The sequence below is a fragment of the Sphaerisporangium sp. NPDC049457 genome, assembly GCF_055586705.1.
Genome location: NZ_JBVJHR010000010.1, coordinates 226,845 through 284,515, shown reverse-complemented (window position 1 = coordinate 284,515; position 57,671 = coordinate 226,845). Strand labels below are relative to the sequence as shown.

Sequence of the window (57,671 nt, the reverse complement as noted above, 5' to 3'; positions counted from 1 at the left end):
GCTGCCCGGCCCCTCACCTCAGGCCCTCGACCGGCTGATCGCCGAGGAGACCGACCGCCCGTTCGACCTGGAGAAGGGGCCGCTCGCCAGGTTCGTCCTGGCGCCCGCGGGCCCGCGACGGCACCTGCTGCTGTTCGTCGCCCACCACGCGGTCTTCGACGGCATGTCCAAGGACATCCTGGTCCGCGACCTGGCCCGAGGCTACGCCGGCGGAACCGCCCTCGGGCGGCCGTTGTCCTTCGCCGACGCCGCCCGCGCCGAGCGGCGCCGGGTCGCGGCCGCGCTGCCCGCCGCCCGCGAGTTCTGGGCGGGACGCTGGACCGAGCCGGCCGAGGTCGTGCTGCCGGGGCAGCGGCGCACGGCCGGGCGCTACGGGCCGGGCGAGCAGATCGGCGGCGGCGCCGACCACGAGCTGCGCCGCCTCGCCGCCGAGGTGGCGGAGGCGGCGGGCGCCACGACCTTCGAGACGCTCGTCGCCGCCGTGCACGGGCTGCTGTTCAGGTACGGCGCGGAGAACCCGACCGTCATGGTCGACGTGACGACGCGCGGGCCCGAGACCCGCGACCACATCGGGCCGTTCGTGAACGAACTGCCCGTCACGGCGCGCCCGCAGGCCGGGCAGAGCTTCCGGGAGTTCGTCCGGGCCGTCCGCGGCGGCCTGCGCGAGATGTACGCGCACCGGGAGGTGCCGCTCGCCCGGGCGGTGAGCCTGACGCCGCGCGGCGCCGTGGCGCCCGTGTCGATCAGCTACCGCCGGCGCGACGCCGAGCCGGAGTTCCCCGGTCTCGGCCTGTCCGTCGACTGGACGATGTTCGGCGGGGGCGTCCGCAACCCGCTGCACCTGCAGTTCGTGGACGGCCCGGACGGGCTGGCCACGTGCCTGCGGTTCGATCCCGCCGCCGTCGACTCCGGCGCCGTCGTCCGCTTTCGCGACGGCCTGCACGCGCTGCTCCGCCACGCCGCCGCCGACCCCGGCGTGCGCCTGGCCGACCTGGACGTCATCTCGCCCGCCGAGCGGTCGCGGCTGCTCGTCGAATGGAACGACACCGCGGCGGTCCACACCGGGGCGGCGACGCTGCCCGGCCTGTTCGCGGAACAGGTGCGGGCCCGCCCCGACGCGGTGGCCGTGACCTGCGACGGCCGCTCGCTCACCTTCGCCGGGCTGGACGCGGCGGCCGGCCGGCTCGCGCGGCGGCTGCGGCGGGCCGGAGTGGGCCGCGGCGACCTCGTCGCGGTGCACCTGCCGCGGTCGGAGACGCTGCTGGTCGCGCTGCTCGCCGTGCACAAGGCGGGCGCCGCGTACCTGCCGCTGGATCCGGACCACCCCGTGGAGCGGATCGCCATGATCATGGCGGACGCCGGGCCGCGGCTGACGCTGTCGGACACCGCCCTGCCATGCGCCCTGCCGGGGCCGGCTCTCCTGCTCAGCGAAGACGCGGAAGAGGCCGCGGACTCCGGCGAACCGGACGAGACGCCCCCGGCGACGTCACCGGGGGAAGTCGCGTACGTCATCTACACCTCGGGGTCCACCGGCCGTCCCAAGGGCGTCGAGGTCGAGCACGGCAACCTGGCGAACCTGCTGCTGTCGATGCGTGACCGGCTCGGCTCGGGGCCCGGCGACGGCTGGCTCGCGCTCACCTCGCCCGCGTTCGACATCAGCGCCCTGGAGCTCTACCTGCCGCTGGTCACCGGGGGGAGGGTCGTCGTCGCCTCCCCCGGCGCCGTACGCCGCCCCGAGGCGCTGGCGCGGCTGGTCGCCGAACAGGGTGTCACGTACGTGCAGGCGACCCCGTCGGTGTGGCGGCTGCTGCTGCCGGGCGGCATCGCCGGGGCCACCGCGCTGACCGGCGGCGAGGCGCTGCCGCCCCGGCTCGCGGGCGAGCTGCGGGCCCGGTTCGACCGCGTCTTCAACGTGTACGGCCCGACCGAGACCACCATCTGGAGCACGCTCGGCGAACTCGGCGAACCCGGCGAGCCGGGCGAGGTGGTCACGATCGGCCGCCCGATCGCCAACACCCAGGTGTACCTGCTGGACGAGGCGCTGCGGCCGGTGCCCGCCGGCGTGGCCGGGGAACTGTGCGTCGGCGGCGCCGGGGTGGCGCGCGGCTACCGGGGCAGGCCGGGCCGCACGGCCGAGCGGTTCGTCCCCGACCCGTTCGGGCCGCCGGGATCGCGGCTGTACCGGACCGGTGACCTGGCCCGCCACCGGCCGGACGGCCGGATCGAGTTCCTCGGCCGCCAGGACGGCCAGGTCAAGCTGCTCGGCCACCGCGTCGAGCTGGGCGAGATCGAGGCCCGGCTGCTCGACCATCCCGAGGTCGCCGAGGCGGCGGTGCTGCTCACCGGCGCGGACACGGGCGATCCCCGGCTGGTCGCGTACGTCGTCCCGGCGGCGGGCGCGGCGCCCGAGGCCGGGGCGCTGACCGCCCACCTGGGCAGGACCCTGCCCCGGGCGATGCTCCCCGGCGCGTACGTCCTGCTGGAGTCGCTGCCGCTGAACCCCATCGGCAAGCTCGACCGCGCGGCCCTGCCCGAGCCGGCCGCGGCCCCCGACGCGACCTCCGACGACGACCGCCCCCGCGCGGCCGGCGCCGGCGGGCTCGCCGAGGAGATCCGGCTGATCTGGCAGGAGGTCCTCGAACTCGACGAGATCGCCGACGACGACGACCTGTTCGACCTCGGCGGGCACTCGATCACCATCACCCAGATCACCGCGCGGATCAGGGAACGCCTGGGCGTCGAGATGTCGCTCGACGCCTTCTTCGACGACCCCACCATCGCCGGGGTCGCCGAGGAGATCGCGAGCCTGCGCGAGGAGGCCGCGGGCCCGGACGAGGAGGCGCCGGAGCCGCAGGCGGTGCGCCCCCGCCCGGCCGGAGTCGACCCGCCGCTGTCGCCGGCGCAGCAGCGGCTCTGGTTCCTGCAGCGTTTCGACCCCGAAGACGCCTCCTACAACATGTACCTGGTGCTGCGGCTGCGCGGCGAGCTGGACGGCGGCGCGCTCGGCTCCGCGCTGGACGCCGTGGTGGCCCGGCACGAGAGCCTGCGGACCTCGTTCGCCGACGGCGGCGCCGACGGCGAGCCGGTGACGGTCGTCCACCCGGCCGGCCCGGTCGACGTCGAACGGTTCGACCTCACCTCGTTCGCCGACGCCGAGGAACGGGCGCGCGGCCTGGTCGCCGAGCGCACCAACGCGCCGTTCGACCTGGCCGGGCCGCCGCCGCTGCGGGTCAGCCTGCTCACCCTCGGCCCGGACGATCACGTGCTGTGCTTCGTGCTGCACCACATCATCGCCGACGGCTGGTCCCTCGGGATCATGCTCGACGACCTGTTCGCCCTCTACCAGGCCGAGATCGACGGCCGCGAGCCCGGCCTGCCCGCGCTGCCGGTCCAGTACGGCGACATCGCCCTGTGGCAGCGGGAACACGAATCGGGACCGGCCGCCGATGAGGCGCTGGAGTACTGGCGGCGCCGGCTCGCCGCGCCTCCGGCGCTGGAGCTGCCCACCGACCTGCCCGGCGGACGGCGGCCCGAGGGGGCCTTCCACCAGTTCCCCATCCCCGAGCAGGTCGTCGCCCGGCTGGAACGGCTGGCGCAGGAGCACGGCGCGTCCCTGTTCATGGTGCTGGCCGCCGCGTACCAGGTGCTGCTGGCCCGGCACAGCGGGCAGCACGACATCCTGGTCGGCACGCCGTGGGCGGTCCGCGACCGGGTCGAGTTCGAACCGGTGGTCGGCTACCTCACCGACACCCTGGTGCTGCGCGGCGATCTCGCCGGGGATCCGGCCTTCTCCGACCTGCTCGACGCGACCCGCCGTACGGTGCTGGAGGCGCACGCGCACCGTACCGTCCCGTTCGAGCGGCTCGTCGGGGAGCTGGGCGTGCCGCGGGACGTCCAGCACAACCCGCTGCTGTCCACCATGATCATCCTGCACAGCCAGGCCGGCGACGGCGCCCCGCCGGAGCGGGTCGGCGACCTGCGGGTGGAGCTGTTCGACGGCGGCTACCGGCAGGCCAAGTTCGACCTGGCCCTTGAGACCTGGCGGCAGAGCGACGGCCTGCTGGCCGTGCTCGGCTACGACGCCACGCTGTTCCGCGCGGCGACCGTGGAGAGTCTCGCCGAGCGGTTCGCGGCGCTGCTGCGCGGCGTCGCCGACGCCCCGGCCACCCCGATCTCCCGCCTGCCGATGCTGACGGCCACCGACCAGACGGTCCTCGCCGCGAGCCGTACGGCCCCGGGATCGCACGACATCGTTCCGGCCGCGGAGACGGTCCCGGCGCTGTTCGCGCGGGCGGCGTCCGCGACTCCGGACGCCACGGCGCTGGCCTGCGGCGACGAGCGGGTCAGCTACGGGGAGCTCGCCGCCAGGACGGCGCGGCTCGCCGCGGCGCTGCGGCGGCGCGGGGTCGCCCCGGGCGCGGTCGTCGGCGTCTGCCTCGGCCGCTCGGTGGAGGCGCTGGTCGCGTTGCTCGCCGTGTGGCGGGCCGGCGGCGCGTACCTGCCGCTCGACCCGGACTATCCGGACGAACGCCTGGCGTTCCTGGTCGGCGACAGCGGCGCCCGCCTGGTCGTCACCGACGAAGGGCTCGCCCACCGGCTGCCGCCGGAAACCCCGCTGCTCACCGTCCCGGCCGGACCGGACGCCGGCGCCGAGGCATGGCGGACGACGGAGCCCGACGACGACGCGCGGCGGGTCGCCGACGACCCGTCGCCGGCGGCCGAGCCCGGTGACCTGGAGCGGCCGGCGACCGGGGCCGGCGACGCCGAGTGGCCGATCGGGCCGGGCGACCCGGCGTACGTGATCTACACCTCCGGCTCGACCGGCCGGCCCAAGGGGGTGCTGGTCGAGCACGGCGCCCTGGCCCGACGCGTGCGCTGGATGCGGGACATCTACGGCATCGGCCCCGCCGACCGGGTCGTCCAGTTCGCGTCGCTCAGCTTCGACGCCCACGCCGAGGAGCTCTACCCGGCGCTGACGGCCGGCGCGTCCGTGCTGCTGCTGCCCGACGGCGCCGCCACCCTGCCGGACGTGCTGCGCACCCCCGCGGGCCGCCAGGTCACCGTACTCGACCTGCCGACCGCCTACTGGCACCGGCTCACCGAGGCGCTCGACGACCTGACCTGGCCAGATCCGCTGCGCCTGGTGATCATCGGCGGCGAGCAGGCGCACGCCGCCGCCGTGGCCCGCTGGCGCGACCGCTTCGGCGACCGGATCGCCCTGGTCAACACCTACGGGCCGACGGAGGCCACCGTCATCGCCACGGCCGGCGCGCTCGGCGCGGCGGACGCCGGCCGCCGCCCGTCCATCGGGCGGCCCATCGCGGGCGCGACCGCGCACGTCCTCGGCCCGCACGGCGAGCCGGTGCCGCCCGGCGTCCCCGGCGAGCTGTACCTGGGCGGGGCCGGGCTGGCGCGCGGCTACCTCGGCCGCCCGGCGCTGACCGCCGAGCGGTTCACGCCCGACCCGTACGGTCCACCCGGCTCCCGGCTGTACCGGACCGGCGACCGGGCGCGATGGCGGCCGGACGGGACGCTGGAGTTCCTCGGCCGCTTCGACGGGCAGACGAAGGTACGCGGTTTCCGGGTGGAGCCGGGAGAGGTCGAGGCGGCCCTGCTGGCCCACCCGGGGGTGCGCCAGGCGGTGGTGGCCGCCGACGGCGACCGGCTGGTGGCGTACGTGACCGGATCCGCCGAACCGGAGGACCTGCGGCGGCGGCTGTCTGCCACCCTGCCGCCGCACCTGGTGCCCACGGCCTGGGTGCCGATGGACGCGCTGCCGCTCACCGTCACCGGCAAGGTCGACCTGGCGGCGCTGCCCGCGCCCGAGCCCGAGCCGGCCACCGAGTTCGTGCCGCCCCGTACCGACGCGGAGACGCTGGTCGCCGGCGTGTGGACGGAGGTGCTCGGCCTGGACGGGATCGGCGCGCTGGACGACTTCTTCGCCCTGGGCGGCCACTCGCTGCTCGCCATCAGGGTGGCGGCCCTGCTGCGCAACGCGATCGACGTCGAGGTGCCGATCCGCGCCATATTCGACCGGCCGACCGTCGAAGGGCTGGCGGACGCGGTGGAGGGCCTGCTGATCGAGCAGCTCTCCGGCCTGTCCGAGTCCGAGGCGGCCCACCTGCTGGACACGGAGGTGCTCCATTGAGCGGCACGCGCACCGGGGCGGAGGAGCGTCCGGCCACCGGCGGGGACGGCCTGCCGCCCGCCCAGGACGGACCGGCCGCGGGTGGAGGCGGGACGGCCACCGGCCGGGACCGGCCGGCCGCGGGCAAGGACGGGCTGTCGGCCACCAAGCAGGAGTTGCTGGCGCGGCGGCTGCGCAAGGGCGCGGCGGCGCCGCCGCGGCGGACCATCCCGGCGCGCCCCGCCGGGGAGCCCGCTCCGCTGTCGCACGCCCAGGAGCGGCTGTGGTTCCTGGAGCAGTTCGCGCCGGGCACCACCCAGCTCACCATCCCGCTCAGGCTCCGGCTGCGCGGGCCCCTGGACGCCGACCGGCTGGCCGCCGCGCTCGCCGGCGTCGCGGCCGGGCACGACGCGCTGCGCACCCGCTACCCGGCGACCGCGGACGGCCGGCCGCGGACGGTGACCGACGACGCGGCCACCCTGCCGCTGACCGTGCGCGACGCGCCGGACGAGGCCGCCGCGAAGGCGCTGGCCGAGGAGTTCCTCGCGGTGCCGTTCGACCTCGCGACCGGCCCGGTGGCGCGGGCGCTGCTGGTCAGGCTGGCCGGCGACGACCACGTGCTGATCATCGCCGTCCACCACATCGCCGCCGACGGCTGGTCGGCGGAGCTGCTGGTGGGCGAGGTCTTCACCCGGTACTCGGGCGCCGTCCCCGCGCCGCCGGAGGTGGGGTACGGCGACTACGCGGCCTGGCAGCGGAGTCTGGAACCGCCGCAACGGGAGCTCGCGTTCTGGCGGGAGCGGCTGGCCGGGCTGGAGCCGCTCGACCTGCCCACCGACCGCCCGCGCCCGCCCGAGCGCACCTACGCGGGCGCCGCGCACGCCTTCCCGCTGGGCCCCGAACTGACCGCGGCGCTCGCCCGGCTGGGCCGCGAGCACCGGGCCACGCCGTACATGACGGTGCTGGCCGCGCTGGGCGCGCTGCTCGGCCGGTACGCGGGCGACACCGACGTGGCGGTGGGCTCCCCGGTGGCGGGACGCCGGCTGCCTGAGCTGGACGGGGTCATCGGCTGCTTCGTGAACATGCTGACGATGCGGGTCGACCTGTCGGGCGACCCGGCCTTCGGCGAGCTGCTCGACCGGGTGCGGGATGTCTGCGTGGACGCCTTCGCCCACCAGGACCTGCCGTTCGAGCAGCTCGTCGCCGAACTCGACCTGCCCCGCGACGTGTCACGGTCGCCGCTGTTCGGCGTCATCCTCGCCATGCAGAGCTACCGCACCGGCGCCGTCCCCCCGCCCGCCGGGCTGAGCGTGGCCGACTTCCCCGTCGACGGCTGGGCGACCCGCTACGACCTGGAGCTCTACCTCGCAGAGGAGTCCGAGGGTGGCCTGTCGGGGCTGTTCGTGTACAACACCGACCTGTTCGAGGCGGCCACGGTCGAGCGGCTGGGCGGGCACCTGCGCACCCTGCTGGAGCGGGTGGCGGCCCGGCCCGACCTTCCGCTGTCGCGGATCGACCTGCTCACCGAGGACGAGCGGCGCCTGGTCGTCGACGGCTGGAACGACACCGCCACGGAGTTCCCCGGCGAGGCGACCCTGCACGGGCCGATCGAGGCGCGGGCGGCGAGCACGCCCGACGCGGTCGCGGTCCGGTTCGAAGGGCGTTCGCTGACATACGGGGAGCTGGACGCGGCCGCGACCCGCGTGGCGCACACGCTGCGCGGCCACGGGGTGGGCGTGGGCTCGGTGGTCGCCGTCTGCGCCGAGCGGTCGCTGGAACTGCTGCCCGCCCTGCTCGGCGTGCTGAAGGCGGGGGCGGCGTACCTGCCGATCGACCCCGACTACCCGGCGGACCGGGTGTCGTTCATGCTGGCGGACGCCGCCCCGCCCGTGCTGCTCACCCAGCGCCGGATCCGGCCCGAGCTCCCGGCCGCCGCCGCGCTCGTCCTCGACCTGGACGACCTGCTCGACCCGGGCGCGTGGACGGGCGGCGCCGGCCCGCTGCCGAAGGTGGATCCCGGCGACGTCGCGTACGTCATCTACACCTCCGGCTCCACCGGGCGGCCCAAGGGCGTGCCCAACACCCACGGGGGCATCGCCAACCGGCTCGACTGGATGCAGGACCGGTTCCGCCTCGGCGCCGGCGACGTGGTGGCCCAGAAGACCCCGCTGAGCTTCGACGTGTCGGTGTGGGAGCTGTTCTGGCCGCTGCGCGAGGGCGCGCGCATGGTGCTCGCCACCCCCGGCGGCCACAAGGACCCGGCGTACCTGCGCAAGCTGATCGTCACCGAGGGGGTGACCACGGCGCACTTCGTGCCCTCGATGCTGGCCGTGTTCCTCGGCGAGGCCGGCGCGGCGGGCTGCGGGTCGCTGCGCCGGGTGATCTGCTCGGGCGAGGAGCTCCCGGCCGACCTGGCGCGCCGCTGCGTCGCCGCGCTGCCCGCGGCCGAGCTGCACAACCTGTACGGCCCGACCGAGGCGTCCGTCGACGTGTCCGCCTGGCACTGCCTGCCCGCGGCGCTCGCCGGGCGGGCCAGGGTGCCGATCGGCGCGCCCATCGCCAACACCGCCCTGTACGTCCTCGGCGAGACCATGGTCCCGGCGCCGGTCGGCGTGCCGGGCGAGCTGTACATCGGCGGCGCGGGCCTGGCCAGGGGCTACCTGAACCGGCCCGCGCTCACCGCCGAACGCTTCGTCCCCGATCCGTTCGGGCCGCCGGGCTCGCGGCTCTACCGCACCGGCGACCTGGCCATGCGCGGGCCGGACGGGGCGCTTGAGTTCCTCGGCCGCCTCGACACCCAGGTCAAGCTGCGCGGCCTGCGCATCGAGCTCGGCGAGATCGAGGCGGCGGCGCGCGCGCTGCCCGGCGTACGGGACGCCGCCGTGATCGTCCGCGAGGACCGCCTGGTGGCCTATCTCGTGACCGGCGACGCCGACCTCGCCGCCGTGCGGGCCGAGCTGAAGAAGACGCTGCCCGACTACATGGTGCCGAACGGCTTCGTCCGCCTGGACGCCCTTCCGCTCAGCCCCAACGGCAAGCTGGACCGCCGGGCGCTGCCCGCGCCGGTCGCCGGGCGCGACGCCGGGGTCGAGTTCGCCGCGCCCGCCACCCCGACCGAACTGGCGATCGCCGAGGTGTGGGCCGAACTCCTCGGCGTCGAGACCGTCGGGCTCGACGACGACTTCTTCGACCTCGGCGGGCACTCGCTGCTCGCCATCCAGGTCGTGGCCCGGCTGCGCGGCCGCGTCGACGGCCAGGTCGCCGTGATGGACGTGTTCAAGAACCCCACCGTCCGGGAGCTGGCGGCGCTCGCCGACACCCCGGCCGAACGGCGCGGACCCCGCGAGCTGCTGCACCGGCTCACCTCCGCCGGCAGCACCACGCCGGTGGTGAGCTACGTGTGCGTGCCCTACGGGGGCGGCAGCGCCGTCGTCTACCAGCCGCTCGCCGACGCCCTGCCGGACGGGCACGCGCTGTGGTCGGTGGCGATCCCCGGCCACGACGTGGGGGTCGAGGAGGGCACGCTGCCGTTCGACGAGCTCGCCGCCGCGTGCGTGCGCGAGATCCTGGAGAAGGTCGAAGGGCCCGTCATGCTGTACGGGCACTGCGGCGTCGGCTCGGCGCTGACCGTCGAGCTCGCCCGGCGGGTGGAGGCGGCGGGACGCGACCTCGTCGCGGTGTACATCGGGGGCATCTTCCCGTTCGCCCGGCCGCGCGGGGCGCTGCTGTCGCGGCTGTCGCGGCTCGCCGAGGCGGAGCGGCTCCGCGGCGACCAGCGGTACGTCAACTGGCTGATCTCGATGGGCCTGGAGATGGGCGACATCGACCCGGCGCAGGCCCGGCGGATCGTCCGGAACATGCGCCGGGACTCCCGGGAGGCGGAGGACTACTACACCCGCCTGCTGGAAGGCGGCGCCGACCGGCTGCGCGCCCCGGTGATCAGCGTGGTGGGCACCGAGGACCCGGCGACGGACTACTACCAGGAACGCTTCCGCGAATGGCACTTCCTGTCCCCGGTCTCGGCCGTCGTCGTCCTGGCCGAGGCCGGGCACTTCTTCCTCAAGTACCGGGCCGAGGAGCTCGCGGAGATCGTCACCACCACCCACCGGGCGCTGGCCGATCCCGAGGCGCCGCCCGCACGGGCGCGGGAGCCGGAGTCCACCTGGTGGCTGCACGACACCTCCCGCTCGGAGACGCGGGTGGCGCCCAGCGGCGCGCGGCCCAGCATCCCGCGGTTCCTGGCCGTCGCGCTCAGCCAGCTGACGTCCGTCGTCGGGTCGGCGCTGACCGAGTTCGCCGTGCCGCTGTGGGTCTACACGACGACGGGGTCGGTGGCGCTGTTCGCCCTGATGGCCGTCGTCGGCCTGGTGCCCGGGATGCTCACCGCGCCCATCGCCGGCGCGATCGTCGACCGGGCCGACCGGCGCCGGGTGATGCTGGCCGGCGACGCGGCGGCGTTCACCATCCAGCTCGCCTTCGGCGTCCTGCTGTGGACCGGGCACCTGTCCGTGGGGTGGATCTACCCGCTGCTGGGCTGCCTGTCGGTCGCGCTCACCTTCCAGCGGATCGCCTACATCTCGGCGGTGCCGCAGCTCGTGCCCAAGCACTACCTCGGGCACGCCGTCGGGATCATGCAGCTCGGCAACGGCACGGCGCAGCTCCTGGTGCCGATCTTCGCGGTCGGCCTGCTCGCCGGGATCGGGCTCGGCGGCATCCTGCTCCTGGACGTCGCCGGTTACGCGGTCGCGATCGTCACGCTGCTGGTGGTGCGCTTCCCCGCCTCGATGCCCTGGCGCCGCCGGGAGTCGATCAAGGCGGAGATCATGGGCGGGCTGCGCTACTCGCTCGGGCACCGGGGTTTCGTGGCCATGCTGGTCTTCTTCGTGGTGCTGAACGTGTTCCTGTCGCCGCTGCTGCTGATGTTCTCCCCGCTCGTGCTGTCCTTCGCCGGGCTGGCCGACGTGGGGCGCGTCGCGTTCCTGGCCGGAGTGGGCACGTTCGCCGGAGCGCTCATCATGATCGTCTGGGGTGGTCCGCGCCGCATGCGGCTACGCGGAGTGCTGCTGTGCACGCTCGTCCTCGGCGTCTTCTGCCTGGTCACCGGCCTGCGCGCCGATCTGACCGTGATCGCGGCCGGCGTGTGCGGCATGACGCTGTGGATCACCCTGCTCAACGGCATCTACACGACCATCGTGCAGGTCAAGGTGCCGCAACGGTTCCACGGCCGGGTGTTCGCCATGAACACGCTCATCGCGTGGTCCACGCTGCCCGTCGGCTTCGGCCTGGTCGCCCCGTACGCCGCCGCGGTCCTGGACCCGCTGCTCGTCCGGGGAGGCGCGCTGGCCCCCACCGTGGGCGCGCTCATCGGCACCGGCCCCGGCCGCGGCATCGGGCTCATGTACGTCCTCTTCGGCGTCGTCATCATGCTGATCGTGCTGATCGCCATGCGCGTGCCCGCGCTGGCCCGCTTCGACCAGGAGGTCCCCGACGCCGTCGCCGACGACCTGGTCGGCGTCCAGGCGCTGCGAGGCGCCGCCCCCACCCGCACCGAGACAACGGAGGCATGACATGTACCAGGTGGTCGTCAACGACGAGGAGCAGTACTCGCTGTGGCCCCTCGACCAGGCGCTCCCGGCCGGGTGGCGGGCCGACGGGTTCACCGGCGGCAAGGACGAGTGCCTGAGCCACATCGAAGAGGTCTGGACGGACATGCGCCCGCGCAGCGCGCGGCTCCGCGAGGACGGCGCATGACAGCCGGGACGGCCGCGGCCGGCGGCACGGTGCGGGTGCCCTTCAGCGGAGAGCGGGACGGCGAGGCGGAGCTGACCTGGGGACAGCGGCTGATGTGGCGGGCCGTCCACCTGATGGGCGACAGCCAGTCCTACCTCAACTGCCCCTGGGTGCTCCCCGTCTACGGCAGGCGCGACCTCGGCGCCGTGCTGTCCGCGCTGCGCGCGCTGCTCGAACGCCACGAGAGCCTGCGCACCACCTTCGCCGACACCCCCGCCGGCCCGGTGCAGCGGGTCACACGCGAGGGCGAGCTGGCCGTCGACCTGGTCGAGGCCGGCCGGGAACGCGGGCTGCGGGCGGCCGAGCGGCTCGGCGCGGAGATGAGCGCCACCGCGTTCGCGCACGACAAGGAACTGCCGCTGCGCTGCGCGGTCGTGCTCAAGGACGGCCGCCCGTTCGCGCTGGCGCTCAGCTTCTCCCACCTGGCGGTGGACTACCAGGCACTGGCCCTGCTGGCCGAGGAGTGGAAGGCGCTGCTGAAAGGCGATGACCTGCCGCCGGTCGGCTGGCAGCCGATGGACCAGGCGGTCCTGGAGCAGGAGGAGTCCTGGCAGGCGCACTCCCGCAGGTGCGTCCAGTACTGGCGCTCGATCCTCGAAGAGGTCCCCCTGGAGGTGTTCGACCACGACCCCCTGGAACCGGAGGACCCGCGGTTCATCGAGGTCGGCATGGAGTCCGTCGCGCTCGCCGCCGCGGCGGAGCGGCTCGCCGGACGCTGGACCGTCAGCACGACCAGCGTCCTGCTCGCGGCCTGCGCGACGGTGCTCGCCGAGGTGAGCGGGCGTCCGAGGGCGGTCATGCAGCTCGTCCACAGCAACCGGCGCGACGCCCGCACCCGCACCATGGTCGGCACCGTCGGGCAGGACGCCCTGTTCGTGCTCGACCTGCCCGCGACCGACTTCACCGACGTGTGCCGGACCGCGCACTCCACCGCCCTCGGGGCCTACCGGAACGCGCGCTACGACCCGTTCGCGATGGCGGCCATGCGCGAGGAGATCGGCCGCCGCCGTGGCCGGGAACCGGACCTGGACGCGTTCTTCAACGACCGCCGGGGCATCGGCACCTGGCCCACGCTGCCGAAGTTCGCCCCCGGCGAGGACCTGTCGGCCCTGACGGCGAAGACCCGCACCTACGTCACGAACGCCTGGCCGGGCGTCCGCTTCAAGGTGTTCTTCACCGTGGGCACGGCGACCGGCACCGGCCAGCTCAGCCTCATCATCGACACCGCCTACCTGCCACGCGAGACCGCCAGGTCGATGCTGCTCACCATCGAGACCCTCCTGATCCGGAGCCTCACCGAAGACGTCCCCATGTCGGAGGTCCGGCGCCTGTGCCGTGAACTCTGAGGGGGTCACAGGCGTCTCATGGCATGTGCGCAGACACTTGATCGTGACAGTGCCCATGGTGGTGGGATCGCTGCTGACAGGGTGCGGCCTGGCGGGGGCGGCGGCCGGGAGCATTCCCAAGGGGTTCCTGCTGACCGAGGCGCGGGCGACCGCGACGCGTCCGGCCGAGGCGACGCAGGAGGACTGGTGGAAGGTCAGCGACAGCACAGCCTGGCAGTTGGAGCTCAACCCCTGCGGGACCGAGCGGACCTCGCGCGACGGCCGGGTCGCCATGCGCACCATCACGCACCTGACCAGCGGCCCGGCCTTGGAAAGCGAACAACTCGTGCTGTACAGGACCGCCGTGTCCGCGCACGACGCGTTCCGCGAGCTGCGGGCCGAGGTCAGGTCATGCCCCAGGGCGGGCAGCCCGTCGAGCTCCAAGGTCGACTACGGCGGCCGGTCGTTACGCCTGGGCGACGAGGCCATGTCCGTCGGACGCTACTTCGTGCGAGACGGCAGGCGCCGGCGCGAGCCCGGCCGGCTGTGGATCGTCGCCCGCCGGGGCGCCGCCGTGTTCCTCTACAGCTCCGACCAGGTCCCCGGCGACGCGGCGTCCCTGGAAAGGGAGCTCGCCGGCCAGGCGAAAGAGATGGCCGCGAAGGTCTGCGGCCTGCCCGGCGTGTGCGCCTGAGCCCGGCGGTGCCGGGTCCGCCGTCAGCGGCCGGTCCTGGCCTCCTCTGATTCGTTCTGGGCGGGCAGCCACGTCTCGGCCCAGGCGGACAGCTCCCGGACGGCCACCTCCAGGGCCCTGCCCTTGTCGGTGAGGTGGTATTCGACGGTCACCGGGGTGGTCGGAAGCACGACGCGCTCGACGACGCCTTCGCTCTCGAAGCGCTTGAGCCGTTCCGACAGGAGCTTGTCGGTGATGTCGGGGATGGCGTCGCCGATCTGCCGGAAGCGGGTGGCTCCCCTGAGCAGTTCACGCAGGATCACCCCGGCCCACCGGCGGCCGATCATCTCGACGGCTTGGTGGTAGCGGGGGCAGAAGTCAGGCTCGTACGCGGACACACCAGCAGCTTACCAATGGATAGCGACTTGCGTGCAGGGGTGACAGTGGGTTAACTTCATCGCAAGCCACTTTCTTATCGAAAGCGGCTAACCTTTCATCGCCTCGCACGGAGAAGCATCCCCATGACTCTCAGCAGCACCCCGCAGGACCTGCCCGACAGCGCCATCGCCGGCCTGTTCAACACCGAGGACACCGCTCTCGTCCTCGTCGACCACCAGCCTCAGATGATCTTCGGCGCCCGCAGCGCCGATCCGCAGACCCTGGTGAACAACGTGGCCGCCCTCGCCAAGCTGGGCAAGCTGTTCGAACTCCCCACCGTGCTCACCTCGATCGCCGCCGACACCTTCTCCGGCCCGCTGATCCCCGAGATCACCCGCGTGTTCCCCGACCTCGAGGTCATCGACCGCTCCCACATCAACGCCTGGCAGGACGGAGCCTTCCGGGCCGCGGTCCAGGCCACCGGCCGGCGCCGCCTGCTCATGGCCGGCCTGTGGACCGAGGTCTGCCTGGCCTTCCCGGCCCTGTCCGCGACCGAGGCGGGGTATGAGGTGTTCGCCGTCATCGACGCCTCCGCGGGGTCCAGCACCGCGGCCCACGACGCCGCCGTCGTGCGGATGAGCCAGAAGGGCATCGTCCCCGTCAGCACCGCGAGCGTCCTGTCCGAACTCCAGCGCGACTGGGCCCGCACGGAGACCTATGACGCCGTCAACGAGATCGTCAAGGACCACATGGGCGCCTGGGGCCAGGGAGTCAACTACGTCAGCGCGGGCTTCGTCAAGAAGTGACACCCCGGGCCGGCCGACCGGCTCCGGTCCTTCCCGAGGCACCGGAGCCGGAGCCGCGGCAGCCGAATGGGCGGCGCCGCCTACGCCTCGCGGTACGTGGCCTACGAAGAGCATTCTCCCGCGTTCCGGGGCACCGCGCCGCGAAGCAGTTCTGCCAGCCGCTCGCGTTCGGCGTCGGTCAACTCCTGGCAGCTTTTGTCCAGTGATTCCGATGTAAAGAAATCCAGATTTCTTCCCATGGCGCCCACCTCCATTCTCGGTCGTGATGCCCGGCACGGCGTCCGGAAAAACCTGGTCCCGGCTCGGCGGGCCGCCCGTTCCCGGCAGTATGGGCAAAGCCGCATTGAACAAAGTTCTACCGGATCGTTCTGCGTCTTGTGCTTCACGCACTCCCGATCACGTTTGTTACGTTGATGGCATGGACGGTGGAAGAACGAACGAAACATCCCGCGCCGGCCCACGGGCGGCTCACCGGCCTCCCGGCTCTTCGCAGTTCGATCGGGCAGTACGCCTCGCCGTGGGCATATTGCTCTTCGTGCTGTTGATGGCGCTCACCGACATCCTTCTGCCGCCGAACTTGGGCCTTTTCGTAAGAATTTGCCTGTGGGTGCCGCTGATCGCTTTCACGGTCTCAGCGGTGATAGTCGCGTCGCGGCGGAAACGGGAGAAGATCGAGGAGATAGAGCGGGCGCGGCAGGAACTCCGGGTCGCGGACGAGCCTCTGCGTGCGGGTCATCTGGAACTCTCGCCGCTGTGGACGGCGACCCAGTCGCGGATGAACTTCTACCACAAACTCGCCACCGACCATGCGCAGCGAAGCTTCCGTAACGCCCAGGCCGCCATGGCGGTCGGCTTCTCGGTGTTGTTGATCGCCATTGGGCTCGCAGTGGTGAGACCACAGGCGGCGAATGTCGCCGCCGCGCTCGGAGCGATCTCGGCGGCGCTCGCGGCCTACATCGCGCGGACCTTCCTGCGCTCGCAGGAGAACGCGGCCGGCCACCTGCACGCCTACTTCGACCAGCCCGTGAAGTTCTCCCGCTACCTCGCGGTCGAACGGCTCATCAACGAGATGAAGGATCTCGAACCCGACCAGCGTGCCGCGATCAGCGGGGAACTCCTGCGCACCATCATCGCCCCCGAGATCGTGCCGTCAGGTGGTGAACCAGGAGGCGCCGCCGCCCCTTCGGCAGACCATGACGGAAGTGGGGTTCTCGCCGCATTGGGCCGCATCCGTCGCGCTCACCATGGAGCCGTCCCGAGAAAACCGTGACCGTAGTGCCTTCGCCGGACTGTGGCGTCTGTCCGGGTTCCGACATTGCGGCGGGACGGTGTCTCGGCCGAGGTCCCCCGATCCTCGTTCCTTTCCCCGCCGTGCGACAGGTTTCGTCTACTCAGTGTGACGGTATGCATACTCCCGGTAAAGAGCCGAGATCATCGGGAGGAACATCGTGAAGCGAATCGCCCTCGTCCCCCTCATGTCCGCCGCCATGGTCGCGGTCATGGGCGGCGCCGCCTACGCCTCGCAGTACGTGGCCTACGAGGGGCCCGGTTTCACCGGCCGGTCGGTGGTCATCGACCGGTGCGGCCCGTCCAACATCCCCTTCCACGGGTCCTACAAGTGGTACGGCGACGGCCAGAGCGGCCGCATGTACAACCAGCCCGACACCCAGGGCGTCATGCACTTCGAGCTGGCGTCCAACCGCAACGCCGAGCAGCGGACGCCCGTCGGCTGGAAGAGCATCTTCATCGTGTGCTGACGCCCCACGGAAGGCGGGCGACCACCGCCTGGCGCGGTGCGCTCAACCGGCCGCGACCTGGGCACGGCCGGTGAGCACCCCTCCGATCTCGTGGGCGACCTCGGGATGGGTGAGGTACTCCTCGATGTCGTGCGCCCGCTCGGCCGGATTGGTGACGGAGGTCTCGACCGGCTCTCCGTGCCAGTCGCGACCGAGCGGGCAGCCGATGGTGACGGGGTCGGTCGGGCACCAGGCGTTGAACCAGCGGGCCACCCGGGCGAGGCGGCCGGGCCCGCCGGCGAGCAGGCGGCGGTGGACGCCGTCCATGCCGAGCGGGCTGCCGAGCGTGACGAACAGCTCGACGTCCGCCTCCGCGCGCAGGCGGGTGAGCAGGTCCACCGCGACGACCGTGCCCAGGCTGTGGCTGACCAGGAGCACCCGTCCACTCCGCGGCATCGTCTCGGACACGCAGTCCAGGACCGTCTCGCGGATCCGCCGGTCGTCGAGGTAGGCGGCGACGTCTCCGAAGATCGCCGCGATCGCCAGCCGGTCCAGGTCGGTGACGGCGGCCAGCCAGCTCAGCCCTTGATGGACGGCGTCGGTCACCCCTTCCTCGGGGACCGGCGCCGCGGCGGGCATACCGGCGCGGTTCGCGGCGTCGATGATCAGCTGTTCGTACAGCGTCCGCGCGGTGCCGGAGTTCGGAGCGGTCACCGTGACCGGATCGGTGACCAGCTCCTCCAGTGAGTCAGGGGCGGTCCTGAACGGCCGCAGGGCCTCGGCGAGCCGGTCCCCGTAGAAGGGGAAGCACACGTCGGCCGGGTCGATGGTGGGCAGTCCGGCACGGGTGAGACCGCAGTTCAGGCCGGCGGTCCAATAGCGGCGCAGGCGCTCGGGGTCGCGTCCTTGCTGGCCGCGGCCGTGCAGGAAGACGAGGTGGCGGCCGCCTCCGAACGCGGCGGCACGCGCGGGCAGGCCGACGCGGTCCGCCTCCGCGGGAGACCGTCCGGGACGGGGCGCGGTCTCACCGTCGACCGGGCGCACGCCGGCCGCGCCATCGACGGGACGCGCGGCGATCGGGCCGTCGACCGGGCGCGCGGCCGCCGCAGGCACCGGCACCGGCTCCGGCGATGGCTCCGGCTCCGCGGCTGCCGGGCGGAGGGCGGCGCCGTCGCCGAACCCCGACTCCGGGCCCATCTCGGCCAGGAATCTCCCGCGCGCCTCGTCGAGCGGCAGCGAGGCCAGATGCTTGAGGATGGCGCTGATGCGGACGCCCTCGTTGGAGATCCAGTCGACGGCGTCGTCACCGTCGCCGGGCCGCCAGACCTGGCCGTCTCGCCGCAGTATCCGGCCCTGCTCGTCGGTCCTCGGCACCCCGCCGTGGTGCAACGCCGTGACCTCCCACTGGTCGTTGTAGACAGGGGATCCGGAGCTGCCGGGCTCGGTGTCGGTCTGGTACTGCAGGAAGGTGTCGAGCCGGACCTCCAGGCTGTTCTCCCGGATGGAGATCTCCTTCAGCCGTCCGCCGGGGTGACCCACGATGTTCACCGGTTCGCCGAGGACCAGCTTGCCGAGCTGGACGCTGAGCCTGTTCCAGCCGAACGTCTCCCCCACCGGCCGGCCGGACGCGTCGGGACTCACCAGGACCAGGGCGTAGTCGAGGTCCGGGTCGGCGACGAAGAACGTGCCGGGGTCCAGAGTGAACCGCTTGGCCGCCTCAGGGGTGTTGTCGACGCTGACCTGGGCGTCGAACTCCACGAAGGCCTGCCGCGCCGCCTCGGCCCGGGGGAACACGTGATGGTTGGTCAGCAGAAGTCGCGGCGAGACCAGGAAGCCGGTGCCGATCGGCAACTCCCGGCCGTTCTCGCCGACCGAGATCCTGGCGACGGTGCGCGCCGCGCGGGCTCCGCGCGGCAGGAAGCTCCATGCCTGCAGATCCTTGGCCACTCCCAGGATGCGTTCGTGCATGGAGGGCCGGTCCAGGCACGTGGCCCGCGTGGCCTCCATGACCGCCTCCACCGGCACCCCTTGACGCTGGATGAGGCGGGCGGCGCGGGCCGCGAGCGACTCCGGCGAGTCGGGGAAGGCGTCACCCTCCCCCTGCCGGCGGCGGACTTCGTCTCGTACGGCAGTGCTCTGGCGATACCGTTCGGCGGCGGCGTGGGCGTGTTCCAAGCCCTTTTTCCGCACCTCATTGGCTATGTCCATGTGAACGCACGCTCCGATCCGGATCCCTGACGCCGCGGCCGGCCGGTCGACCCGCCTCACGTCTCGATCGTCAGCACGCCTCCCGCGCAGGAGAGCACGGTGACCTCGAACGGCGCGCGGTCGCTTCCGGGGAACGAGATGCGCACCCGGCCGTCCTCCTGGCGCTGCCAGCGGCCGCTCACCTCGTGTGGGCGGTCGGCCGGGCCGGGAAGATGCGCGACGAACGTCCCGTCCGCCCGGAACTCCAGGCCTCGCCGCGGCCGCCGGGAAGGCGGGAACGGGTGGCCCTGTGCGCGGTAGACCGACGTGGTCTCGGTGTCCTCCTCGTAGGAATGCAGCCAGGCGCCGACGATGTCCGGCGGCGTCCCGCTCACCGCTGTCCCCTGAATGATCGCGACGCCTCCTCTCACTCGTCCGGCCGGTCGCCGACCATGCCGAGGGCGACCCGAATGTCGTCGAGGACCTCCGCGGTCAGCCGCTCGCTGTCGTGCAGCAGTCGCTCCACCTCGCCGTTGTGGCTCGGCCGCCGCATCTCGGGCACCGCGGCACCGGCGCCCGTCGCGGGCGCGACCGCCGCGGCGGACGGAGCGGTCGCGGCGGACGGGACGGCCGCGCGGCGCGGCGGCGCGACGAGGAAGGACGCCCGCTCGCCGTCGAGGCAGGCGTTCATCCGGGTGGCCTGGCCGCGGGTGAACATGAACATGGCCGCGTCGTCGGTGTAGTCCATGTAGTTCACGAACATGTCGCCGTTGGGCCCGTTGTCGCAGGTGACGCGCGGGAAACGCGGCGTCCCCTGGTTCGAGTCGGCCTGGTTCGGCGTGTCGTCGACCTTGTCATCGCTGGTGCACGCGCCGTCATCGTCGCCCCAGATGTGGTACAGGTTCAGCCAGTGGCCGATCTCGTGCGTGGCGGTGCGACCGCGGTCGAAGGGCGGCGCCGCGCTACCGGTCGTCCCGAAGGCCGTGTGCAGGATGACGACGCCGTCGGTCTGCGGCGGGCCGCCGGGAAACTGCGCGTAGCCCAGCAGGCCTCCTCGAAGCCGGCAGACCCACAGGTTCAGGTACCGGTCGCTCGGCCAGGGATCCGAACCGCCGGTGACGTGCGCCTTCACGGCGTCGTCCCAGCTGAAGTCGCTCGCGTCGGTGGCGGTCCTGACGATGCCGTTCGTCGGCTCGCCGTTCGGGTCCTGGGCGGCGAGGCGGAATTCGATCTTGGCGTCGGCGACCAGCGGCTTCCAGGGGTCCGGCACCTTGGCCACGTCAGGGTTCGCCGCCCGGAAGTCCTGGTTGAGGACGGCGACCTGGCTGTGGATCTGCTCGTCCCCGATGTTCTGCGCGGGAACGCTCCGGTTGTGCACCACGTGGACGACGACCGGAATCGTGACCACCTCGGTCCGCGCGGGCGCGAGCCGTCCTCGCTCGTACTGTAAAGCGCGGTTCTCGATCAACGCGCGCCGGGCTCGGTAGGTCATGCTCTCGTTGAGCAACCTGCGGTGCACCAGCATGGTCCCGCACAGATCGCGGGACGGAAGCCGTGGACGACCGGGTTCGGTCATGGCGATCCCTCCCTGGTTCCGGTCACCGTCCCCTCCCCGGTTCCGGTCACCGTCGCGTGCCCATAACGCCATCATGCGAGCTGTCCGGCGCCCGAGGTAACCAGGAACATCGCACCGGAAGGTTGATCGAGCGGAAAGACTCGCACGTCACACCATGCGCGCGTCAAACCTCTGACATCGACGCGGCCCGGCCGGGGTCGTTCCACCGGACGAGGGCGTGCCCGCGTGGACCCGGCAGGACCAGGTTGCCGTTGACGATCAGCACGAAGCGTTCCAGGCCGGGGACGATGACGTGCACCGCGACGATCTGTTCCGGCAGGACGGCCACGATGCGCCGGTACGGCACGTGGCCGTGCGCGACCAGGATGGCGGTCAGCTCGCGTAGCTGCTCACGGGGCTCGCGTAGCCGCTCACGGGGGTGATCGGGCATGCCGCCGGCTCGGCCGTAGGGGATCGTGCGGGCGCGGCGCAGGTGGCCGCCGAGGTCGAAGCGCCCGCACGCGCGCAGTTCTGGATGGTCGGCGTGCCACGCCGGCTCCTCTCGCAGTGGCGCGCCGGACGGCGAGGGGGTCTCGCCCAAGGTCGTCTGGACGAGTTCGGTGAGGGCCCGCCAGGCGGCGTAGCGGGCGCTGAGCGAGGCGCCGGCGCCCCGCCGATGCGGGTGGCGAGCGGTCGGGGCGGTGTAGGCGAGCATGGTCGGGACGCCCAGATCGCTGGTGATGTCCAGCAGATGCACCGGCGAGCCGGTGAGCCGTTCGGCCGCCGCGTACGCGCCCGCCAGGTCGCACGGGAGGGTGGCCGGATCGATCACGGTCGGACGGAAGCCGGCTTCGCCGAGGAACGCCCGCACCAGGAGCAGGGAGAGGGCGTCCCGCTCGATGGTCTCGTTCAGGGCGTGCAGCAGCGCCTCGGCGGCGGTGACGCCGACGGCCGAACCGCTGTTGCTGCTGTAGCGCATCAGGTGGCCGTAGTCGCAGGTGTCCCCGGCCCGCTCACGCAGCCCGCCCGCGTGGGTCTCGACGAACCAGGGCGCCCGCAGGAACAGCGGCACCAGGATCTCCCGTCCTCCGGCCGGCGGACGGTAGCGGTGGCAGGCCAGGCGGCGTCCGCGGGGCGCGCGCGCCAGCAGCACGCCGCAGGCCTCGCGCCGCAGCGGCCCGGCCACGATGTGAGCGGGCTCGACCAGCTCCACTGACGCGGGATCGAACAGGGCAGGGCCGGTCAGATAGTGTTCCAGCGCCTCGAACAGCGCTCCGGTGCGCGCCGCGTCGGGCCGTCCTTTGCCCATCCCCTCGGCCACCGGCGGGCCGGCGCTCTCACCCGTACGCGGCGGGCCGGCGCTTCCGTCGGCGCCCAGCAGGGCGGCGCTCTCGTCGGCGAGCAGCCGGCAGGACCAGGCGGTCGGATCGCCGCCCCCGCCCAGGTCGCCGAGTTCCGGCGTGAGGCCCAGATTCGCGAGCGCCGCCGTGACGCGCCTCGTGGCATCCCGCAGCGGCACCACGCGCTCTACCTCGAACGGCGAGTCGCGTCTCCACCGCGCTTCGATCGATCGGGACATGGAGCCGCCCTCCGACCGGGTACGACACCAGATGTGGGCACGGATGACGACCCACGCCCCGCTCCCGGTGCGCTCATGAATGCCCGGCGACACATCACAGGAACACCGCAACTGCCCGCACATATCGGCAATAGGGAGCAAAAGGACGGGCGAATGCCACCACCCGTCACCACCCACGCCATCGCGGTCCCGGATCCGTACAAGGCCATATCGGCTCAGAGCGCCCGCGCCGCGGCCGGCGGCGCGGACGTTGGGGAGAAATCATGATCTTCGAACCGTTCACGGTCGGCGGCGTCACCTTCAAGAACCGGGTGATCCGGTCGTCCATCGGCGGGAGGACGGCGTACTACGACGGAACCGTCAGCAACGCGTGGAAGAACTTCGAGCTGCGCTTCGCGCGGAACGGCGTGGCCGCGATCGTCTCGGCCACGCTGAACGTCAACCCCGTGCGGTGGTCACCGCTGGAGTATCCGCAGATCAGCCACGACAAGTTCATCACGCATCTGGGGGAGGCGATCGACGCGATCCACGCCGAGGGCTGCAAGTACATCATCCAGATCGGCGACGGCGGCTCGCACGTGCAGACGAGCCTGTTCAGCCAGCCCCAGGACGGCTACGGTCCGTCGTCGGGCTTCGACCTGTTCTTCGGCTACCGCACCCGGCGGACCGAGATGACGCTCGCCGACATCGAGCAGACGGTGTACGAATTCGGGCAGGCGGCGCGGCGCGCGCGCGAGGCCGGCGCCGACGGCGTCGAGATCACCGCGTCGAAGGGCTACCTGATCCACCAGTTCATGAACCCGGCCATCAACCGCCGCCAGGATCGATACGGCGGCTCCGTCGAGAGACGCTTCCAGCTGCTGCGCGAGGTCGCCGGCGCGGTGCGCCGGCAGGTCGGCGACGATTTCCTGGTCGGCGTGCGCATATCGGCCTGGGACCGCAACTACCTGCCGGTCGACGTCCGATGGCCGGTGACCAGGCCGCTGCGCGCGTTCTTCCGGGGCAACGACATCGGCACCTACCTCCGCTATGGCAGGTGGCTGCGGGACCTGGGCGTCGGTTACCTGCACGTGAGCAACGGCTACGGCTTCATCAACCCGGGCGAGACGCCTGGCCGGTTCCCGGTCGACGAGGTGCGGCAGTTCGCCAACTCCACCCGCCACCTGTCGGCCAAGGCGGCCGTACGGGCCACGATCCTCAACATGGTGCCGAGGATGGTGCTCGACCGGATCCTGAACATCGGCTGGACCACCGGCGAGGCGGCCAACCTGCACGACGCGGGACGGTTCCGGCGGGAGGCCGGACTGCCGGTGATCGCCAACGGCGGGTTCCAGCGGCGTTCGCTGGTCGAGGACGCCCTCGTCTCCGGCGCCTGCGACCTCGTGTCGATGGCACGGCCGCTGCTGGCGAATCCGGACCTCGTCGAGCTGTTCCGTCAGGGCAGGGAGGCTCCCGCCCGGCCGTGCACGTTCTGCAATCGCTGCGCGATCCGCACGACGCTGTTCCCGCTCGGTTGTTACGAGCCCCTGCGCTTCGACTCGGACGCGGAGATGGAGGCGCAGATCCTGGACTGGTCGGCCCGGCCCGACATCACCGAGCCGCTCCCCTGGGACCCGTCCGGCCCGGCGGTCCCGCCACCGGCCGGATCCGTACCGGCCATCTCCTCCACCGCAAATCCGGTTTATCACGAACAGTAGGCATTCAGCACAAACAGCGCAAAATGCCGCCGACCATACGTTTTGTGGGCAACGTGCCCGGCGAGGAAGCTCCCGGGGAAGGGGAGCGGAATGAGCAAGGTCGAGAAACGTGAACGCCGCGCCGAAAAGGCACGCGAAGCCGTGTGGCACGAGCGCTATGTCGGCGGCACCCCTGAGGCGGAGCAGCCGATATTCGAAAAGCTCGCCCACGACCTCATGCTGGTGCAGCTGAAGGTGAGAAAGGCCACCGGCGCCGCCGACATCGCCAGAGCCTTCCAGGCGAAGACGATTCTCGGCGTGGAGAACGCCAGGCTCACCTTCCGCGACGACCTTCCCGGCGATCTGCGAGCCGGCTTCGCCCAGCCGGGCGCCGAATATCCGGTCATCGTCCGGCTGTCCAACGCCGGCGGCGCCCGTCAACCGGACGCCGCGCCCGACCTGCGGAGCGCGGCGCTACGCGTCCAGGCGGGGCCCGACGAGGTCCACGACCTGCTCATGACCAACTTCCCGGTCTCCCATGCCAGGAACGCATGGGAACTCGTCAAGTTCGCGCAGGCCACGGCGGGCGCGAACTCGGCCCCGCGCAAGGCGTTCGCATGGTTCGTCAGGCTGCCCATGGCGATCGGCTGGGCCTCCGCCGCACGCATGCGGCGAAACCTGAGGGCCGCGACCCGGCGCACCGTCCGCAGCCTCGCGCTTGAGAGGTTCTGGAGCCGCAGCGCGATCCTGTGGGGAGAAGCGGGGCCGGTGCGCTACCAGCTCCGCCCCGCCTCGCCCGCGCCGGCGGCTCCCGCGCCGTCGCGCACCGATCCCGACTACCTGCGCCACGAGCTGTCCAGGCGACTGGCCACGGCGGACGTCGTCTTCGAGCTGTGCGTGCAGCGCTACGTGGACGGAAGGCGCACGCCCATCGAGGACGGCGCGGCCGACTGGCGGGAGGAGGACACGCCCGTCATCCCGGTGGCCACGCTGACGATCCCTCGTCAGGACACCGCCACCGCCGAAGCGCGCGCCGCCGAGCGGCGAGTCGACGACCTCGCGTTCAACCCGTGGCACACCACAGAGGAGTTCCGGCCGCTCGGCAACCTCAACCGAGCGCGCAAGGCCGCCTACGAGGCCAGCAGCGCCCATCGCCTGGGTGACCGCTTCGTCACGCCCCGGCCGTGGCGCAACACCGTGCTCGACGCGCCCACCCGAGCCGGCTTCCGGTTCCTCAACCGGTTCGTCCCCTGGCATCGGCTCCCCACGCGGCTCGGCCTGGTCAACCTCGCCGCCCTGCGACAGGCGCTGCGCCGGGACAACCTCATAGATACCGAGATCAGGCAGGCCCCGCCGCAGGCGCGTCCGGCGCCCCCGCCCATCGACGAGCGGCTGCGCACCAGACGCACCTATGACGGCAGCCACAACGATCTGTCCGCACCGGCGATGGGCAGCGTCGGCTCCGCCTTCGGCCGCAACCTCGCCCCCGTGCACCGCCCCGACCTGTTCGACACGCCCAACCCGGTCGTCGTCAGCCGTGAACTGCTCCACCGTGACACCTTCATCCCGGCGCGGTCGCTGAACGTCCTCGCCGCCGCGTGGATCCAGTTCCAGGTGCATGACTGGGTCGACCACAAGCGCTACCCGTTCGGGATGAAGAGCGTGGAGGTGCCGCTTCCGCCGGGAATGAGATGGCGCAACACCCCCGGCGGACCGCTCGAAGACGTGATGCGCTTCGCCGACAACGAGGGAATCCCTTCCGCCGGCGGCGCACGGCCGCCGATCCTGTTCGGCAACAGCGCGTCGCACTGGTGGGACGGCTCTGAGGTCTACGGCGGGGACGAGACCGTCGCCATGTCACTCCGCGAACCGGGCGGCGGCGCGGAGCTGCGGCTGGAACAGGGCCACCTGCCGTCCGGCCCGGACGGCACCCCCATCACCGGCTTCAAGGAGAACTGGTGGCTCGGGCTCAGCATCATGCACACCTTGTTCGCCCGCGAGCACAACGCCGTGTGCCACGCCCTGCGCGGCGAATACCCCAACATGAGCGAAGACAGCGTCTACCACACCGCGCGGCTCGTCATCTCCGCCCTCATCGCCAAGATCCATTCGGTGGAGTGGACTCCCTCGATCCTGGCCACCGACCTGATCGACACCGGGATGCACGCCAACTGGTACGGCCCCCCGAAGAACTGGCTCACCCAGCTCGGCCTGTGGCTGTACGACGCGCACGCCCTCACCGGCATCCCGCGAACCCTTCCTGACCATCACAACGTGCCTTACTCCCTCACCGAGGAGTTCGTCACCATCTACCGGATGCACCCCCTGATCCCGGACGACTTCCAGATCGCCGACCACACCTCCGGCCTGCGGCTGGAAGACCTGACGCTGGGTGACATCCAGGGCGCCGCCACCGAGGCGGTCATCCGCAGGACGGGCCTGGCGAACTCGCTCTACTCGTTCGGCATCGCCCACCCGGGGGCGGTCACCCTGCACAACTACCCGCGCGGACTCCAGGCGTTCGAGCGGGGTGGCGAGATGATCGACCTGTCCGTCGTCGACCTCGTACGCGACCGGCGCCGCGGCATCCCCCGCTACAACGACTTCCGCGCGGGGCTGCACAAGCCGCGCCTGCGGCGGTTCGAGGAGTTGACGTCCCAGCCCGAGACGCTGGCGCGGCTCAAGGACGTCTACCGCACCGTCGACGAGATCGACACGATGGTCGGCCTCTTCTCCGAGAATCCGCCCGCGGGCTTCGGCTTCAGCGAAACCGCCTTCCGCGTGTTCCTCCTCATGGCCAGCCGGCGACTCCAGAGCGACCGCTTTCTCACGGTCGACTTCAGACCGGAGATCTACACACCGCTGGGGATGGACTGGATCGAACGCAACGGCATGACCAGCGTCATCCTCCGCCACTGCCCCGAACTCACGGCCTCCCTACCCCGAACGACCAGCGCCTTCACCCCCTGGCGCCTGACCTCCCGCACGCCGCTCTGACACCCGCCCCCCGGCACGCCGCTCTGACAGCGGAAACCATCCCGCCCCGGCGTCCGGCGAACCATCGAGCAGAACCCCGATCTTGGCCGTCCCTACCTGAGAAACCGGCGGACACCCGCCACGCTCACCAGATCATGGGAGGAACCGGCGGACACCGGCCATGCGCTTACCGGATCATGGTCGGATGAGAATGCTCGTGTGCGCGGCGACGGCCGTGTCGGCGCTCTGCCTGACCATCGCCGCATGCGGCACACACGCCACCGCTCCCCGGGCGTCCTCCCCCGGTCCACCCACACCCCACCGCCCCACCCTCACCCCACCACCCGACACCAACCCACCACCGACAGTGACCACCCCCACGGCAACGGCCGGCACCAACCCACCACCGACGGCGACGACTCCCATGGCACCGGCCGGCACAGGCAGCCCGCGGGCCGCCCCGCCCACCCCGTCGGCTCGGCCCAGCTTGACGATCTTGATGCAGCGGAGGGGAACGGCGATCGACGCGCCCAACCCCGGCACGGGGCCGGGTGACCCCCGGCTCGCGGCGGCGCTGCTCACGGCCTTCGGGCCGGCACGAGAATCGCGCGAGCTGCCGGGAGCCGCGGTCGCACTGCCCATCATCGACCGCCTGTCGATGTTCCTCCCAATGCGCGTGACCAGCAGCCCCATCTACGGTCCGTCGGTCTGCGACGGACTGACTGCGGGCCTGTGGAGGGCCGTCCTGCGCGACTTCGACATCCCAGGCGTCCAACTCGCCGTCACCCGGCTGACCACCCCCGGCCGCCCTTCGTCCGCGGTCCAGAAACCCGACGCCGAGTCACTGTTCCGGCAACTGCGAAGCGACGGCCCTGACGCCCCCAACCGGCCGCCTCAGAACCGGCGCGAACCCGACCTTCCGGCGGGTGACCATCTCACCTTCAGCGAAACCGTCATCGCCGGACCCGCGCCGATGCTCGACAGGCTGGCGGATCCCGGCGTGATGGCGTCATGTGGACAGCTGACGGGCGACGCCGGCGCATCCGCATCCGCATCCGGAGCCGTCAGGCCGATCCCCGTACCACCCCTCGGCGACCGCTCCTGGGCCTTCATGATCACCGGCAGCGGCAAGACGCCGATCTGGCAGTGGGTGGAGCTGGTCCGCACCCCCCGCCACCTCATCGAGATCCGCATCCCCGTCCAATCCCCGGCCCCCCACACCGACCCCGCGGCCCTCCTCCCCCAAATAGCCACCGTCGCCCACACCAAAATCCGAACCACCCTCGGATGACCGATGGGGAGGCGATCCGGAGGCGTCGGCTCGATAGCGTGTGTGGATGGCGAAGGTCTTGGTCACCGGGATGTCGGGCACCGGCAAGTCGACCGCGCTGCGTCTGCTGGGGCTGCGGGGATACCGCACCGTGGACACCGACACCGACCAGTGGAGTCACTGGGGGACGCTGCCTGACGGGTCGTCCGACTGGGTGTGGCGGGAGGACGCCGTCGGCGCGCTGCTGACGGCCGGGCCGGATGACGGCGGGCTCTTCGTGGCCGGCTGCAAGTCCAACCAGGGCCGGTTCTATCCGCTGTTCGACCATATCGTGCTGCTCAGCGCGCCCGCCGATGTCCTGATGGCCAGGATCGCCGAACGGACCGACAACCCCTACGGGAAGCGGAACGAGGAGCGAGAGCGGATCCTGCACCACCTTGCCGTCGTCGAGCCGCTGCTGCGCGCGACGGCGACCACCGAGATCGACGCCCGCGCCCCCATCGCAGAGGTCGTCGACCACCTCGCACACCTCGCCGGCACCCCGGCGCCGCCACCCCTCTGAACGACGGTCCAGCTCGAAGAACCGAGAAGACCCCGGTCGAATCATCGCTCGACGTCGCGCCGGCGGCCTGGTGTGCCGGCGGCCGCCGCGCGTTCGGCGGCGTAGGTGCGCAGGAGGTCGTGCAGGCCATAGCGGCCGGGGGCGTGTTCCTCGATGACGTGGGCGGCGGCCAGGCGGCGCAGCAGGCGTGCCGCCGAGGCGACGTCGGCGCCGATCAGCGTGGCCGCTTCTCTCGCGGTGAAGTGCGCGCACGGAAGCAGGGGCAGCCGGCGGAAGAGACGGCGGGCGTCCTCGGTGAGCGTCGCGTACGAGGCGTCGAAGGCCCCCCTGACCCCGCTCCACCTCCAGGCCGTCGAGCCTGTCGGCGGCCAGGGCGGCGGCGTAAGCGGCGATTCCGGTGTGCGGGCGGGCGGCGAGGTTGGCGGCGGCGATGCGCAGCGCGAGCGGGAGGTTGCCGCACAGCGCGGCCAGTTCCGCCGTCGCCTCCGGGTGCGCGGTGGCCCGTTCGGCGAGCAGGTTGGCCAGCAGGTCCCGGGCCTCGCGGTCGGAAAAAACACCGAGGTCCATCCAGCGCGCGCCGTCCCGGGCGACCAACCCGGTCAGCCGTTCCCGGCTGGTGACCAGCGCCACACAGCCTGGACTGCCGGGCAGGAGTGGACGCACCTGCCCGGCGTCGCGGGCGTCGTCCAACAGCACCAGCAGCCGTTTGCCGTCCAGGAGGCTGCGGTACAGCGCGCTCGCCTCGTCCACGTCGGAAGGCACCCACTCCGCGCCCAGCGCCCGTAGAAGCCTGGCCAGGGCGTCGATCGAGAGCACCGGACGGCCCGGGCCGTACCCGTGCAAGTTCACGTAAAGCTGCCCGTCGGGGAACCGGCCGCGTACCCGGTGGGCCCAGCGCGTGGCCAGCGCGGTCTTCCCCACCCCCGCGAGGCCGGCCAGCGCGGCGACCACCGCGCGCCCGTCGGCGGCGCTCAGCAGGGCGTCCATGCGCGCGAGCTGTTCGGCACGGCCGGTGAACCCGGCCACGTCCGGCGGCAACTGCGCCGGGGGCCGCGATTCCGCCGGGGTCTCCACCGTGTCCCCCGCGAGGATGACGCGCTGCAGCTCGCGCAGCCGCGCGCCCGGCTCCACGCCGAGGTCGGCCCGCAGCACCTGGCGCGCCCGCCGGTAGGTCTCCAGCGCCTCGGCCCGCCGTCCGCACCGCGCCAGAGCCGTCATCAGCAGCTCCCACCGCCGCTCGCGCAACGGACTCTGCTCGGCCAGCCGCCGCAACTCCTCCACCACCTCGCCGTGCTGCCCGAGGCCGAGCAGCGCGCCCATGTGGTCCTCCACCGCGCCGAGACGCAGGTTCTCCTGATGCCGCACCCACGCCGCCAGCACCGGCGTCTCCGGCAGGTCCGCCAGCGCGGGCCCCGGCCCTTGCCACAGCCTCAGCGCCTGCGCCAGCCGGGTCGCCCCCGGTTCGAGGCGTCCCCGGCGCAGCTCACGGCGCCCGGACGCGAGCGACCGCTCGAACACGCCGGCATCGATGTCCCCGTCCCCGGCGGCCAGTTCGTATCCACGTCCCCGTGTCAGCAGCATGTCGCCGCCGAGCCGGCGCCGCAGGCGCATGACGTAGGCCGCCACGGTGTTGGCCGCCGTCCGCGGCGGCCGCTCGCCCCACAGGGCGTCGGCGAGCTGGTCGGTGCCGACGGTGCGCCCGGCGTTCACGAGAAGCACCGCCAGCCGTCCGGTCCCTGAGCGAGGCGGTCACCTCGCTCGACGGCCGGGACACCCTCCGGCTCACACATCTGTTCCTGACGGGACTGGCCGCGGCCACCGCCCTGGGCGGCGCGGCGGACGAGGCGCGAACCTGGATGGACCGCGCCGACCTCACCGGCAACGGGGCCAACCGGCTCTTCGCCCCGTGGACCGTCCTCGGCAACGCCTGGACGCTGGCGGCGGAGGGCCGCCTCACCGACGCGGTGAGCGCCGCCCGGTACGCGGCCGACCTCGCCCGCGGCATCGGGCTCCCCTGCGTCGAGGCGACGGCCCGCTATGACGTGCTCCGCCTCGGCGGAGAGGGCGAATGTCGCCGGCTCGACGACCTCGGCACCGTTCTCGGCACACCGCTGAGCCACACGCTGGCCCAGGCCGCCCGCGGGCTCAGACACCAGGACGGCGAGGCGCTCTCGCATGCCACCGGCGCCCTCGCCCGACTCGGCCACCACCTGCTCGCCGCCGAGACCGCGACATGCGCGGTCCGCGCCTATCGCCGTGCCGGCCTGCCCGGCAGGGCCGCGCTGGCGCTGGAGCGGCCTCCGCACTGCGCTCGCGATGCCCGGGCGCCGTCACCCCGTTGCTCGGTCACGAGCGACTCACCGCCGTCCTCACCCGACGGGAGCGCGAGGTGGCCCTCCTCACCGCACGTCTCAGCAGCCGGGCCATCGCCGAGCGTCTCGGACTGTCGGTGGCGACGGTGAACAACAACCTAGCCCGGGTGTACGGCAAGCTCGGCATCGGCAACCGCTCCGAACTCGCCGCCCTTCTCGACGCCGTCCCCCCGCGCCGCACCGACGCCTGACCCCTCGCCGGCGCCCACGACCGCCTCGGGGAGCGGTCAGAACGCGACCTCCCCCACCGCCTCGAACTGTCAGCACGGGCCACCGCGCGGCTTGACAGGCAGCCATCTGGCTGCCTAAGTTAAAGGCAGCCGAAAGGCTGCATATCAAGCGGCGACCTGGGTACGGGGGCGGGCATGGACGAGGTGTTCAAGGCGCTGGCCGATCCGAGCCGGCGCGCGTTGCTGGACTCGCTGAACGCGCGCAACGGGCAGACGCTGCGTGAGCTGTGCGCAGGACTCGACATGGCCAGGCAGTCCGTCAGCAAGCACCTGGCGGTGCTGGAGGAGGCCGGGCTGGTCGCCACCGTGCGACGGGGCCGGGAGAAGCTGCACTACCTCAACGCCGCGCCCGTGCACGAGATCGCCCACCGGTGGATCAGCCGCTACGACCAGGCCAGGGTCCAAGTCCTGGCCGACCTGAAACTCGCCCTGGAGGAGACCCCGATGGACGCGCCGACCTTCGTCTACACCACCTACATCCGCACCACCCCGCAGAAGCTCTGGCAGGCGCTGACCGAGCCCGCCTTCACCCGCCGCTACTGGGCCACGGAGCTCACCACCGACTGGTCCGTCGGCTCGCCGATGACCTGGGACAACCACGGCGTGCTGATCACCGACCCAGAGCAGGTCGTGCTGGAGGCCGACCCCTACAGCCGGCTCTCCTACACCTGGCACGCCATCACCCCCGAGCTCGCCAAGCGCTTCGGCTGGGACGAGGAGATGCTCACCCGGCTGTCCGGCGAGGCCCGCTCGAAGGTCACCTTCACGATCGAGGAGGAGGCCGCGCAGGTCGTGAAGCTCACCGTCGTACACGACGGCTTCGAGCCCGAATCCAGCATGGCCGAGATGGTCAGCCACGGCTGGCCGAACGTGGTGGCGAGCCTGAAGACGCTGCTGGAAACCGGCGAACCACTCCCGGCCGACGCGTGACCCGGGCTTGGAAGCCCCCATCTCCGTGCTCCGGCTAGTGCGCTTTGTCCACGAGAGTTCGCCGGGTGGGGCACCGTAAGGCGACGCCGGCATCGCCGTACCACGACTCGCCGGCCCGGCGCCGGTCACACCCAGCGCACACACCGGACGGAACGGCACCCGGTGAAGGTACATGATCACCGCATCAGACGCGGACCCGGTCCCGGAACTTCCCCAGGACCGGGTTCTCGCCGTTCACGGGCCTATTTGAGAAGCCGGGCGGCCATGACCATTCGTTGCATTCTGCTGGCGCCTCCGTAGATTCAGGCCCCTCTAAGTCGTTAACCTTCAGCCGGTGACGCCCTCAGCCGGGGAGCAACAGTGCGGTCAGACATCACCCTGGATGAGATGGCCGCGGAACTGGCCCAGTTTGCCGACCTCACCAGGATCACTCCCCTGTCGGAGTCCGAGGTCCAGGCGCTTGAGGACGTGATCGGCGCGCCGCTGCCCGCAGAGTTTCGGGCGTTCCTGCTGCGATTCGGCCGAGGAGTCCCTCCAGGTCGCCTGCTCGACTTGGGTCGCGTCGTGGAAGAGATCCGACTGGAGCGCGAGGACTTCGACGAGGAACCCGCTGCCGCCGCCTACCCGTGGGAACCCTTCCCTGTGACCCGCGACGACGTACTGCGGTTGCCACACCTCGCCGCCGACGGAGAAGATCCCATATTGCTGATGGACAAGCCGGCGCCCGGGACCATGTTCCTGTGCAGCCACGGGTGCTCGTGGATCAGCATGATGGCCATGAACGGCGAGTACGCCGGCACTGTGTGGCTCACCCAAATGGGATGGGCCGAGGACATGTACTGGTGGCCGTCCGCGCCCTGGACCGACATCCGGCCAACGGGCCTCATGCACGCGGGCTGGAGCGAACCGGTGCCGTTCTTGGACTGGTACATACGCTGGACACGGCGGCTCGCCAATCGCCATCGGTCTTCCCATCAGTCCGATCCCATGGCGTGACCTGGGACAGTACGATCATTGCCTGGACAAGCCCCGACATGTGTTGATCGGGATCACCGGCTCAACCTGGACGGCCTCCAGAGCCACAGTCCCTCCATGGCCAAAGAAGTCCTTAACACGGGTGGGTGCGGCCATCAGGGCTACGCGCGTAGGCGGCTCTGGGGGTCGTAGCAACGAGGCCATGCTCGTGCGCGGGCCGGGCGGCGAAGGTTGATGCCTCGTCTGCTCTGGGCCATTGGATGGAGAGATGGATGACTCCTCCTCGCGCCTCGTCGATCAGCGGTCCGGTCGACCATGGGCTGTCTTCACCCTGGTCTGTCGTGATGTCAGGCCATCTCGCTCAGACGACGAACACATGCCGAAACGCTGGTAAGCGGGTTGATACCTGGAGTATGGTCTGTTGTATGGCGACTAAGAAAGTAACGGTGACGATCCCCGAGGAACTCCTCGATGAGATCCGCGCGGAAGCGGCGGAGCGGGGCCTGTCGGCGTACGTCGCCGAGGCACTGCGCTTCAAGCGCGACCGAGACCGGTTGCTGGAGCTGGTGAACTGGCTGGAGGAGGAGTATGGCCCGGTCAGCGAGGAAGAGCGCGCGGCGGCGATAGACGAACTGAACGATCTCGACGCCGAACACGAGCGCCGCCGCACATCAGAGAAGAGACGCTCAGGAGAGGCCGCGTGAGCAAGCGCGGCGACCAGCACGGGCAGCCGCTGCGAATCTTCGTTCTCGACTGCGAGGCTTTGTCCCTGGCAGTGCGAGGCGACCGAAAGATGATCGCCTGGCTCGACCTCGCAGCCCGAGGGCAGGCGGAGGTGGTGACATCTCCGATGACGGTGGTCGAGGCGTACGACGGCAGGATCACCGAGCAACGCTGGGATTGGGTGCTGTCTCGGCTCAACGTCGCCGACATCGGGAAGGACGAAGCGCGCCAGGCACGCCGGCTCCTGGCAGAGGCACGGCTGCACGGCCACAAGTACGCGATCGACGCCGTGCTCGCCGTCATCGCGCGACAGCAGCAGGGGCAGGTCACCGTCTTCACCTCGGACGTGGACGACATGGAGAAGCTGGTCCCGAACACGATCGTCATCAAGAAGATATGACCTCTAGTGCTGCTCTCATCAAGACGAGAGGCACTTCCTGAGTTCGGCAACCCGCTGTCGATGATCCAGGCCGGCCGCACTCCGGACGCCGAGCACTGGCAGCGTACAGGGTTGCGGCTGTGCAGCGTCGCGGTCAAACGAGGAACGAGCCACACGGCGGGCTTTGCCGGTGGGCGATCACGTATCGAGCCCTGGTGACTCTAGTCGCGGGGGTAGGCGTCCTCCAGGTTCGTCCGGAGGGAGGCCGCGTCTTCGATGAGTTTGAGCACCGGCTTGTCGTTCTCGTGGAAGGTGAGGGTGTAGTGGGAGAACGCGGGTGGGGAGGTGGTGTGGCGGCTGCTCTCGTACGTCATGATGGCGTCGGTCCATTCCTGTTCGGACATGGTGAGCACGTCGCCGAACCAGGTGGTCTCGTCGATGACGTCGACGCTCACGGTCGTCCACCCGGGCAGCACGAGCCGCACCCCCGGATACAGCCGGTGGCCGGGCCCGTCGGGGCGACCCAGGCCGGAGGCTACGACGATTCGGGTGACGGCCTGGTCGTCCAGGTTGGTGCCGCCGACCGGGTCGCGGACGAAGATGCTGGTGCGGGCGTCCAGGTCCAGGTTGGCGACCACGAACGCGGCGTAGTCTGCGACGCCTTCGCAGCCGTCGGCCATGGCCGTCAGCCGGTGGTAGACCGTGGCGAGGTTGTCGGCAGGGCCGGCCACCGTGTACGCCCGCTCCACGGGCGCGTGCCGCCAGCGGACCCGGCGTCGGGGCGCGGCGCGGCCGTCGCGGGGTGAGCACAGGTAGTGGCCGAGCAGTTCGTCCCAGCGGACCCACTTGCGATTCTCGCCGGCGTCGGCGACCCACTCGGGGTCGCTCCAGCGGCAGAGCGTGTCGACGATGAACCAGTCCACGTGCCGGGCGCAGCTGAACATATGGTCGAAGACCGGTTCGGTCGGCTGGTCCTTGGCCAGCAGCGAGTGGCAGCCGACCCGGTGGGCTCGGAAGATCTCCTGTAGTTCGGTGAGGAGCACGTAGTTGAGGCGGATGGCCATATCCTTGCCCACCAGCTCGGCGGCGATCTTGAGCCAGGTCTTGGCCAGGGTGGAGCCGGCGTCCGCCAGCAGCGGCTTGAGCAGGTACGCGATGGGGTTCTCGGCGAACTCCAGGATCGACTTGACGGCCTTGTAGATCGTCCATTCCACTTTGAGGATCTTGACCGTCCTGATCAGCCCGAGCACGGCGGGGACCAGGGCGTCGCGGATCAGGTCGCGGTGGAGCAGGGAGAGCACCGGGTCCCGCTTGACGTATTCGGTGAGGGTCTCGGCGGTGACGGCCTCGCCGCGTGCCTTGGCCTGGTCGGCGTACTCGAACAGGCGGTTGAACGCCCGGCGCACGCGGGCCTCGTGGCTGTCGGGCGCGTCCAGGGGTTTGAGCTGGAGCAGGTCCAGCAGGTCCTCGACCGTCTCGCCGGCGTACACCTCCAGGAATTTCCGGATCGTCACCTCCACCACGCTGCGGTATGGGCGGCGCTCCCACTCCTGCAGTTTGGGCCGTAGCACCTCCTCGCCTAGGTGCAGCAGCGAGTTGAGCGTGTCCCAGCCGTCGAAGTAGCCGGTGACCACGGCGTCCTCCGGCAGGCCGTCGCCAGCGGAGGGATGGTAGAGGTCAGGGGAGTAGCGTTGCAGCCGCCGCGCCACCTTGAGCATCGCCTTCCGCTCGTCAACCGGCTCCCCGACCCGCCGCGTCGAGCGTTCGCGCAGGGCTGTCAGCATGCCCTCCACGCCGAGGGTGGCGAACACCGCGTGCTCGGTGAAGGTGGAGTGGGCGAAGAAGTCCTCCACGCCGTGCAGGGTGTGGCCGAGGCGGGCCAGCCACAGGTCACGCTCCTGGCTGGGCAGGGTGCGCGTCGCCGTCAGGTCCTTGCTCGCCCAGTGCAGGTCGATGTCGGCCAGGCGGCCGGCCAGGACGAGGCGGTCGTCGACCAGGTAGTCGTACAGGTGCGGGTCGGCGCCGGACCGGGTGCGGGCCACGGCATACAGGCGGTCGCGCTGGTGGGCGTGGGCGGGACCCCACTGGACTACGCACGGCTCACCGTAGGAGACCGAGCACAGCGGGCGGTCGAGATGTTCGTGCGGGAAGTATTGGCGGCACAGTTCCTGAAATATGCCCATATAGGACTCGTACGGCATGACCAGGCCGTCGGGGTTGCTCTCGGGGACGGCGAACCGCAGATAACCCGCCGCCTGGACCACTTTGAGCAAGTTCTCGCCCAGGGTGGATTCGAGGGAGAGCTCCTCGGCGATGGCCTTGGCCGCCGCCTCCAGCAGCTCCCGGATCTGTTCGCGGAGCATCGCCCCGAACTCGTCCATCAGGCCGGGCTCGGGTTGGACGGCGCGGCCCGGCGCGGGATGCTCGTCGATCGCGCTCATCAGAGTCGACATCAGGCGGGCGGCGATCCGGCCGGGGGCGGTGCCGCGCGCCTCCTCCAGCAGGTCCCTGGCCAGCTGCTGGAACAGCGTCGAACCCGGGTCGTTGACCTGGCTCAGGTCCGCCAGCCAGTTGCCCAGGAACAGGGCGTTGAGGTTGACGCTGATCGCCTTGTCGGCGTAGGCGCGTTCCAGCCGGGCGTACGTGGCCTGCCGGAGCACCTCGTGGTGGCCATGCGTGTCCATCGGGCTAGAACCGGGGCAGCTCGGCGGTCGGCTGGAGGTAGACCAGCGAGGTGGGCACCACCACGTCCCACGGGTCGCCGTACGGGGTCGCGCCGTTCAGGTCGTCCTGCTGGTCGCGCAGTTCCTCGTGCACGGCCACGTAGAGGGGGTCGTCGATGCTGGGAGTGGGGCCGCCGCTCCACGGCTGGCGGGTGCGCAGGTAGTGCATGGCCGCCGACTCGAAGCCCGGCCGGGCCGCCACCAGCACCCGGACCGCCCCCGCTTGGAGGAACCGGGCGAACAGCGGATCCTCCTCGTCGTAGTACCGCTGCGCGTCGAACCACTTCTCCGGCAGCCTGCCCCAGAAGTACGGATACAGCACGTAGGTGATCTGCTGCCACTCGAAGGCCTGCTCCAGGAACTGGATGACCTTGCCCTCCTCGACGGCGTCGGCCACGTCGACCGCCGGCACGTCGATCGGCGTGTCCGCGGTGGTGACCTTCTCCCCGATCGCGGTCGTGGTGACCGTCACCGTGGTGTTCGGATCGGGATGGGTGGTGGTGACCGTCTCCACCTCTGTCCTGGTGACCGCCGCCTGCTCGATCTTCTCCGGGCGCGTCTTCATCGCGTCGAACGCGATGTCGTCGCTGGCCTGCGAGTCGAACTGCAGGGCGATCATGGCCAGGCAGCTCTTCTTCAGCTCGGTACGGATGATCTCCTGGTTGACCCGCGCGTTGCGGCCCCTGATCACCACGCCCTGGCTGACGTTGAACCCGGCCAGCCGATCCCGGTACTCCTCAAGCTCGGCCCGGTAGGCGGCGTCCGCCCGCGCCCAAGCGTCCATGATCGCGTTGTACACGTCGATCTGCCAGGCCCGGCGGAGCCGGTCGGTCGCCTTCATGTGCAGGGCCACGCTCACCTCGAACGCGACCACTCGGTAGGCCAGAACCGACACACCGACCGCACCCGTCAGCGGCGGGTCGAAGTCCAGCGTCGTGTCGGCGAACTCCTGGTGAGTCTCCCAGGCGCCGGATTCCGGATGCTGCGCCTTGGCGGTCTTACCGCCGACGGAAACGAAGACACCCCAGTCCTTGCCCATCAGCTCGTTGCGGACGCCCTCGTATGCGCCGGAGATCACGACCTTCTCCACCGCGTACCCATCGGGGATGTTGAAGCGCTTCTCGTGCGCGGTGGCGGTCTTGTCGCCGAGGTCGGTGCCGACGAAGGGCTCGCTCACGGACGTGCCCGGGGCCGGCTCCGGGCCTATGCTACCGAGCTGGAAGATCCCGGCGTAGGTGTCGACGGTGGCCTTGGTGATCTGGCTGATCACCAGGTTGGGCCGGGCGGGCGGCTGCGGCAGCTCGGGCGGCCCGTCCGGGCGGCGGTTGCGGTCGAACGCCTGCAGGATGAACGCGGCCGGCTCCGGCAGGACGAACTCGAACATCAAGCGTTTGCCGTAGTTGAAGACCTGGGCTTCGTACCGTTTGTCCAGCCAGCGGTAGATGCCGGAGACGTGGCCCGTGCCCTGAGCGTTGTTGATCTCGTGCACGTTGGTCTCCTCGACCTCGTGCGTACGCCGGGTGATGCGCTCCTCCTTGACGCGCTTCTGGATGCGCGACAGAGACCGGTCGATGACGTCCTTGGCGAAGTTGTTGGAACTGCGCCGGGAGTCGGAGGTGGAAAGGCTGTAGGAGACGCCCGCGCTGGCCGACACCTCCACCGCCCCGTACCGGCCGCTCATCTGGCCGGACATCTCCACATTCAGGTCATTCTGGATGGTCGACTCGGTCTCGGACTTCAGCTCGAAACGGTCGGTGCTCTGCAGCTCCTTGGTGGTGTCCTCGGTGGTCTCCGAAGTCAGGCTCAGCGTGTCCTCGGTGCGGTCCAGCACGCGATGGGTGCGCTTGCGCACCTCCCCCTTGAGAGCGGTCTCCACGTGAGCGATCTCGCCCGGCTCGTACGCGCGCAGGAACTGCTTGACCACGAGCAGGTCGCCGATGCCGACCGGCTGCACTGTGTTGAACGGCCGGTAGTAGCCGACCAGGAGGGCGAACATCGGGTGCACCACGGGGGAGGCGGACAGCACCTGCTGGAACTGGGCCAGCTTGGTGATCCGGACCGCGCCGGCGGGCAGCGGCGGCAGCGTCTGGCCCACCTTCTGGCCCAGGTGCACGCCGCGTACGGCCTGCAGGACACGGATGGAGGTAAACCAGGGTTCCAGGTTGAGGGAGCGGACCTGTTTGGCGACGTAGGCGCGGTAGAGGGCGTCGAACGCCTCGGCCAGGTCGGTTTCGAGGGCGCCGGTGGCGTAGCCGGCCAGTGCAAGTTTGGGGTCGATGCGGGTGAGGCCATCCTGGATGGCGGCGTGCACGTCGTCCATCGTCTGGGGCACACGGCGCAGGACCTGGGTGACCAGGTTGCGGACCCGGCGGGCGGATTCGGTGGGCGGGTTGGGGGATTTGAGGGCGAACGCCTGGGCGATCTCGCGATTCTTGGCGGGGATGTCGGCCACGGAGGCGATGGTCGGGAGGGCGTTCTTGACGGCGGTGTGGATGTCGGCGCCGGTGGGGCTGCCGGAGAAGTCGCCGGCGTCGGTGTCAGGGTTGGGCTGCGGGTATCGCTGCACGTTCTTCAGGCGTGCGTCCTTGATGTAGCGGAGGGGTGTCTGGGTGGTGTCGGGTTCATCGGGGGAACGTAATGCGACGAACTTAAACAGGTCGACGGCCGGCTCCGTCATCAAGGCCCCCTGATCTCCGCCTACAGCCTTCGCCGATATATCGGCCGCCATCTCGTCGGCGTATCAGGTCCACACGTATCGTTATGAAAGACTATCTGGCCGTCAGGAGAAGACGTCTTCAACCTCGCTGTCGCCGATGAGGTGATCAAGCGCAGTCCCGCCGAGTCACCCGTCGTCCAGGTGCCCGAACGGGCTGCCGAGGAGATCATCACCTAGTCAGACGAAAGGGTCAGCGCGGTGATCGACGCTCACCCTCCGCTGTTCCACATCAACATCCGGCTGGAGGAGCACAAGCTGTTCCTGCTGGTGATGATCGGCGGCACCTACCTGATCGAGCTATTTACACGGAAGAGCAGGCAGAAGCCGCCTTGGGGTTCTATCTGGCCGGCAGGCCAGGCGGCTTTGTGGTGCATATGAACGTGTGCGAGGAGAACTTGCGGGCCGTGCGGGAGGTGACGTTAAAGGTCCTGACGACCGCGGGAGTGGACATCGAGATGGCCGAGTCGGCTCGGCTGGTCGCGTCGGAGCTGATCGGCAATGCCGTGCGGGCATGCGGGCATTGGGCGCCGGTCAAGGACGTCTTCGCCCGCCACGTCACCGCCGCACTCGCCGTCGGCGACGTCGTCGCCTTCGCCATGGCCGGCGCGTACGCCTGGAACATCTCCCACCACGACTTCCTCATGAACCCGAAGCCCGAGTTCACTACTTGAGCTGAGGGCCGAGAACCTTCGCGGAGTTGGCGAGACGGGCCGCGCTGAGCGACCTGATGACGCCGAGCCGGGCACGATCGCGGTCGATGACCCGCTGCTGGGCCTCGACGTAGACCGTGCGGCGGTCTCGGCCCGGCACTGCGCGTCCGCGACCGCCGTGTCGATCTCGGCCCGCGTGCCGCGTGGCTTGTCCGAATCCGCCCTTCAGGCGCTCACGTCGACCCCGACGCGAACCGTGGCCTGGTCCGTCTCCGTGGTGCGGACCGTGAGAACGGCCTGCCAGCGCCCCGGGAACGGCAGGTTCAGCTGGCCGATGTAGTGCCCGCCGGCGCCCTGGAGCTGCACGGGGATCGGCCCGAGGTCCCGATCTGTGAGGGTCATGGCGGCGTGCACCTCCGGCACGTTGAGCGGCGCGCCGTTCGGGTCGAGCACCGACAGGTGCAGCTGCGCCGGCCCCACCTTGGGCGGATATACCACGAGCAGCACCGCACCGCGCGCGGTGGGGCCGGAGCCGGCCGAGAACGGCACGGGTGTGGGCACGGCCGGCACCGGCGCCGCTCGATTCGCGGGCGCCGCCGTATTCGCGGGCGCGGCCGTCGAGCTCTGCCCGGCGTACGCCGATCGGGCCGGCTCCATGGCGACCAACGCGGTGGACAGGCCGAGCACGACGGCGCCCACCGTCATCTCGGCCAGCAGCCGCCGGTAGAACGCGTAGAGCTGGTGCGGGTCAGGGCCGCCGCTGCGCCGGTGGCCGCCCGCGCCGTAGTGGCGGGCGACCCATCCGCGGGCGACGGCGCCGAACGCGACCAGCACGATCACGAGGGCGACCTTCGCCAGCAGAACCAGGCCGTACGCGGTGGCGAACAGCGTCGGCGGCGACCCGACCTGCCGCCATGCCTGGAACAGGCCGGTGGCGGCCATGAGCGCCACGCACACCAGCGCGGTCTGCGAGAACCGGGGCACCGCCACGCGCAGGGTGACGGTGTCGCGGGTCGGCACGTGCGTCATGGCGAGCGCGACGAGACCCCCGAGCCAGACCGAGCCGGCGACGAGGTGCACGACGTCGACCGGCACGGCGAACCCGCCGGCCTCGCCCGTCACGCTGTGGTTCGCGACGCTCCAGGTCGTGGCGAGCGCCGCGGCGGCCGCGAGCACCGCCGCCGCGGCCGTCCATCGCGTGCGGCGGTCCGGCGCGTCCGGGTAGCGGTTCAGCAGCCAGACGAGCGCGGGCGCCGCGGCGAGCAGCAGAGCGACGCGAATCCCGAGGGCACGGCCCAGGTCGGTGTCCCACGTCGTGGACAGCAGCCGCGGGTCGAAGACGCCCGCCACATCGCTGTCGGCCACGTACGGCCCGTACAACAGGCCGGAGACGATCGCGGCGGCGAGGCCGGCGCCCCAGCCGGCCCACAACGCCCGCCGGACCGGCCGTCGCCGCGCACCGGCCGGCCAGCACCACACCAGGTAGAACGCGGTGCCGAGCAGCACGGCGAACCCTGCGAACGCGGCCCACCGGGCGGCGCCGTACGCCGTCGCGGCATTGCCGGAACGATCGTCGGCGGGCGTGACGTCGGCCGGCCGGCTGCCCGGCGTACCGACGGTGAACGTGTAGGCACCCTGCACCGGGTGGCTGTCGGAGGACACCACCCGCCACGAGACGGTGTAGACGCCGTCGGCGAGTTTCCCGTTCAGCGGGGCCTCCACCGACGTGTCGTCGCCCACGCGGTGAACCGGTGCGCCGATGCCGATGCGGGCGCCGTCTGGGCCGAACAGCCGCACGCCGTCCGGCGGCACGGTCACCGGGTCGGTGAACTGCAGCAGCAGCGTCCGAGGGGAGTCCTGGTAGATCTGGCCGTTGGCCGGCACGGATTCGACCAGTTCCGCGTGCGCCCAGGCAGGGCTCGCCACCACGAGGGACACGACGGTGGCGAGCCCTGCGAGGAGGACGGCGAGCCCCGCGCCGCGCGTCCTGGTGCGGGTCATGGCGAGAGCCGCGCGGCGGTGTCCGCCTCCGCGAGCGGAGCGGAGGCCGGCACCGGGGTGCGCCGGCGCAGCCCGGTCGCGACCGCCGTCAGCAGCGCGAGGGCGCCGAGCGCGAGGCCGGCCCAGCCGAGCAGGCGAGCGACGCCGTCGCCGGTGGGGGTGGAGGTGGGGGCGGCCGCGGCGGGCGCGTTGGCCTGCGCGTCCGCCGGCTTGACATCGATCACCGGCGCCGGGTGTTCGGGCCGTGGCGCGCCGGCCTCCGGGATGTCGATCCAGCGGACGACCTCACCGTCGCTGTAGGTCTGCAGCGCCTTGAACACGAGCCGGCCGGGCGTGGTGGGCAGCGGACCGAGGGACACCTCGAAGAGCTGGAACTCGCCGGGCTTGATGGCGCCGCCCTCCCACACGATGCCCGTGACGGCCTTGCCGGCGGCCTCGTCGTCGGACCCGGCGGACGCGGCGTTCGGCAGTTGCCGGGTGGCGACAGTGGCCGTCCAGCCCGGGACGGGGCGCAGGGAGGCGCTGGTGAGCTGGGCGTTCTCCGGGAAGACGACCTCGACGCGGGTCGTTTTCGTGTCCGGGCGCTCGGTGGGCACCTTGAACGCGAACGTGCCGTAGCCGCCGGGGGTGGCGACCGAGGGGGAAACGGTGACGTGAGCCCACGCCGGCAAGGCGGGGGCGAGCAGGACGGCGACGCCGGCGACGAGCATCGCGGTGACGGCACGGACGAGCTTCATGCGCGGACTCCTTGCGCGTATCGGTATGTGGAGCCCGTGCCGGCCAGGTGCGCTCACGGCTGACCGGCACGGGTTCGGAAGCGGGTTCAGCCGGCGATTACGCCGTTACATTGACGACCGTCACGAGGCCGATCATGCCGTTGGGTCCCTCGGAGTGGGAGAAGATGTGGCAGTGCAGCAACCACTTCCCGGGCTCCTTGGGCTGGAACACGATGTCGTACGTCTGTCCGACGCCGACGTTGAGCGTGTCCACGGTGTACGGTGAGGCGAGCTTGTTGCCGTCCTGGGCCACGACCTGGAACGGCACCCCGTGCAGGTGCATCGGGTGGATCATCTCGGGGCCCGTGCCGATCAGCCGGACGTGGACCTTCTGGTTGACCGCCGCCGTCAGCGGCACGGTCGCCGGGTACGACTTGCCGTTGAAGGTGAACCCGTTGGAACCGTCGCCGATCTCGATGGTGTAGTGCTTGTCGGCGGCGATGTCGCCCAGCGTCGGGGTCACCAGGAGCGCGCCGTAGAGGCCCCGGCCGACCTGGCCGCCACCCATGTGCGAGTGGTACCAGTGCGTACCGGTCGACTTGGCGGTCCACTCGTACGTGTAGGTCTGGCCGGGCAGGACGTGCGGCTGGGTGATGTCGGGTACGCCGTCCTGCGCGTTCGGCAGTTGCATGCCGTGCCAGTGCACAGCCGTGTGCTCCGGCAGGTCGTTCTGCACGATGACCCGCACCTGGTCGCCCTCGTTGACCTTGATGGTGGGGCCGGGCACTATGCCGTTGAACGTGTACGCCTGTTTCACCACCCCGGGTGAGACCTCCCAGTCGGTCTGCGACATGCACAGCTTGAACACCTTGACGGAGCCGACCAGGTTGTAGGCGGCCAGCCGGGTGCCATCGCCCTGGGCGGCGCCGAGGGCCGGGTTGTCGCAGGGCGCGGAGCCGGGCGGCGGCGTCGTCGTCGGAGTGACGCTCGGGCTCGGGCTCGTGCCCGGGCTGCCACTCGGCGACGGGCTCGCGCTCGGTGAGCCGGACGGCGACGGGCTCGCGCTCGGTGACTTGGACGGCGACGGCGACGGCGGTGCCGTTCCGGCGTTGATGATGCCGGTCATGTACGGGTGGAAACTGCAGTAGTAGTTGTACGTGCCGGCGGTGGTGACGGTGACCATGAAGCTCGCCCCGGGCGGCAGGTCCGGGGACGTGAAGTCGCCGCGGATGGAGTGGACGGTACCGTCCGTCTCCTGGTTGACGAACGTGACCGTGTCGCCGGGCGCCAGGTTGAGCACGTCCGGCGTGAACGCGAAGTTCTTGATCGCGATCGTGTGGTTCGCCGCCTGCGCGGCCTTCGGCGCGAACACTGCCGCGCCGGAGACCAGGATCGAGAGCGCGATCATGCCGATCAGCATCAGCCGCCGTACCGGTGGCGAGGCGTTGGAGAGGGCGCGCCGGAGGGCCGCGAAGGGCTCCGGCGCGGTCGTATCAGACATGGGTGTACTTCCTCGTCTACTGTGGGATGCACGCGCCCACGTGTCGGCGGCCGAATGGACCGGCGTGGGTGGTGCGCGATTGGGGGCCCTGGTCTGGGGGAGGGACCGTCCGCTTTACGGTCCCTCCCCCGCAGTGCGGGCCCGCGGTTACTCGCAGGCCCCCGGGTTGATGGGGTTGAGCTGGGCACACGTGAGCTGGTTCGCCATCTCCGGCGTGGCGTTCTGCACCCAGCCGTTGTAGACGATCGGGTAGGGGAGCACGCCCTGCCCGCCCATGCCGCTGTAGCCGGTGACGACGTCATCCACGGCGGTGCCCGCGGTCGAGTCGAGAACCATCTTGCCGACGATCGTGGAGTCGGCGGGGTTGCCGTCGCCGTTGGGGTCGGGGTCGATCACGGCGAGGGTGTTGGCGAACTTGCTCGACGCGTAGGCGTAGTAGCCGCCGCCGCGCTTGGCACCGAAGTTGATGCCGTGACAGCCGGAGTCGCACGGCAGGTACTTGATGACCTTGTCGGTCTTGGTGTCGATGACGGCGATGTTGCTCGTGAGCGTGTTCGCCACGAGCACCACGTTGCCGTCAGGGCTGACCGGGATCTGGATCGGCAGGCCGCCGAACCCCCCGGTGGTCGCCCCGGTCACCATGTCGTAGTTCGCCCACAAATCGATGGCCTTGTAGCCGACGTTCGTGCCGCTGTCGCTGTGGCACGTCGGCCCGTCCAGCGAGATGCACGAGACGCTCTGGCCGAGGAAGTTGGCCACGTAGTACTTCGAGGAGTCCGGCATCATACCGGTCGCGATGGGCAGTTGCTCGGTCTGCGCCTCCTGGATCGAGCCCGACGGCACGTCGACGATCGTCGAGTTGTTGTGGTTGACGTTCGGCGTGACCATGGTGTGCCCGTCGGCGCTCATCCAGTGCGCGTGCGGGTGGGCCGGTGTCTGGCCGGGACCCTGCACCAGGATGCGTCTGTCGATCTGCGTGGCACCCGGACTCAGTTCGACCACCGCGTTGCCGGCGTTGATGGCGACGTGGAGCTGGTCGGTGTCGGTCCGGGTCATCACATGGGATGGGTCCGGGCCGACCTGGATGGTTCGCACGAACTTACCCGTGGTCCGGTCGAACACGGTCAGGCGGTCGGAGAACCATTCCGTCTGATAGATGTACTTTCCATCGCGGTCCGACCACATATTGTGCGGGTTGTTGAGGTTGATCTGTGGGAGCGCCACCTTCCGGTCCACGGTCCAGCCCTGCACGTCGACCTTGGTCGCCGCACCGGACTTGACCTTGCCGGCGTACTTCTCCATCTGGGTGTCGACCCAGAGCTCACCGACGCCGGGCACGCTCGGCCGCTGGGTCAGCGCGGGCAGCGTGACGCCCTCGGTGAACTTGCTGTTGTAGTACGCGTCGAGGCTCGGGATGAGCACCGGCTGCTCGTTCGCGTCGTACTGCAGGATCGGCGCGGGCGGGTAGTAGGGGTTCCAGTTCTTGGTCTGCGTGTTGCTGAAGACCTGCCAGTTGTCGGGCGTGGTGATCCGGAAGAACTTCTGCACGAGCTCCTGCACCACGTCGGCCGAGCTGGGCACGACGATGCCGCCCTTGACGTTGACGTTGAGCTTCTTGCCGAAGTCCAGGCCGGGCGTGAGCGGGTCGTCCACGACCACAGCGCCGAGCATGTACGGGTGGATCTTGCAGGCCCACGCGTACAGGCCCGGTTCGGTCAGGTTGGCCTCGACGTTGCCGATGAACGCACTGTTCTGGTCGATCGGCGGCGCGCCGACCGGCCAGATCAGGCTGGTCACCGAGTGGGCCGAGGCGGCCGCCGGTGCCGCCACCGCGAACTTCCCCTTCGGCGCGAGGCTCAGGTCCGTGGGCGCCAGCGCGGCGACCTCGTTGAGCGTGCGCATCAGGTCGAGCCCCACGGGCAGGCTGCCGAGCGGGACGGCGCTGCTGTCCGGCACGGTCAACAGCTGCTGGTTGAGCTGGTTGATCTGCGTCTTGGCACGCTGGATCGTCGGGTTCAGGAATCCGAGCAGGCCGCCCGCCGCGTCGACCGCCGAGTTGAGCTGGTCGAGATTGAGCAGGCTGTTGACGTTCACGCCGAGGCTGCCGATCAGTGGTGCGTCGCCGTTGAGCAGCGGCAGGTTGAGCAGGCCGCCGCCGAGATCGCCGTTGAGCAGCGTGTCGGTGTCCAGCGGCAGCGACGCGAGCTTGGTCCGCGGCGTCACGGCGACGCCGAGCGACCGCGTGCCGAACAGCGTCGCACCGGTGTCGAACCACGCACCCTGGTTGTCGGTGAGCGTGAATTGCACCGGCGTTCCTACACCGATCGGAAGCGCCTGGGCTGGGGAAGGATTGACCCCAATTGTTACGAAAACCAGGATCGGGGTCAGCAGCCAGGCCATTCGTCGTCGATTGGCCCGGCGTCTGGCGGCGAGAATGCCGCGGGGGGGAGAATGCATGCACTCCTCCTCTAGTGGGGTGAGATCGATGACGCCAGCCGGATGTTTCACGCGCGGCTGGGCGCAGTTAACTCGCCGTGAACCGGCGCTCACGCGCAACACGGTTACGAACACCTCAACGTGGCGCGGCGGGGTCCGTGAATCGGGTTGGTTCGGCACCAAGCTCAGGTCGAACTACCGAGAGCGGCATTTGCGCCGCTCAGGCATGCTGATGGTCAAATACAAACGGCCGTACAACAGCCGCAACAAACCCGAAACAATCCGCGTCACGTGGCCCAGGGGTTAGGGGGCACCGATTACTCCATTGCCGGCGACGGGACGCACGGCGTGACACAGACCGGCACCCTTCACGACTCATGAGACGCCAAAGGCCGCGTGGGAGAAGGACCGCGCTGAGCTGGAAGACGAGCGTGATGTTCTCAAGCGCTCAGTGATCTTGTGGGTGAAAGAGGCGATGGGCCGGTGAGCTCGGGGAACAGCCGCGGGCATTCGGTCGTCGAGCCGGGCGCGATCGGGCCTGGGGTCGGCGCGTAGTAGGCCTCGCACGGGGTGCCGAGCGGCGCGTTCGTGTTGTTGTCGCGTTAGGAGTGCCAGATATTCGAAGATCGCGTTGCCGAGCTCGATCCGGATGTTCCAGCGCGTCCAGGACAGCTTGGCCCGTTTGTCGGTGATCTCGGGGCACGCCGGCTCGCAACACGGATCGTTGACCCCTCAACAATGATGTGTTAGAAATACATCTATCGCCTGCACGTCACGCCCGCCTTTGCGAGACGACAGGTCAAGAGCATCAAGCGATCCGACGTAAAAGCGTGGATTAGTGATCTGAGCCAGCGATTCGGTACGCCGACCGTACAAACCGGTTTCCTCGTCCTTCAGGGCATTCTCGATATGGCCGTGGCCGACGCGGCACTCAAGAAGAGTCCCGCGAAATCTTCCATCGTCCAGGTACCCAGGAGAGCGGCCGAAGAGGTCGAGGCGTGGGCTGACACGCGCGTGAGCGCTGTGCTCGATGCACATCCCGACCTCTTCCAGCTCCTTCCGATCATTGCCGCCGCCTGCGGTCTCCGGCACCGCGCGCGGCGTCCCACGGAACAGGGACGGAACAGGCGCGCTCCTAAGATCATCCGCTGATACGGCGAACCCGGTCCCGGAGCTTCCCCGGGACCGGGTTCTCACTGTTCAGATGGTTACTTGAGGAGTTGGCGGGCCATGACCATTCTTTGGATCTGGTTGGTGCCCTCGTAGATCTGCGTGATCTTGGCGTCGCGCATCATGCGTTCTACGGGGTAGTCGCGGGTGTAGCCGTAGCCGCCGAGGAGTTGGACGGCGTCGGTGGTGATCTCCATGGCGGCGTCGGAGGCGGCGCACTTGGCCGCGCTGGAGAAGAAGGTCAGGTCGGGGACCTTCTCGCCGCGCATGGCGGCCTCGGACTTGGCGGCCGCGGCGTAGGTGAGCTGGCGGGCGGCCTCCAGCTTCATGGCCATGTCGGCGATCATGAACTGGAGTCCCTGGAACTCGGCGATGGGCTTGCCGAACTGTTTGCGCTGCTTGACGTACCCGATGGCGTAGTCGAGCGCGCCCTGGGCGATGCCGAGGGCCTGCGCGGCGATGGTGACGCGGGTGTGGTCGAGCGTGGCGAGGGCCGTCTTGAAGCCGGTGCCCTCCTCGCCGATCATGCGGTCGGCCGGGATGCGCGTGTTCTCGAAGATGACCTGGCGGGTGGGCGAGCCCTTGATGCCGAGCTTCTTCTCCTTCGCCCCGAACGAGACCCCCTCGTCGGACTTCTCCACGACGAACGCCGAGATGCCCCGCGCCCCGGCGTCCGGGTCGGTCACCGCCATGACCGTGTAGAACTCCGACACGCCCGCGTTGGTGATCCACATCTTGGTGCCGTTGAGCACGTAGTGGTCGCCGTCCCGGACGGCCCGCGTCTTCATCGCCGCCGCGTCGGAGCCGGCCTCGGGCTCGGACAGGGCGTAGGAGAACATGCCCTCACCGCGCGCGACGGGGGCGAGGTAGCGCTGTTTGAGCTCCTCGGACGCCGACAGCAGCAGCGGCACGGTGCCGAGCTTGTTGACGGCCGGGATCAGGGAGGAGGACGCGCAGGCGCGCGCGACCTCCTCGATGACGATCACGGCCGCGAGCGCGTCGGCGCCTGCCCCGCCATACTGCTCAGGGATGTGCACCGCGTGCAGGTCCGCGGATACCAGGGCCTTGTAGGCGTCCCACGGAAACTCGCCGGCCTCGTCGACCGTGGCGGCGTGCGGGGCGATCTTCTCGTCGGCGAGGGCCCGGACGCTCTCGCGCAGCATCACGTGCTCTTCGCCGGGCGCGTAGAGAGGGAAGCTCATGGACAAATACTAGGACGTCCAACAATACGGCGTCCTACTGAGGGGTATATGAGAGGCACCTCTCCGGAGAAATGTCCGGTTTGTACTGTTGCTGCGGGTGGGGGCCCGGTAACATGCCTCGGCAACGTTACGGTAAAGATTGGGTCGACAGCGATACACGGAAGGAGCACGCTCGTGTCCTATCGCCTGACGGTCCTAGGGACCGGATACTTGGGTGCCACGCACGCGGCGTGCATGGCCGCGCTGGGCTTCGAAGTGCTCGGCCTGGACGCGGATCCGGACAAGGTCGCCCGCCTTCAGGCCGGGCAACTGCCCATCCACGAGCCCGGCCTGCAGGACCTGCTGCAACAGGGGCTCGCGTCCGGGCGGCTGCGCTTCACCACCTCCTACCAGGAGGCCGCCGAGTTCGGCGACGTGCACTTCATCTGCGTCGGCACGCCCCAGAAGAAGGGCGAGTACGCCGCGGACGTCTCCTACCTCGACGCGGTGGTAGAGTCCCTCGCGCCGCACCTGACCCGCGACTGCCTGGTCGTCGGCAAGTCGACCGTGCCGGTCGGCACCGCCCAGCGCCTCGCCGACAAGCTCGTCCGGCTGTCGCCCGCCGGGGACGCCGTCGAGCTGGCCTGGAACCCCGAGTTCCTCCGCGAGGGCTTCGCCGTCCGCGACACCATGCACCCTGACCGCATCGTGCTCGGCGTGGTCTCCGAAAAGGCCGAAAAGGTGATGCGGGAGGTCTACGAGCCGATGCTGTCGGAGGGCACGCCTCTGATCATCACCGACTACCCGACCGCCGAGTTGGTCAAGGTGGCGGCCAACGCGTTCCTGGCCACCAAGATCTCCTTCATCAACGCGATGGCCGAGGTCTGCGAGGCCGCGCACGCCGACGTCAAGGACCTGTCGCTGGCCCTGTCGTTCGACGAGCGCATCGGGGGCCGGTTTCTCAACCCCGGCCTCGGCTTCGGCGGCGGCTGCCTGCCCAAGGACATCAGGGCGTTCATGGCCCGCGCGGGCGAGCTGGGCGCCGACCAGGCGCTCACGTTCCTGCGCGAGGTGGACGCCATCAACATGCGCCGCCGCGCCCGCATGGTCGACCTGGCCCGCGAGCTGGCGGGCGGGTCGTTCCGCGGCTGCACGGTCGCGGTGCTCGGCGCGGCCTTCAAGCCGAACTCCGACGACATCCGCGACTCGCCCGCGCTGGACGTCGCCGTGAAGATCCGCGAGCAGGGCGGCGCGGTCACGGTGTACGACCCTGTGGCGCTGGAGAACGCCCGCCGCGCGCATCCGGCACTCGGGTTCGGCTCCTCGGCGCTGGAGGCCGCCCGGGACGCGCACGTCGTGCTGCTGCTGACCGAGTGGCAGGAGTTCATCGACCTCGACCCCGACGAGCTCGGCGAGGTCGTGGCCGCCCGCAAGATCGTGGACGGCCGCAACGCCCTGGACGCCGAAACGTGGCGCGCCTCCGGCTGGCACTACCGCGCTCTCGGCCGTCCATAGGGCTTCGCGGATTATCTGTCGGGCCGGTCCGCCCCGGGCGGCCCGGCGGCGGGCCGGGCCGAGCCAGGGGCGGCGGTCTAGCGGTCGCCCTCCGCGAGGGTGGCGGCCTCGGCGCGCAGGCGTTCGCCCTTGGCGTGGGCCTGGTCTCTGAGCGACACCTGGAACTCCAGCATCTTCGCCCGCAGCCCCTCGTCGGCGGCGGCGAGGATGCGGACGGCGAGCAGCCCGGCGTTGCGGGCGCCGCCGATCGCCACGGTGGCCACCGGCACGCCGGCGGGCATCTGCACGATGGACAGCAAGGAGTCCATGCCGTCGAGGTACTTCAGCGGCACCGGCACGCCGATCACCGGCAGCGGGGTCACCGACGCGAGCATGCCCGGCAGGTGGGCGGCTCCGCCGGCGCCGGCGATGACGACCTTCAGCCCGCGCTCGGCCGCCCGCTCGCCGTAGGAGATCATCTCTTGCGGCATGCGGTGGGCCGAGACCACGTCGGCCTCGAACGGGACGCCGAACTCGCCGAGCGCCTCGGCGGCGAGCCGCATCACCGGCCAGTCGGAGTCGCTGCCCATCACGATGCCGACCACGGGTGCGCCCGCCATCAGACGTACTCTCCGGTGGCCAGGTGGACGGCGGCGTGCCGTGCGCGGGCGCGCACCTCGTCCAGGTCGGTGCCGAACGCGGTGACGTGCCCGATCTTGCGGCCGGGCCGGACCTCCTTGCCGTAGAAGTGGATTTTCACCCCAGGGTCGTGCGCCATCACGTGCTCGTAGCGGCCGAAGACGCCGGGGTCGGCGCCGCCGAGGACGTTGGCCATGACGACGACGGGCGCCGCGAGGGACGGCGAGCCGAGCGGCAGGTCGAGCACGGCCCGCAGGTGCTGCTCGAACTGCGAGGTGCGGGCCCCCTCGATGGTCCAGTGGCCGCTGTTGTGCGGCCGCATGGCCAGCTCGTTGACCACCACCTTGCCGCCGGGGAGCTGGAACATCTCGACGGCGAGCAGGCCGGTCACGCCCAGCTCGTTGGCGATCTTCAAGGCGATGTGCTGCGCCTGGGCGGCGGCCTCCGGATCGAGGCCGGGCGCCGGCGCGATCACCTCGACGCAGATGCCGTCCTGCTGGACGGTCTCGACGACCGGGTAGCTGACGCCCTGCCCGTGCGGGGAGCGCGCCACCAGCACGGCCAGCTCGCGCTCGAACGGCACGAACGCCTCGGCCATGACCTCGGTACCGCTGCCCAGCACCGCCGCGACCTCCTCCGCCGAGGAGCACACCCACACGCCGCGGCCGTCGTAGCCGCCGCGCACGGCCTTGAGCACGACCGGCCAGCCGTGCTCCTTGCCGAACGCCTCCAGGTCGTCGGCCGAGGAGACCCGCGTCCAGGCGGGGCAGGGGACGCCGATCGCGGCGAGGCGCTCGCGCATCACGGCCTTGTCCTGCGCGTGCACCAGGGCCGCCGCCCCAGGGTGAACGGCGTGCCCTGCGGCGGCGAGGGCCTCGATGTGGCCGGTCGGCACGTGCTCGTGGTCGAAGGTGATCGCGTCGCAGCCGTCGGCGAACGCGCGCAGCACCTCAAGGTCGCGGTAGTCGCCGAGCCGGGTGTCGGCGATCACCCGCGCGGCGCTCTCGTCGAAGGAGTTCGCCAGGACGCGCAGCTCGACGCCCAGGGCGATGGCGGCCTGCTGGGTCATCCGCGCGAGCTGCCCCGCGCCGACCATGCCGACGACTGGCCCGATGTGAGGGGTTTCCCTCCTGGTCACAACACTGGTCACAAGCCCAAACCCTATCCGTGGCGGCCGAGTGGCCGTTCTGCCGCCCATGTCCCGGCGTCCCGGACGGGGTCCGCCCCATGTCTCAGGGGTCCGGACGGGTCCGCCATGTCCCGGCGGCTCGTACGGGCGCCCGCGGGCGCCGGCCGGGACGGGTACCGCGGTGGCCGGACGGGGAGTGACCGTCGCGGACGCGACCGGTCACCGGTCAGCGGGTGATGTCGGCGAGTCCCCGGGACATGGCCACGGTCTTCAGCTTCCCGTCAGAGGCGACCTTGGTGGCGAGCGAGACGATCTCGGTGACGTGGATGACGGCGCGGCCGGCGCCGCCGGTGAAGGCGCGCACGGCGCCGGCGCCGAACAGCGGGTGGGCCAGCTTGCGGGAGCGCGCCTTCTGCGTGTAGACGATCTTGACGGCATGGAAGACCAGCGCGCCGCCGCCGTCGCCCACTTCGAGCGCCCTGGTGTCGGCCGGCACGAGCTGGATGTCGTAGCTCAGCCGGTCGGGACGCACGGTGGCCGGCTTCTTGACCAGCTCGGTCAGCAGGTCCTTCATCGGGTCGCCTGAGGCGAACCGCACGCCGCTGAGCCCGAAGCGGTCGGAGAGGAACGCCAGGTGCTTCTGCGGCGCGAGCCTGGCGCGCACCCCGTCCTCGGGGTCGTCAGTGGGGACGGCGCGGGTGATCTCGTCGGCGTCCAGGTCTGGCACGTTCCCGAGCAGGCGGACCGGGCCGTACGCCAGCCGCCAGCGGTCCTCCTCGTAGGCGAACACGAAGTAGGACGGCTGCGGCTTGCGGGCCAGCGCGGCGAACCAGGGCCGCTCCTCGGGAGGGTCGGGCAGGAAGTACTCGACATCGCCGTACGCCACGGGCGCGGGAACCGGGCGGCCGTTCCGGGTGGCCTCGCAGGCCCGGCCGCCCAGTTCGTTCGCGGCGGAGGTGGTCAGGAACAGCACCTTGGCGCAGTCGCGCTTCTTGCGCGCGTCATCGAGTTCCTTGAGCACCTCGAACGCCGCGGCGGCCTCGCTCTCCGCGACCGTGCGGGCGGTCGGGGTGTCGGCCGCGGGCTCCGGCGTCGGGGAAGCCTCGCCTCCGCTCTGCGCGCCACAACCGCTCAGCAGGGCGACGCTGATTCCCAGAGCGACCAGTCGGCGCAGCACGCTGCGAGCCACCTCTCCATGGCACACCTTTGTGATCTGCGGCGCAGCCTAGCGCACCACCTCAGTTACTAGCCGTGAAAGTACGGATATTTCAGCAAATAGTCCTTATGGTGAGGTTGGCGGGGGAGACGCGATGCGGCCGGCACACAGGTAACCTGATGAGGCTCCCGGACACCTAGGAAGGACCGTTGTGCAGTTCATCCGTCGTCTGTATGACCAGTTCTCCTCGCTCATCCGCGAGCTCGCCAAGTTCGGCATCGTCGGCGCGGTCGCCTTCGCCGTCGACTGGGGATCCACCAACTTCCTGCGGTACATCGTCGAGCTCGGTCCGCTGACCTCGAAGACCTTCGCCACCGTGGCGGCCGCCACCCTGGCCTACCTGGCCAACCGCTACTGGACCTGGCGCCACCGCGAGCAGACCGGCCTGGCCAGGGAGTATTTCCTGTTCTTCGTGCTCAACGGCATCGGCCTGCTGATCTCTCTGCTGATCATCGGATTCGTCGAATACACCCTCAAAATGACCGATCCGCTGAGCTACAACATCTCCTTCTTCATCGGCACGGCCCTCGGCACGCTGTTCCGGTTCTGGTCGTACAAGAAATGGGTGTTCCTGCCGCCGGGGCTTCCCCCCGTCGACCCGCACACCGGGCTCCCGGAGGCCGAGCAGACCACGCCGCAGCAGGCCACCCCGCAGCAGGCCACGCCTCAGCAGGCCGCCCCGCAGCCGGGCGTGCGCGGCGCCGACGGTGCCCGGTCCCCGCAGGGCATCCCCGGCACGCAGCTTCCCCCCGGTGTCAACGGCGCCGAGACCAGCGCCAACGGCAACTCTCCCGGCATTACGCCGGTCCGCTGACCACACGGTGACGGGCGGTCTCGCAGGCGGTGTCGCAGGCGGGCCGCAGGAACAGCGCGAACACCGCCGGGCGCATGCGCACCAGCTCCAGGCGGCCGCCGTCGGAAGCGGTGAGGGCGCGGGCCAGCGTCAGCCCGAGGCCCGTGCCCCCGCCGCCGCTGACGTTGCGGTCGAAGACGCGGACGCGCAGGTGATCGGGGATGCCCGGCCCCTGGTCGGCCACCTCGATCACGATGGACCTGTCGGAGCTGCCCGTGGTGATCGTCACCTGCCCGTCGCCGTGCTCCAGCGAGTTCTCCAGCAACGTCGAGACGACCTGGCTCAGCCCGCCCTTGCTGACCAGGGCGCGCAGGTCGCGGTCGCCGGCCAGGCGGAGCGTCCTTCTCGCCCGGCGGAAGGCGGGCTCCCACTCGGTGACCTGCTGGCGCAGCACCTCGTCCACCGAGATCGCCTCCGCCTGGGCGTGGCGCTGCCTGCGGGCGGCGGCGAGCAGCTCGTCGATGACCGCGGTGAGCCGCTCGGCCTGGACGATCGCCGCCTCGCCCTCCTCGCGCACGATGGCGGGCTGGTCGGCCGCGGCCACGATCTCCTCCAGGCGCATGGTGAGCCCGGTGAGCGGCGTGCGAAGCTGATGGGAGGCGTCGGTGGCGAACTCCCGCTCGCGGCTCAGCAGGTCGGCGATGCGGGTGGCGCTGCGGTCGAGCACCTCGGCGACCCGGTCGAGTTCGGGTATGCCGTAGCGATGCCTGCTCGGCCGGGCCTCTCCTGAGCCCAGCCGCTCCGCGATCCTCGCCAGATCCAGGAGCGGCAGGGTGAGCCGGCGTGACTGCACGACGGCGAGAGACACGGCGACGGCCAGCGCCAGCCCGGCGAGGGCCACGATGAGCATGAGCCATCCCCGGACATTACGCTCGACCTGGGCGCGGTCTCGCGTTATCCGGACATAGACCCCGCTCTCCGAGTGGGTCTCCTCGGTCATCTGCCGGCCGGACGGCGGCTCGGCTCCGACGATGACGGTCGGGCTGTTGCGGATGAAGATCTGGACGTACCTGCTGGGGTACTGCCGCTGCAACTCGTCGGGATCGATCGGCCGATCCTCGATGCGGGCGTATTCCACCTGGCTGAGCAGCAGCGTGGCCTGTGCCCGGAGCTGCTGGACCGCCTCGTCGTTGATGAGGCGGGTGACCACCAGACCGAGCGGGACCCCCAGGAGCAGAACCGCGATGGCCGCGACCACCAGGGTCGAGGACAGCAACCTACGGCGCATCTAGCTATGGGCTATTCGCGCTCGAACCGGAAACCGACCCCGCGGACCGTGGTGATGTAGCGCGGCTTGGCGGCGTCGTCCCCCAGCTTGCGCCGCAGCCACGAGATGTGCATGTCGAGAGTCTTGGTCGAACCCCACCAGTTGGTGTCCCACACCTCGCGCATGATCTGCTCGCGCGTGACGACCTTGCCGGCGTCGCGGACGAGCACGCGAAGGAGGTCGAACTCCTTGGTGGTCAGGTGCAGCTCCTTGTCTCCCATCCAGGCGCGGCGCGAGTCGGCGTCGATGCGCACGCCCTGGACCACGGGGGTCTCGGACGTGCCGCGCCGCAGGAGCGCCCGCACCCGGGCGAGCAGTTCGGCAAGCCGGAACGGCTTGGTCACGTAGTCATCGGCACCGGCGTCGAGCCCCACCACGGTGTCGACCTCGTCGACACGAGCGGTCAGGATGAGCACGGGCGTGCCGTGCCCTTCGGCGCGGATGCGGCGGGCGACCTCCAGGCCGTCCATTTCCGGTAGGCCCAAATCGAGCACGATGAGGTCGACGCCCCCGGACAGAGCCCTTTCCAGGGCCTGCGGGCCATCGGGGCTCACCTCCACCTGGTAGCCCTCTCGGCGCAGCGCGCGCGCCAGGGGCTCGGAGATCGAGGTGTCATCCTCGGCGAGAAGTACGCAGGTCATAAAGCGATCGTAGGACCTTAGGCGATCGTTTCCCGGGTACAGCGCGCGGTTTGACTCGTCGTTGACCCACCAATTGACCTGGGCAAAGACTCAGAAACTCGGACGACCCCACCCGCATTACCTCCTACCCCGATGGCCCCGGGAGTACGCTCACGAACCTCGTCGAGAACGGCGAGAACACGGCGCGGCGTGTCGCGGCTACCGGCCGGAACCAGCCGGCGAAGACACGCGGACGGGTCCGCGGCGGGACCGAAATCCGGGGCGGAGGGCGAGTGGGGCGTCCCGCGGGTCAGGAGGTGGAGCCGCCCGGCACGTCCAGGTAGCGCTGGAGGTAGAAGCCCTCGCCGAGGGTCTCCAGCAGCTGCAGCTCGGTCTCCAGGTAGTCGATGTGGTGTTCCTCGTCCTGGAGGATGTCCTCGAAGATCCGGGCGGAGACGACGTCGCCGCGCTCGCGCATGAGCTGGACGCCCGGCCGCAGCCGCCGGACCACCTCGATCTCCAGCTCCAGGTCGGCGGCCAGCTGCTCTTTGACGGTCTGCCCGATGTGCAGCGTGCCGAGTTTCTGGTAGTTCGGGAGGCCTTCGAGGAACAGGATGCGGTCGGTGAGCACCTCGGCGTGCCGCATCTCGTCGATCGACTCGGCTCTGGTGACGGCGGCGAGCTTGGTGTAGCCCCAGTGCTCCTGCATCTTGGCGTGCAGGAAGTACTGGTTGATGGCGGTGAGCTCGGACGTCAGCTGCTCATTCAGCAGAGCGATGATCTCTTTGTCCCCCTGCACGGGCAACCTCCCAATTACGCGGTCGCGACCAGTTCCTCCGCTCTCTTCAGCATCGCACATATCTTTCGCACGCATGTCGCGCAGTCCGCGCCCGCGCCCGTGGTGTCGCGGATCTGTCGCGCGCTCCTGGCGCCCGAGGCGATGCAGTCGTGCACGTCGCTCTCGGTCACGGCCCGGCAGATGCATACATACATGCGGGGTACGCCCTTCACGTCAATGTAGGTAAGGCATACCTAAGGTAACTCACATAGGTAAGGCTTGCCTATGTGAACTGTGCAACAACTACCGGGCCTTCACCCGGTCATGCCGCG

General features: G+C 70.8%; 43 protein-coding genes and 1 pseudogene (1 of these 44 only partly in view). 22 read left to right on the top strand and 22 right to left on the bottom strand.

All coding sequences use genetic code 11. The features are described from left to right. The 5 genes in view from ACZ6QO_RS18160 to ACZ6QO_RS18140 are tightly spaced (at most 43 nt apart) and all read left to right on the top strand, a layout consistent with a single transcriptional unit that may run on beyond the window. Positions 1–6,148, top strand: the 3' portion of a protein-coding gene (locus ACZ6QO_RS18160; RefSeq protein WP_465851978.1) for an amino acid adenylation domain-containing protein. It extends 254 nt beyond the left edge of the window; the window shows 6,148 of its 6,402 coding nt (coding positions 255–6,402); its start codon lies off the left edge, out of view; the stop codon is at positions 6,146–6,148. Then, on the top strand, positions 6,145–11,694 hold the full coding sequence (locus ACZ6QO_RS18155; protein ID WP_465851976.1) for an amino acid adenylation domain-containing protein: 5,550 nt from the start codon (positions 6,145–6,147) through the stop codon (positions 11,692–11,694). The genes ACZ6QO_RS18160 and ACZ6QO_RS18155 overlap by 4 nt, the downstream gene beginning before the upstream one ends. Position 11,695: 1 nt before the next feature. Then, complete coding sequence (locus tag ACZ6QO_RS18150) at positions 11,696–11,878, top strand: MbtH family protein (protein WP_465851974.1); 183 nt, start codon at positions 11,696–11,698, stop codon at positions 11,876–11,878. Next, positions 11,875–13,263: a condensation domain-containing protein gene (locus ACZ6QO_RS18145; RefSeq protein WP_465851972.1), complete on the top strand. Its 1,389-nt coding sequence runs from the start codon at positions 11,875–11,877 to the stop codon at positions 13,261–13,263. The genes ACZ6QO_RS18150 and ACZ6QO_RS18145 overlap by 4 nt, the downstream gene beginning before the upstream one ends. A gap of 43 nt (positions 13,264–13,306) precedes the next feature. Further along, positions 13,307–13,936 (top strand): hypothetical protein, encoded by a 630-nt coding sequence (locus tag ACZ6QO_RS18140; protein WP_465851970.1) that lies wholly within the window; start codon positions 13,307–13,309, stop codon positions 13,934–13,936. 23 nt (positions 13,937–13,959) lie between these two features. Here the strand turns inward: ACZ6QO_RS18140 and ACZ6QO_RS18135 are convergent, their stop codons facing one another. Further along, positions 13,960–14,313: a winged helix-turn-helix transcriptional regulator gene (locus ACZ6QO_RS18135; RefSeq protein ID WP_465851968.1), complete on the bottom strand. Its 354-nt coding sequence runs from the start codon at positions 14,311–14,313 to the stop codon at positions 13,960–13,962. A 123-nt stretch (positions 14,314–14,436) separates the two neighbouring features. On the opposite strand from ACZ6QO_RS18135, the gene ACZ6QO_RS18130 reads away from it, so the two are divergent. From ACZ6QO_RS18130 to ACZ6QO_RS18120, 3 genes are all read left to right on the top strand, one after another. Next, entirely contained in the window at positions 14,437–15,099 is a 663-nt protein-coding gene (locus ACZ6QO_RS18130) for a hydrolase (protein WP_465851966.1), read from the top strand. Positions 15,100–15,643: 544 nt separating this feature from the next. Further along, positions 15,644–16,369: a TRADD-N-associated membrane domain-containing protein gene (locus tag ACZ6QO_RS18125; RefSeq protein ID WP_465852025.1), complete on the top strand. Its 726-nt coding sequence runs from the start codon at positions 15,644–15,646 to the stop codon at positions 16,367–16,369. Between the two features lie 178 nt (positions 16,370–16,547). Next, positions 16,548–16,856 (top strand): MiAMP1 family antimicrobial peptide, encoded by a 309-nt coding sequence (locus ACZ6QO_RS18120; protein WP_465851964.1) that lies wholly within the window; start codon positions 16,548–16,550, stop codon positions 16,854–16,856. Positions 16,857–16,898: 42 nt separating this feature from the next. On the opposite strand, the gene ACZ6QO_RS18115 is transcribed toward ACZ6QO_RS18120, so the two are convergent. The 4 genes from ACZ6QO_RS18115 to ACZ6QO_RS18100 form a co-directional block, all read right to left on the bottom strand. Continuing rightward, positions 16,899–19,043 carry a trypsin-like serine peptidase gene (locus ACZ6QO_RS18115; protein ID WP_465851962.1) on the bottom strand — a complete coding sequence of 715 codons (2,145 nt, stop codon included), beginning with the start codon at positions 19,041–19,043 and terminating at the stop codon, positions 16,899–16,901. 56 nt (positions 19,044–19,099) lie between these two features. Beyond that, positions 19,100–19,417 (bottom strand): hypothetical protein, encoded by a 318-nt coding sequence (locus ACZ6QO_RS18110; RefSeq protein ID WP_465851961.1) that lies wholly within the window; start codon positions 19,415–19,417, stop codon positions 19,100–19,102. A gap of 32 nt (positions 19,418–19,449) precedes the next feature. Next, positions 19,450–20,598: a zinc metalloprotease gene (locus tag ACZ6QO_RS18105; RefSeq protein WP_465851960.1), complete on the bottom strand. Its 1,149-nt coding sequence runs from the start codon at positions 20,596–20,598 to the stop codon at positions 19,450–19,452. A gap of 163 nt (positions 20,599–20,761) precedes the next feature. After that, the gene (locus ACZ6QO_RS18100) at positions 20,762–22,156 is read right to left on the bottom strand and encodes a YcaO-like family protein (RefSeq protein ID WP_465851958.1); all 1,395 of its coding nucleotides are present in this window, start codon (positions 22,154–22,156) and stop codon (positions 20,762–20,764) included. Positions 22,157–22,419: 263 nt separating this feature from the next. On the opposite strand from ACZ6QO_RS18100, the gene ACZ6QO_RS18095 reads away from it, so the two are divergent. The 4 genes from ACZ6QO_RS18095 (at position 22,420) to ACZ6QO_RS18080 (ending at position 28,640) form a co-directional block, all read left to right on the top strand. Beyond that, the gene (locus tag ACZ6QO_RS18095) at positions 22,420–23,853 is read left to right on the top strand and encodes an oxidoreductase (protein ID WP_465851956.1); all 1,434 of its coding nucleotides are present in this window, start codon (positions 22,420–22,422) and stop codon (positions 23,851–23,853) included. Between the two features lie 90 nt (positions 23,854–23,943). Beyond that, the gene (locus ACZ6QO_RS18090; RefSeq protein ID WP_465851955.1) at positions 23,944–26,829 is read left to right on the top strand and encodes a peroxidase family protein; all 2,886 of its coding nucleotides are present in this window, start codon (positions 23,944–23,946) and stop codon (positions 26,827–26,829) included. Between the two features lie 475 nt (positions 26,830–27,304). After that, the gene (locus tag ACZ6QO_RS18085) at positions 27,305–28,099 is read left to right on the top strand and encodes a hypothetical protein (protein ID WP_465851953.1); all 795 of its coding nucleotides are present in this window, start codon (positions 27,305–27,307) and stop codon (positions 28,097–28,099) included. A gap of 46 nt (positions 28,100–28,145) precedes the next feature. Continuing rightward, complete coding sequence (locus tag ACZ6QO_RS18080; protein WP_465851951.1) at positions 28,146–28,640, top strand: AAA family ATPase; 495 nt, start codon at positions 28,146–28,148, stop codon at positions 28,638–28,640. 573 nt (positions 28,641–29,213) lie between these two features. On the opposite strand, the pseudogene ACZ6QO_RS18075 reads toward ACZ6QO_RS18080, so the two are convergent. Continuing rightward, positions 29,214–30,350, bottom strand: a pseudogene (locus ACZ6QO_RS18075) (AfsR/SARP family transcriptional regulator); the annotation flags it as partial. A 146-nt stretch (positions 30,351–30,496) separates the two neighbouring features. Here ACZ6QO_RS18075 and ACZ6QO_RS18070 point away from each other — a divergent pair. The 6 genes from ACZ6QO_RS18070 (at position 30,497) to ACZ6QO_RS18045 (ending at position 34,270) form a co-directional block, all read left to right on the top strand. Further along, on the top strand, positions 30,497–31,102 hold the full coding sequence (locus tag ACZ6QO_RS18070) for a hypothetical protein (protein ID WP_465851949.1): 606 nt from the start codon (positions 30,497–30,499) through the stop codon (positions 31,100–31,102). Continuing rightward, positions 31,030–31,203, top strand: a complete 174-nt coding sequence (locus ACZ6QO_RS18065) for a LuxR C-terminal-related transcriptional regulator (RefSeq protein ID WP_465851948.1) — start codon at positions 31,030–31,032, stop codon at positions 31,201–31,203. The genes ACZ6QO_RS18070 and ACZ6QO_RS18065 overlap by 73 nt, the downstream gene beginning before the upstream one ends. Positions 31,204–31,377: 174 nt before the next feature. After that, positions 31,378–32,172, top strand: a complete 795-nt coding sequence (locus tag ACZ6QO_RS18060) for an ArsR/SmtB family transcription factor (RefSeq protein ID WP_465851946.1) — start codon at positions 31,378–31,380, stop codon at positions 32,170–32,172. Between the two features lie 360 nt (positions 32,173–32,532). Further along, positions 32,533–33,168, top strand: a complete 636-nt coding sequence (locus ACZ6QO_RS18055) for an SMI1/KNR4 family protein (protein WP_465851944.1) — start codon at positions 32,533–32,535, stop codon at positions 33,166–33,168. A gap of 404 nt (positions 33,169–33,572) precedes the next feature. After that, positions 33,573–33,851: a CopG family transcriptional regulator gene (locus ACZ6QO_RS18050; RefSeq protein ID WP_465851942.1), complete on the top strand. Its 279-nt coding sequence runs from the start codon at positions 33,573–33,575 to the stop codon at positions 33,849–33,851. Beyond that, positions 33,848–34,270, top strand: coding sequence for a PIN domain-containing protein (locus tag ACZ6QO_RS18045; protein ID WP_465851941.1), 423 nt, complete (start codon positions 33,848–33,850; stop codon positions 34,268–34,270). The genes ACZ6QO_RS18050 and ACZ6QO_RS18045 overlap by 4 nt, the downstream gene beginning before the upstream one ends. A 200-nt stretch (positions 34,271–34,470) precedes the next feature. Here the strand turns inward: ACZ6QO_RS18045 and ACZ6QO_RS18040 are convergent, their stop codons facing one another. Both ACZ6QO_RS18040 and ACZ6QO_RS18035 read right to left on the bottom strand, forming a co-directional pair. Beyond that, positions 34,471–36,933, bottom strand: coding sequence for a hypothetical protein (locus ACZ6QO_RS18040; RefSeq protein ID WP_465851939.1), 2,463 nt, complete (start codon positions 36,931–36,933; stop codon positions 34,471–34,473). 4 nt (positions 36,934–36,937) lie between these two features. Then, the gene (locus tag ACZ6QO_RS18035; protein WP_465851937.1) at positions 36,938–39,649 is read right to left on the bottom strand and encodes a hypothetical protein; all 2,712 of its coding nucleotides are present in this window, start codon (positions 39,647–39,649) and stop codon (positions 36,938–36,940) included. A gap of 237 nt (positions 39,650–39,886) precedes the next feature. On the opposite strand from ACZ6QO_RS18035, the gene ACZ6QO_RS18030 reads away from it, so the two are divergent. Both ACZ6QO_RS18030 and ACZ6QO_RS18025 read left to right on the top strand, forming a co-directional pair. After that, the gene (locus ACZ6QO_RS18030) at positions 39,887–40,066 is read left to right on the top strand and encodes a hypothetical protein (protein ID WP_465851935.1); all 180 of its coding nucleotides are present in this window, start codon (positions 39,887–39,889) and stop codon (positions 40,064–40,066) included. A gap of 35 nt (positions 40,067–40,101) precedes the next feature. Next, positions 40,102–40,359: a hypothetical protein gene (locus tag ACZ6QO_RS18025; protein WP_465851934.1), complete on the top strand. Its 258-nt coding sequence runs from the start codon at positions 40,102–40,104 to the stop codon at positions 40,357–40,359. Here the strand turns inward: ACZ6QO_RS18025 and ACZ6QO_RS18020 are convergent. From ACZ6QO_RS18020 to ACZ6QO_RS17990, 7 genes are all read right to left on the bottom strand, one after another. Then, positions 40,352–40,498 carry a hypothetical protein gene (locus tag ACZ6QO_RS18020; RefSeq protein WP_465851932.1) on the bottom strand — a complete coding sequence of 49 codons (147 nt, stop codon included), beginning with the start codon at positions 40,496–40,498 and terminating at the stop codon, positions 40,352–40,354. The two genes, ACZ6QO_RS18025 and ACZ6QO_RS18020, sit on opposite strands and share 8 nt — an antisense overlap. A 65-nt stretch (positions 40,499–40,563) precedes the next feature. Then, positions 40,564–42,339, bottom strand: a complete 1,776-nt coding sequence (locus ACZ6QO_RS18015; protein ID WP_465851930.1) for a copper resistance CopC/CopD family protein — start codon at positions 42,337–42,339, stop codon at positions 40,564–40,566. Next, positions 42,336–43,076: a YcnI family copper-binding membrane protein gene (locus ACZ6QO_RS18010; RefSeq protein ID WP_465851929.1), complete on the bottom strand. Its 741-nt coding sequence runs from the start codon at positions 43,074–43,076 to the stop codon at positions 42,336–42,338. The genes ACZ6QO_RS18015 and ACZ6QO_RS18010 overlap by 4 nt, the downstream gene beginning before the upstream one ends. Positions 43,077–43,173: 97 nt before the next feature. Beyond that, entirely contained in the window at positions 43,174–44,556 is a 1,383-nt protein-coding gene (locus ACZ6QO_RS18005; protein ID WP_465851927.1) for a multicopper oxidase domain-containing protein, read from the bottom strand. A gap of 147 nt (positions 44,557–44,703) precedes the next feature. Beyond that, entirely contained in the window at positions 44,704–46,863 is a 2,160-nt protein-coding gene (locus tag ACZ6QO_RS18000; protein WP_465851925.1) for a hypothetical protein, read from the bottom strand. An 861-nt stretch (positions 46,864–47,724) separates the two neighbouring features. Continuing rightward, a complete protein-coding gene (locus ACZ6QO_RS17995) occupies positions 47,725–48,084 on the bottom strand; it encodes a hypothetical protein (RefSeq protein ID WP_465851924.1) in 360 nt (119 codons plus the stop codon). A 116-nt stretch (positions 48,085–48,200) separates the two neighbouring features. Next, the gene (locus ACZ6QO_RS17990) at positions 48,201–49,364 is read right to left on the bottom strand and encodes an acyl-CoA dehydrogenase family protein (RefSeq protein ID WP_465851923.1); all 1,164 of its coding nucleotides are present in this window, start codon (positions 49,362–49,364) and stop codon (positions 48,201–48,203) included. A gap of 174 nt (positions 49,365–49,538) precedes the next feature. Here ACZ6QO_RS17990 and ACZ6QO_RS17985 point away from each other — a divergent pair, with 174 nt between their 5' ends. Further along, positions 49,539–50,858 carry a UDP-glucose dehydrogenase family protein gene (locus tag ACZ6QO_RS17985; protein WP_465851921.1) on the top strand — a complete coding sequence of 440 codons (1,320 nt, stop codon included), beginning with the start codon at positions 49,539–49,541 and terminating at the stop codon, positions 50,856–50,858. 77 nt (positions 50,859–50,935) lie between these two features. Here the strand turns inward: ACZ6QO_RS17985 and purE are convergent, their stop codons facing one another. From purE to ACZ6QO_RS17970, 3 genes are all read right to left on the bottom strand, one after another. Continuing rightward, a complete protein-coding gene (gene purE, locus ACZ6QO_RS17980) occupies positions 50,936–51,457 on the bottom strand; it encodes a 5-(carboxyamino)imidazole ribonucleotide mutase (protein WP_465851920.1) in 522 nt (173 codons plus the stop codon). Further along, positions 51,457–52,626, bottom strand: a complete 1,170-nt coding sequence (locus tag ACZ6QO_RS17975) for a 5-(carboxyamino)imidazole ribonucleotide synthase (RefSeq protein WP_465851918.1) — start codon at positions 52,624–52,626, stop codon at positions 51,457–51,459. Before ACZ6QO_RS17975 ends, purE begins: the two co-directional genes overlap by 1 nt. Before the next feature lie 205 nt (positions 52,627–52,831). Continuing rightward, positions 52,832–53,794, bottom strand: coding sequence for a DUF8094 domain-containing protein (locus tag ACZ6QO_RS17970; protein WP_465851916.1), 963 nt, complete (start codon positions 53,792–53,794; stop codon positions 52,832–52,834). A 178-nt stretch (positions 53,795–53,972) separates the two neighbouring features. Here ACZ6QO_RS17970 and ACZ6QO_RS17965 point away from each other — a divergent pair, with 178 nt between their 5' ends. Next, on the top strand, positions 53,973–54,635 hold the full coding sequence (locus tag ACZ6QO_RS17965) for a GtrA family protein (RefSeq protein WP_465851914.1): 663 nt from the start codon (positions 53,973–53,975) through the stop codon (positions 54,633–54,635). Here ACZ6QO_RS17965 and ACZ6QO_RS17960 read toward each other — a convergent pair. The 4 genes from ACZ6QO_RS17960 to ACZ6QO_RS17945 form a co-directional block, all read right to left on the bottom strand. Next, positions 54,619–55,902, bottom strand: a complete 1,284-nt coding sequence (locus tag ACZ6QO_RS17960) for an ATP-binding protein (protein WP_465851912.1) — start codon at positions 55,900–55,902, stop codon at positions 54,619–54,621. The genes ACZ6QO_RS17965 and ACZ6QO_RS17960 overlap by 17 nt on opposite strands. Before the next feature lie 11 nt (positions 55,903–55,913). Further along, positions 55,914–56,582: a response regulator transcription factor gene (locus tag ACZ6QO_RS17955; RefSeq protein ID WP_030451323.1), complete on the bottom strand. Its 669-nt coding sequence runs from the start codon at positions 56,580–56,582 to the stop codon at positions 55,914–55,916. Positions 56,583–56,871: 289 nt separating this feature from the next. After that, positions 56,872–57,360 carry a bacterioferritin gene (gene bfr / locus ACZ6QO_RS17950; RefSeq protein WP_465851909.1) on the bottom strand — a complete coding sequence of 163 codons (489 nt, stop codon included), beginning with the start codon at positions 57,358–57,360 and terminating at the stop codon, positions 56,872–56,874. Positions 57,361–57,374: 14 nt separating this feature from the next. Then, the gene (locus ACZ6QO_RS17945) at positions 57,375–57,554 is read right to left on the bottom strand and encodes a (2Fe-2S)-binding protein (protein WP_465851907.1); all 180 of its coding nucleotides are present in this window, start codon (positions 57,552–57,554) and stop codon (positions 57,375–57,377) included. Positions 57,555–57,671 lie beyond the last annotated feature (117 nt).

Coding starts and splice junctions, on each gene's coding strand:
- ACZ6QO_RS18035 (WP_465851937.1), bottom strand. CDS start 39,649: ATGACGGAGCCGGCCGTCGACCTGTTTAAGTTCGTCGCATTACGTTCC.
- ACZ6QO_RS17945 (WP_465851907.1), bottom strand. CDS start 57,554: ATGTATGTATGCATCTGCCGGGCCGTGACCGAGAGCGACGTGCACGAC.
- purE (WP_465851920.1), bottom strand. CDS start 51,457: ATGGCGGGCGCACCCGTGGTCGGCATCGTGATGGGCAGCGACTCCGAC.
- ACZ6QO_RS18095 (WP_465851956.1), top strand. CDS start 22,420: ATGATCTTCGAACCGTTCACGGTCGGCGGCGTCACCTTCAAGAACCGG.
- ACZ6QO_RS18105 (WP_465851960.1), bottom strand. CDS start 20,598: ATGACCGAACCCGGTCGTCCACGGCTTCCGTCCCGCGATCTGTGCGGG.
- ACZ6QO_RS18070 (WP_465851949.1), top strand. CDS start 30,497: ATGGACCGCGCCGACCTCACCGGCAACGGGGCCAACCGGCTCTTCGCC.
- ACZ6QO_RS18130 (WP_465851966.1), top strand. CDS start 14,437: ATGACTCTCAGCAGCACCCCGCAGGACCTGCCCGACAGCGCCATCGCC.
- ACZ6QO_RS18080 (WP_465851951.1), top strand. CDS start 28,146: ATGGCGAAGGTCTTGGTCACCGGGATGTCGGGCACCGGCAAGTCGACC.
- ACZ6QO_RS18145 (WP_465851972.1), top strand. CDS start 11,875: ATGACAGCCGGGACGGCCGCGGCCGGCGGCACGGTGCGGGTGCCCTTC.
- ACZ6QO_RS17990 (WP_465851923.1), bottom strand. CDS start 49,364: ATGAGCTTCCCTCTCTACGCGCCCGGCGAAGAGCACGTGATGCTGCGC.
- ACZ6QO_RS18015 (WP_465851930.1), bottom strand. CDS start 42,339: ATGACCCGCACCAGGACGCGCGGCGCGGGGCTCGCCGTCCTCCTCGCA.
- ACZ6QO_RS18100 (WP_465851958.1), bottom strand. CDS start 22,156: ATGTCCCGATCGATCGAAGCGCGGTGGAGACGCGACTCGCCGTTCGAG.
- ACZ6QO_RS17955 (WP_030451323.1), bottom strand. CDS start 56,582: ATGACCTGCGTACTTCTCGCCGAGGATGACACCTCGATCTCCGAGCCC.
- ACZ6QO_RS18090 (WP_465851955.1), top strand. CDS start 23,944: ATGAGCAAGGTCGAGAAACGTGAACGCCGCGCCGAAAAGGCACGCGAA.
- ACZ6QO_RS18010 (WP_465851929.1), bottom strand. CDS start 43,076: ATGAAGCTCGTCCGTGCCGTCACCGCGATGCTCGTCGCCGGCGTCGCC.
- ACZ6QO_RS17960 (WP_465851912.1), bottom strand. CDS start 55,902: ATGCGCCGTAGGTTGCTGTCCTCGACCCTGGTGGTCGCGGCCATCGCG.
- ACZ6QO_RS18060 (WP_465851946.1), top strand. CDS start 31,378: ATGGACGAGGTGTTCAAGGCGCTGGCCGATCCGAGCCGGCGCGCGTTG.
- ACZ6QO_RS18150 (WP_465851974.1), top strand. CDS start 11,696: ATGTACCAGGTGGTCGTCAACGACGAGGAGCAGTACTCGCTGTGGCCC.
- ACZ6QO_RS18115 (WP_465851962.1), bottom strand. CDS start 19,043: ATGGACATAGCCAATGAGGTGCGGAAAAAGGGCTTGGAACACGCCCAC.
- ACZ6QO_RS18125 (WP_465852025.1), top strand. CDS start 15,644: ATGGCGCTCACCGACATCCTTCTGCCGCCGAACTTGGGCCTTTTCGTA.
- ACZ6QO_RS18040 (WP_465851939.1), bottom strand. CDS start 36,933: ATGGACACGCATGGCCACCACGAGGTGCTCCGGCAGGCCACGTACGCC.
- ACZ6QO_RS18050 (WP_465851942.1), top strand. CDS start 33,573: ATGGCGACTAAGAAAGTAACGGTGACGATCCCCGAGGAACTCCTCGAT.
- ACZ6QO_RS18005 (WP_465851927.1), bottom strand. CDS start 44,556: ATGTCTGATACGACCGCGCCGGAGCCCTTCGCGGCCCTCCGGCGCGCC.